This is a genomic window from Fictibacillus solisalsi (genome assembly GCF_900103485.1).
Classification (GTDB): domain Bacteria; phylum Bacillota; class Bacilli; order Bacillales; family Fictibacillaceae; genus Fictibacillus_C; species Fictibacillus_C solisalsi.
In genome coordinates, this window is the sequence record NZ_FNHW01000001.1 from 2,067,057 (window position 1) to 2,124,727 (window position 57,671).

Below are 57,671 nucleotides of genomic sequence, written 5' to 3' on the forward strand. Positions count from 1 at the left end.
TGCTGTGAACCCATTTGTCCGTGCTGTGGCATGCTGCTGTAACCCATTTGGCTACTTCCCATGGAAAGTGTTCCTCCCCCTTGATAGGACGGATACACCTGCTGCGCCTGCGCCTGCCCCGGCATTGCACTAAAAGGAGGCATGCCCGCTCCTGCACCCCCGTATACAGGCGCCGTATATCCTTGCGGCTGTTCAAACATAGGAGGGACTCCGGAATACATGTGGTTCATTGCAGAAGAAGATTCTTCTGCCAGAAAAGGATGCATTTGTTTTCCCATTCCAAAGCCGTCCTTACCATGGGTAAGACCTGCTGGCGGAGACACATAGACAGGCGGTGCAAAATCCATCTTTGGTGGCTGATGGTGAATCGGCTGATGGTGGGCCCATTTCATATGCGAAGAAGAGGAAGACTCCATGTATGCGGTAAAATCCTTATGACTCATTGGCGCCAGCGGTTTCGGCGATTTCATGGAAGATTCTTTGTACAATTTCTTTGGCAGCAATGGATTAAAAGGCATATCCTTTTTTGCGAGTGCCTGTTTCAACTGCATAATCGGCTCTGTCTTCATAGGCATTTTAAGCTCTGCCTTTGGTGCCATTTTCGGTTCAGCTTTCAGAGCCATTTTTGGTTCAGTCTTGGGGACGAATTTTGGTTCAGCCTTGGGAACGAATTTGGGTTCTGCTTTCGGGATAATTGGAGCGGCTTTTGGAGGAGCGGGAATGGGTGCTGGTTTAGGCGGCGGCGGTGGCGGAGCAGGAACCGGGATTTCCTGGACCGGTGCGACCGGCATTTCCTTTTTGGGCATCTCTTTCATTGGCTGCTCTTTTTTGGACGGCAGCTTGAGCGGCATTTTCATTTTTTCTCCCCGGCCTGCCGGTATTTCGGGAGAAGGTATTTTAACTTTTGATCCCCTTTCAAGTACTCCGCCATATGATGTGCCGGCGTTTATCCGTCGTAGCTCTTCTAATGGAATGTTATACTTATCGGCGATTTTTTCGAGAGTATCACCTTTTTGAACGATATGAATTCTCACGTAAACAAAACTCCCTCCTGCCAAAATTTCTTTACAGTATATGAAAATCTGGGCATTGTGCTACTACCTATTTCAGTAGTCGGTCCTTTACCAATTTATGCCCTGAAAATCAGCTGTATGACTTTGACAGGAGGGGGTTGGCGTTAAGCTCTTACCAGCATTCGCTGGAGTGCTTTTACGGCATATTCAGTTGTTTCATTATCCACAGTGATGATGTTCCCGGGCTCTTCCTGTACAATCCGCTCAAGCGAATAGGTCAGATGGGGGAGATCAATGCGGTTCATGGTCAGACACGGGCACATGTTTGGATTCAATGAAATGATTGTTTTGTCAGGATGATCGTTTTTCAGACGGTTTACAAGATTCATTTCTGTTCCAATGGCCCATGAACTACCCGGAGGTGCTTTTTGAATAGCCTGAATAATGTAGTGAGTAGAGCCGGCCATGTCCGACAGCTGAACCACTTCATGGGTGCATTCCGGGTGAACGATGATGTTCATCTCTGGATTGGTCTGCCTTAGTAATTGAATATTTTCGACCGTAAACTTTTCGTGTACCGAGCAGTGGCCTTTCCACAAAATCACCTTTACATCATCCAATTCTCCCTCGTATTCCAACTGCTGCATCTGCGGATCCCAAACCGCCATCCGGCTTAACGGGATACCCAGTGTATAGGCTGTGTTTCTTCCCAAATGCTGGTCAGGCAAAAAGAGGATGCGCTCCTTTTGCGTAAACGCCCATTCCAGCATTTTCTCCGCATTGGATGAGGTGACTGTAGCGCCTCCATTCTTTCCGCAAAACGCCTTGATGGCGGCAGTGGAATTCACATAGGTAAGCGGTAAAATAGTATTTCCGAATACATGCTGCAGGCGGTCCCACGCGGTTTTCGTCTGATGAATATCAGCCATGTCCGCCATGGAACAGCCGGCTCTCATGTCGGGCAAGATCACCCTTTGATGGGATTCTGTCAGCATATCAGCTGTTTCTGCCATAAAATGAACCCCGCAAAATACAATGTATTCCGCTTCACGGTTCAGAGCGGACTGCTGGGCGAGCTGAAGCGAATCTCCGGTTGTATCGGCGAACTGTATGACCTCATCTTTTTGATAATGGTGTCCAGGAATGAACAGTTTATTGCCCAGTTGTTTTTTTACTGCACGTACCCTTCCAGCCATTTCCTCATCAGTCATTGAAAAATATTGATCAGGAATGCTGGATTTCTGCTTGAAGGCTTTCAGTAAGCTCATCCTTAACCCCTCCTGTAATGTTTAAACTAATATCAAGAGATGTTGCAGAATGTGTCAGCATCCCGAGAGAAATAAAATCGACTCCTGTTTTTCCAAAGGAGTTGAGGTCCTCCAGTGAAATTCCTCCTGAAGCTTCTGTAATGATATGTCCCGGAATAAAGGCCTTCCAGCGCTTAATTTCATCTGGTGTACGGTTATCGAACATAATGACATCCGCTTTTGCGCTTACCGCTTCTTTGATCTGTTCAAGTGTCTCTGTCTCCACTTCAATCTTCACCATATGGCCGAGGTGTTTCTTAACTTTTTTTACTGCTTCAGTAATTCCTCCTGCACGTTCGATATGATTATCTTTGATCATTACACCATCATACAGCCCAAACCTGTGGTTGTATCCGCCCCCGCACTGTACAGCGTATTTCTCAAACATCCTTAAACCTGGCGTGGTTTTGCGTGTATCACAAATTTTAGTGGTCGAACTGTTCAAAGCGGTTACTGCATGGTGGGTTAACGTGGATATTCCTGACATCCGCTGCACGAGGTTCAGAATAACACGCTCTCCACTGTATACTGCTGCGGCCGGCCCCTTTACTTCCGCCAAAACTTGACCTGCTGATATCACATCTCCGTCCTTGACTTTTGGGAGTACAGTACAGTTTTCACTTAACAAGCGATAACCTTCAATTACAACATCCATTCCTGAAAACACACCTGGCTTTTTTGAAACCAGCCTGGCTTCGGTCATTTCTGCTTCAGGGAACAAAAGCCCACTCGTTACATCCCCTTCTCCAAGATCCTCAAGCAAAAATTCCTGCAGCTGTTTTTTTAGCTTCAGCTTGTTCATGATAATCCTTCCTTCTGTATATTTGTTTTTTGAGCCATTCCCGGTCATTACTGACGGGGAAGTCTGTACGGTAATGTCCTCCCCGGCTTTCTTTCCGCATAAAAGCCGATGTGACGATCAGCTTTGCGGTTTGCAGCATGTTCAGCACTTCCATCTCATGGATGGTACATCCAAAGTCCGGGGTACATTTTTCATATTCCTCGAACCAGGCTATTGCCTCGCTTAAACCGTCAGGAGTCCTTACAATACCGGCGTACTTGGTCATCTTTTCTTTTATTTCTTCTTTATCGGGCAGCCATCCTGCAGATTTTGTTTGCATGGAATCCAAGCTGTTGGGAGCTGAGACAGGAGCTGCGCAAGGTTCTTCAAGAATGTTTAGTGCCGTCCGCTTGGAAAACACAACGCCTTCAAGCAAGGAATTGCTTGCCAGCCTGTTGGCACCATGAACGCCTGTGCGGGATGCTTCTCCAACAGCATACAGGCCAGGGACTGTCGTTCGTCCCCATTCATCGGTTACGGCTCCGCCCATTGTGAAATGGGCACCTGGCGCTACAGGAATCCATCCGTCCTTCAAGGAGATTCTGGCAAGATTACATTGCTTGGTGATGGTTGGAAACCTGTTTGTGAAATTTTTCACGTTCGAAACATCAAGAAAAACCTTCCTTCCCTGGTTTATCGATTGATGGATCGTTCGGGCCACAATGTCACGTGGTGCAAGATCCTCAAGTTCATGAATGCCTTTCATCACCCGGTCTCCCTGATCCGTGAGCAGGACTCCTCCTTCTCCTCTGACAGCTTCGGATACGAGTCCGAACGATTTACCCTGAGTATAGAGCATGGTTGGGTGAAACTGCAGAAATTCCAAATCGGATAACAGGGCTCCTGCACGATAAGCAAGGGCTATGCTGTCGCCCGTTATGCTTTCGTCATTGGAATGAACGCTGTACAGGCCGGCTGCGCCTCCGGAAGCAAGAATGACCGCACCTGCTCTATACACCGCTACTTCTCCGTTTTCAAGCTTGGTCCAGGCTCCTCTGCAACGGCCATCTTCAACAATCAAATCTCCAACCATTTCATGCTCTTTGATTGTCACATGACCAGCAACCCGATTAAACAGCGCATTAATCATTTTTGAACCGGTTCTGTCGCCACCCGCATGGAGGATTCTTGATTTTCTGTGCCCTCCTTCTCTGCCCAGGGATACTTTTCCGTCCGGATTCTTGTCAAACGGAACGTTCCATTTCTCAAGCAGGGAAATAAGTTCAGGCCCTTCCTTTACCAGTATTTCAGTCAGCGCTTCCTCGTTGTGAAAGCGTCCTGCTTTTATCGTATCGAGAAAGTGTTCCGCCCAATGGTCGTCTTGTTGTGTGGCTGCTGCTATGCCGCCTTGGGCACGATAGGAATTACTATTTTGAAAAGAAGACTTTGTGATAATTGTCACATTCTGGTGCGAACGCAAACATTCCGCTGCCATTAAACCTGCAATCCCGATTCCAATGATCAGAACGTCTGTAAATTGTACATTCATGTTATAAGCCCCCGTTTATTTTCTTTACAGGTGTCTTGACACTTATATTTACATACAATTAAACTGATATCAAGAGTTTTTTTAGAGGCGGGATAATATATGATTTATTTGGACTATGCAGCAACAACACCCATGTCACCTGAAGCGATACATGCTTATGCGGAAACAGCTGGTACGTATTATGCAAATACTTCAAGTCTTCATGACCCGGGCACGGACGCTTCCGATTTGGTCGATCTTGCCCGTGTTGAGCTCGCACGGATGCTCTCCTGCCAAAAGGACGGCATCTATTTTACGGGCGGGGGCTCTGATGGAAACTTTTTGGCTCTGACCAGTCTGGCCCGGGGCAACCAGGAAAAAGGAAACCATATCCTGACCTCCCCCTTGGAGCACAGCTCCGTCACCAATACCCTATCTTTCCTTGAGGATGAAGGTTTTGAGGTGACCGTAGTACCCGTTGATTCACGTGGCCAGATCACCGAAGAAGCCCTTCGCCAATCCATAAAACACAATACAATATTAGCGACCATCGCCCATGGAAACAGCGAGATTGGTATCACTCAAAATTTAAAAAAGTTAGGAAACCTATTGAATGAACATGGAGTCATGTTTCATAGCGATTGTGTACAAACCTTTGGTAAACTGCCGGTCCAAGCAGAGGAAATGAGCCTTGATGCGCTTACGGTTTCATCTCATAAGATACATGGCCCGAAAGGAATGGGAGTGGTGTATGTATCCCCAAAACTGTCTATCAAACCGCTGTTAACCGGCGTAACCCACGAACGGGGCTTTCGGCAAGGCACAGTCAATACGCCGGGAGTTGTCTCTTTTCTTGCGGCTGCAAGCAATCAATGGAACCATATGATAGAATGGAATACACATGTAGATGATTTGATATCACAATTTCTTTCGCTAACCAGCGGCTTAGACCATATGGTTGTGGAAAGGACGGCGAGCACACTGCCTCATTTTCTTCCGATCCGGTTGAAAGGAATGGAAGGGCAGTACGCCATGCTGGAATTGAATCGCAGAAAAATTGCTGTTTCCACCGGTTCAGCCTGTAAAGCCGGACAGCAGGGACCGTCCAAAGCACTTATGGCGATCGGCCGCACAGCCGATCAAGCACATGAACTCGTGAGAATTACATTAGGAAGGGAAACCACCCGCGAAGAGATAACGACTCTCGCCAAAGCCCTTCAAGAGCTTGCAGAACGATTCTATGTACAAACAGGGAGTTGAAGAACGTGACAGTGGCACCCAAAATGCCGGGGGATGAAAGAAGAAATTTAATCAGGCAGTGGCTCATGGAGAGCAGCCATCCGATCAAAGGCAGTGATCTGGCGGGAAAAACAAATGTCAGCCGTCAAGTGATCGTCGGAGACATATCCTTGCTAAAAGCCATGAACGAACCGATCATTGCTACCTCACAAGGCTATATGTATTTGAAGGCGGAGGAAAAACAGGCTCCTCATACTCATTTGATTGTCTCCAATCATTCACCGGAAGACACGATGGATGAGTTATTCACAATTGTGGATCATGGCGTAACCGTTAAAAACGTCATTGTAGAACACCCGATTTATGGAGATCTGACTGCCTCCTTACTCCTTAGCACAAGAAAAGAAGTTGAGGAGTTCTTGCAAAAACTGGAGACTACCAATGCGGCATTGCTCAGCACACTGACAGAAGGCATTCATCTTCATACATTAGAAGCCCGGTCGAAGGATCAGATCGAAAACGCATGCCGGGAACTGCAACAAAAAGGATATCTTTTATCTTAACCAAAAAAAGAGAGCTGTTTGTTAAACAACTCTCCTTTTTTATGCACCTGTTCCAATCACTTCCACACTTTCTACTGCTTCCATCCGATTTAGCGTGGCAAGCAGCTCGTTGATCTCACCGCGCAGCCCATTTGTTTCAATCGTTAAGGTCACATTGGCTCTTCCTTGAAGAGGAATGGTCTGATTGATAGTCAGAACGTTACAGCCGACCGATGCAACAATAGTCAACAGGCTTGAAAGCGCGCCTGACCGGTCTTCGAGATTTAATGAAAGAGTTATAATCTTTTCCTTAATCATCGTATGAAACGGAAATATCCCGTCCCTGTACTTATAAAATGCACTTCGGCTTAAACCTACTTTTTCTGCTGCCTCTGCCACCGTTTTTACTTTTCCACGGTCCAAAAGAGACTTGGCTTCAAGAGTTTTTTGCATGGACTCTGAGAGAACGTCTTCCCTTACCATGTAATATTGCCTTTCCTTCATATGTACGATAACCTCCAAAACAGGTCTTTCACTCAGTATATCCAAAGGTACTGCCAAATGTCTATGTCATAAAGACAAAAAAACAGACTGCCGGGACAGCAGTCTATTCAATAAATTCAAATTCATATTTAAGGATCCGGATTGTATCCCCATGCTGAGCACCTTTTTCACGCAATGCCTCGTCCACACCCATTGAACGCATTTGACGGGCAAATCGTTTAACCGTCTCATCACGTGTAAAGTCTGTCATCTTGAACAAACGTTCAATCTTCGGCCCATTAATAATAAATGTACCTGCGGAATCCCGGGTAATATAAAAGCCGGCTTCTTCTTTTTCGTGCTTGTAAAGGATACGGCTTTCTTCTTTTTCTTCGTGAATCATTGGGAATTCCGGTGTTGTTTCCAGAAGATCGGCTGTTGTATATAGCACATCACGCAATCCCTGGCGTGTAACCGCAGAAATTGGATAAACCGGAAGGTCTTCCTGAAGTTTTTCTTTAAATGCTTTAAGGTTTTCTTCTGCTCCGGGTATATCCATTTTATTGGCCACAACAATCTGCGGACGTTCGGTAAGCCGTAAATTGTATTGTTTCAGTTCATCATTAATTTTGACAAAGTCCTCATACGGATCTCTGCCTTCCATGCCCGACATATCAATGACATGCAAAATAACCCTTGTTCTCTCGATATGACGCAGGAACTGATGTCCGAGCCCCACACCTTCATGAGCACCTTCAATTAATCCCGGAAGGTCAGCCATCACAAAACTTCGGCCATCATCCACGGCTACCACGCCAAGGTTTGGCGTAATCGTAGTAAAGTGATACTCGGCAATCTTTGGCTTGGCTGCAGAAACAACCGACAATAAAGTTGATTTACCAACACTGGGAAATCCAACCAGGCCAACGTCGGCCAGGACCTTTAATTCCAAGATAACTTCTCTTTCCTCACCCGGTTCCCCGTTTTCAGCAAGTTCGGGTGCCGGGTTTGCGGGCGTCGCAAAACGGGTATTTCCTCTTCCGCCACGTCCACCCTTTGCAATAACCGCACGCTGTCCATGCTGGACGAGATCAGCAAGAACCTGCCCTGTCTCTGCATCCGTTACAACGGTTCCCGGTGGAACTTTAACAATCATGTCTTCTGAGTTCTTTCCATGCATGCCTTTAGACATGCCGTGCTCGCCTCGTGTTGCTTTAAAATGCTTATTGAATCGAAAGTCCATGAGGGTGCGCAGCCCTTCTTCGACTTCAAAAATCACATTTGCGCCTTTTCCGCCGTCCCCTCCGGCTGGGCCGCCATTGGGTACGTATTTTTCACGGCGAAATGCAACCATCCCGTTTCCGCCGTCTCCAGCCTTTACATAGACCTTGACCTGATCCACGAACATGTTTGCTCGCCTCCTTTTACTAGTTCTTTGCGTTTTCTAACTGTAATACAAGAAATACTTCATCTGAATGAATATAGCTTTCGATAACGTCGAATAATTTATGTGTTTCCTGAAAATGTTGGAAACCTTCTTGAATCACTTCTTCGTTATGTATGCTCCCTGTCAGCTTGTACATAAATGAGGAAAAGTCTTCTTGGATGGAAATCGTAAAGACCAGCCGGTTCTCAGCAAGCGGACTGACCGCTTGGCTTATCGTTTCAAAGAGGAAACGGCAGGCCTCAAGAAGCTCACTCTCTGCATAGGACAGATTCCTCGCCTCACCTGTTACCCTGGTTTCCAGAATAATGGGGTGTTTAAGCCAGTTGAACGTGATCAGGTATTCGGCTAATTCAGGAACCTTTAAATTCATCAGGCTTGATTCATGTCTAGAAGAAAGAATGATCTCTTCAATAATTTCACTTGCCCGTTCAGTCCTGCCGAGCGACAAGTTCGCTTTAATAAGCTGGAGCTGATTGAGCCAGTCATGCCGGGCATGCCTTAATACGTCTAAAGTTGACCAATCTCTACTCATACATTGCACTCCTGTTAACGTGTCTTTCCCTGCTTCACTGGCAGTTTAACCTAAATTTTTCCGTTGCACAACCTTGTAAACAAAAGAAAAAGCTCTAACCAACCCGGTTAGAGCTATCTTCTTACGCTTCGTTTGCGACTGGGTATACACTTACTTGTTTGCGGTCACGTCCAAGACGCTCAAAACGAACAACTCCGTCCACTTTCGCAAAAAGAGTGTCATCCCCACCGCGGCCTACGTTTGTACCAGGATAGATTTTCGTACCGCGTTGACGGTAAAGAATAGATCCTCCTGTTACCATTTGGCCATCCGCTCTCTTAGCACCAAGGCGCTTTGAGATGGAATCACGACCGTTCTTTGTGCTACCTACTCCCTTTTTGGAAGCAAAGTATTGAAGGTTTAATTTTAGCATTCGTCCCACCTCCTCATTCGGTGTTTTACAGTAAGCCTGCATTATGCCGGCTTTTCCTGCAAAGAAATAAATCGACCATAGTCGTTTTCGATTGTTTGTAAAGAAACAACCATACCTTCCAGAAGAAGCTGCACTTTTTCATGGATATGGTGCTCAAGATGATCCGGTGTGCGGAAAATTAAATAGCCCCCATCCTCACGTGTTTCCACATCAGGTGTAACAGAGCATAGAACTTCCACTGCATTAATTGCCCCAAATGAGACCGCAGATGCGCCTGCACAAACAAGATCCTGTCCGTACGGCCCTGAATCGGCATGTCCACTCATGGAAAACGATGTAATACTTTTCCGTTCATCCCGGTAAATGGTTACCTTAATCATGGGAATTAACCGTTGATTTTGTCGATAACTACTTTAGTGTAAGGCTGACGGTGACCTTGTTTACGACGGTAGTTCTTTTTCGCTTTGAACTTGTAAACGATCACTTTTTGTCCGCGGCCATGTTTTTCAACTTTTCCTGTTACAGTTACTCCATCAAGCAATGGAGCTCCTACTTTCAGGCTGTCTCCACCAACCATAAGAACATCCTCAAATGTTACAGTATCGCCAGCTTCCACATCAAGCTTTTCAACATAGATCGCTTGACCTTCTTCAACTCTTACTTGTTTACCACCAGTTTGAATAATTGCGTACATCACGTGCACCTCCTTATAAACTCAGACTCGCCATCACAGGTGCTTTATGTAAAGCTTGAAAACCTGTTCCTGAGCGGTTGGAGCGGGTGCTCCAATAAACTAACAGAAGAATCATACCATGTGCCATACCCCTGTGTCAATTTATCTTTTCATTCTTTGCTGTATATCTTCTACCGAACCGATATGGCGAATTGTAAACGTCGGCACGGCTTGTTTTTCACGGAACTCTGTTAAGAAAATCGCAAAGGAAAGCTTACTTTCAAGCTGTTGCAGATTTTCATTATTAAGCCCCTTTAAATGATATAAAACTTCAGCCGTCGCTTCAATCCATATGGCTTCCGCATCCATATATCTGTATTCTCTTAACGCAATCTCGGCCTGATTGGCGACCGTTTGGGCTGAAAGCACTCTCCCGGATTCCCGACAGACACCGCAGGGTTCCGTTAACGCATGGTGAAGGGATTGTCTTTCTTTTTTTCGGGTCATCTCAAATACACCCATCCTGGTAAAGCCGTGAATCACCGTGGTTACCCTGTCAGCCTGCAGTGCCCTTTTCAGCGCTTCTTCCACCTGTTTTTGGTCTTCCTGTTCGTCCATTGTTATAAAGTCAATCACAATCATACCTGAAATATTGCGCAGTCTTAATTGCTTGGCAATTTCTTCTGACGCTTGAAGGTTGGTTTGCAGGACGGTATCCCTTCTGCTCTCCTTTCCGGTGAACTTATCGGTGTTAACGTCAATCACTGCCATCGCTTCGGTGTGATCGATCCGTAACGAACCTCCATTTTTCAGCCAGATATGCGGCCGTACGGCCTTTTCCCAAGCGGTTTCTGCACCGTAGTAAGAAAAGATGTTTTCTTTGCCGCTGTACAAAATGATTTTCCTTTGCAGAGACGGAAATGGCTTGGCCAGCATAAGCAGTCTCCTGAACTCTGCACCCTCGTCGATCACAATCTCCAGCCTTTTATCATACCCGTAATCACGGATCAGTTTATTCAGGTAATCGGCTTCATCATGCAGGAGAGCCGGTGCTTCTTTTTGTTCAGCCAAATTTTCAACGTGCCGATGACGTTCAATAAGGCCCCTGAACTCGGCTTCAATTTCTTCTTCCGGCTGGCCTGCGCATGATGTACGGAAAATGAGGCCGTCTTCTCCCCTGACCAGGGACTGGCCATACAGCCGCCACTTTTCCTTTTCATTGCGGCTCATTTTTTTCGAAACGCCAATGTGTGAGGCGTTCGGCAAGAAAACCAGGCGCGATCCTGGAATGGAAAGCATTCCGGTCAGCCTAGCTCCCTTGGAATCCGTTTCTTCTTTCACGATTTGTACGATCAGTTCCTCCCCTTCCTGGACAAAAGAGCTGATAGACATCCCTTTCTTTTCCTCAATAGACAGCCTGGACTGCTGATAAGATAAAAGATCATCACGATGAATGAATCCGTTTTTAGTTGAGCCGATATCCACAAAGGCTGCCTGCATGCCAGGCAGAACGCGCTTAACTCTGCCTTTGTAAATACTGCCGGGAACAGGCAGGCCAGAAGCTGCTTCCATGTGCAATTCTGCAACTTCCCCATTTTCTATGACCGCTATCCGCTTTATCTGGGTGACGGCATTTATGATAATTTTCTTCATATACATTTACCCTCACTAACATCACTGATGCTTTTCATTTTAACGAAAAAGATGCCCGATTGCACACCTTACCTGATTGGAGGAAAAAAAGGTGTTCAACACAAGCTTTTCTTCGACCACTCTATTCTTTTCCTTTGTTTGAATAACGATAAAATGGCTGACTCCTTTTCGAAACAGACTGATGACATCATATAGTTCAGCATCGGGCGAAACATGAATGGGCGTGGTCAACGCGTTCCCCCTCTTTCCCCCTGATCGTGTCATCAAGAATCGAAGAAAAACATAGGGTCTCCGCTTCCATTCGATATAGTGGGAAACTCCCAGAAAAATGGCTACAACCCACAAATTGAGATGAAAAGGATCCCTTGGAAGAAATGAGAGGAATAAGATAAGAAGCATGGAAAAGGAGCATAGTAAAAATACAGTATGCGCTTTTTTAAAAGGAAAAATGCTGGTGGCTGCAATAAAAAGGAGCTTTCCGCCATCAAGCGGCCAAACCGGCAGCAAATTAAACACCAAAAGTGTAAGGTTCATCTTCATAAACCAGTCATAGCTTGCTGCGTCCCACCATCCGAGATGAAAAGCAAGATAAGCCGCAGCCATCATCCACAGGTGCTGGATAGGCCCAACAATGGTCACAATAATCTCCTCGGAGAACCTGCGGTTTCCATGCTCTTCCACTTCTGCCACACCGCCAAAAGGGAATAATTCAATTTTCTTTACACGCCATTGAAAAAGATGGGCCGCCGCATAATGACCCATCTCATGAATAAATACCGCGAAAAACAGCAATAGGATTTCCCTGAAATGACCAGTTATAATGGAAAGCCCAATGGTCAGCCAGAAGAGCGGATTGATCCGTATTTTGGCCAAAAACTGAAGAAATGCATTATTCAAAATGAATGCCCACCTTGCTCGGATCAACAAAGGTGTTTCCTTTTTTTATGGCAAAATAAAACTTTCCTGTTTTTCCGTCTTCACTGGGCGACACCTTTCCGAGCGGTTTTTCCCGTTCCATGTAGCTATAAAGCTTAACATTCGCATCAATACTGTCAAGATGCCCATACCAGGATTCTTCGCCATTGCTATGCTGAATGATAACCGTCTTCCCAAGTTTGTCTTTTTTACCGATAAATGTGACATATCCTTCTTTTACTGTGTCCACGCTTGTAGATTTTCCCGTTTCTACCATAATTCCTTTTCCATTGGCTTCAAAGGATTGATAGACTTTTCCGGAAGCAGGAACCGCATAATCGCCCGTTTTCCCGGTGCCAGCAAGCTCTTTTTGCGCAGCCTGTTTGTCCGGCAGCAAAGCGAGAGGTTTACCAAACTGATTTTCATACCACTTTTGGGCAGCAGCAAACTGGAATTCACTATGGTACATTTTCTTAATGATCTCCTGACCTTTCACTGCCTGCAGACCATCGTTTTTAAACAAAATACCCGCCCCCAAAAACAAGCACACTGATGCCATGAGCTGAAACAAAAAAAATGAACCATTAAACCGGGGACCGTTCTTTTTCTTCTGTACCGGAGTGGACGGCCCCGTGTAAAGGCTGGTCTTGAACGGTTCCTGTTCGTCCCGGGCAACCTTGTCTGCATATCTCCGCCGGATTTCATCTGCGCTATTTCTCATCCCTGATTCCCCCGTATCTTGTTTACCACATCATATGACTTGTCCGGGGGCCTTATGACTTTTGTGCACCAGGAAATCAACAGGCACTGAAAAAGCCTTCAGACGCGTCATCCATTCTTACGCGTCTGAAGGCTTTCGTTTATCTCATGCCAAGCAATGTTTTGATTTTGGAAAAAAAACCTTTTTCCTCTTCAATGGTGGAAAGGGGAACCGATTCCCCAAGGATTCGTCTTGCAATGTTCCGGTAAGCAATCGAAGCCTTGCTGTTCGGGCTCATCGCAATGGGCTCACCCTTATTTGCTGCTTTAATCACATTTTCGTCATCCACCACAACACCGATGAGCTCGATGGCAAGAATGGACACAATCTCATCCACATCCAGCATATCCCCGCTCTTGGCCAGATGATTCCGTACTCGATTAACGATGAGTTTCGGTGCTTCCATCTCCTCCTGCTCGAGAAGACCGATGATGCGGTCTGCGTCACGGACGGATGAGATCTCAGGATTGGTGACCACAATGGATTTGTCGGCGCCCGCTACCGCATTTTTGAATCCTTGTTCGATTCCTGCCGGACAGTCAATGATGACATAATCATAATCCTGTTTCAATTCCGAGATAATTTTTTTCATTTGTTCCGGTTGGACGGAGCTTTTATCTTTGGTCTGTGCAGCCGGAAGGAGGAATAAACATTCAAACCGCTTGTCTTTGATAAGCGCCTGATGAAGCTTGCAGCGTTCTTCCACAACGTCGACTAAATCATAAATGATCCGGTTCTCAAGTCCCATCAGAACATCAAGATTGCGAAGACCGATGTCTGTATCAACTAGACACACTTTTTTGCCAGAAAGAGCGAGGGATGTACCAATATTTGCAGAAGTCGTGGTTTTCCCGACTCCCCCTTTCCCAGAAGTAATGACTATTGCCTCTCCCATGATTCATTCCCCTTTCTTACTATAAACGATTCAGCTCTGGCCTGATTTTATGTACGATGCTGATCCGGTCAATCAAGATCTGATCTTCCTCATCGGAAATAAAGGCGCACTCCATTTCATGCCCATGTTCAGGGTAATGATCCGGCGCCCGGTTGATCATATCGGCAATTCGGAGCTGGGTGGGCTTCATGACAGAAGCGGCAATAACGGCTTCCCTGTTGCCAGAGGAACCGCTGTGGGCAATCCCCTTCAGGGAACCTAATACAAAAATGTTGCCTGTTGCCATGATTGTACCTCCGGGGTTTACATCGCCAATCAGCAAAAGATCCCCCTGCACACTAAGGACCTGACCCGAGCGAACCACCTTTGAAACACGCATGATTTGTGCTTCTTTTTTCATTTCTTCCGCTTCGGCAACCGTAATGACATTGGTTTCAAACCGCTTGATCTCGAGATTTTTCTTTTGCCCGATAATTTCGCGGATGAGTCCTGATTGCTGATCGGTCAGATATCTGTTACCTGTTTTGACAATGACTGAAATAAGCGGTCCATTCAGCAACTGCCCATGATCGTCGGATAATTTATCATTCAGCTCTTCGACAAGATGCTCAAAAGAGCACAAGTCATCCAGTAGCAGAACGAGACCGTCTTTTGTACCTTTTATGGTTACATTATGTTGGAGTTTTTGTGCCATTGCCATCGTTCACCTCAACATACTTTCATTCGACAACTTATTGTGGAATCCTTTTTTCATTCCATCAGTTTTCGGGTAGCGTTTTTTATCCTTCTATCTTTCTCAAAAGCTTAGCAAAGGGATAAAAAACGATAATCGTAAATACAGCATTTAAAATCAACGTCGGCAAAAGCCGGTCGTAGAAAAAGTCAGCCATTCTCACATCAGCTATCCCGGTCAGAGAGTTTAAGCCGTATACCAGAAATTCCAGACCGGCAACTCCCAAAATACTCAGTAAAATCGTAACAAAAAAGTTACTGAAAAGATAGCGGGACAGGACGGCTATGAAATAGGCAACCAACGCGGTTGAAAACATATATACCCCAATCAGGTCGGTATAAATCAAATCCGCCAACAGCCCGAAAATCATACCGTACACAATACCATACGATGGTTTCAAATAGCAGGACATCAAAATAATCAACACCATGGCAAAATGGGGGATCATTAAGAAATCCCAGCCATAATGTTCGGGTGCCAGCACCTGCATCACCGTGCTTTCCGCTACAAAGGCAATATAGGTTATAAAAGGAAGAAGAATTTTGCTCATTATCCTTCCTCCCTTGCTTTAAATTCGTTCTCATCCATTTGCTGCATGGTCCGTTCAAGGATTGTTACACGGCTGAGATTAAACAAATCCGCAGCAGGTTTAACATAGGCGGTTTTCGTCTGACCGGATTGATCCGCCTTAACATCCGCAACCGTGCCGATCAGCAAACCTCTTGGAAATGCTTCACCCAGCCCGGAAGAGATTACCTTCTGCCCTTTTTTAATGGTCGCGTTGACGGGTATCTCTTTAAACAACAAGGATTGTTTTTTAGAATCATAGCCCTCAATCGTACCAAAAATGCGCTTGTTTCCTTCTACGATTGCAGATATTTGGTTATTCTGATCATTGTCACTGATCAGCTGAACCGTAGAATGGAAGGCAGCTACTCTGGTCACTTTACCAATAAAGCCTTGTGGTGAAACGACAGCCATATCCGTTTTCACCCCATCTTTATAGCCTTGATTCACAAAAATAAATTTGTTCCAGCGGTCGGGGGACCTCCCAATTACGGTCGCTTCCTTCACTTGATATTCGGAAAGGTCCGCTTCCTTTTCCAACTGGCCTTTTAAGCTTCGATTCTTTTCCTTTAAATCTTGAACACTGACAGACAGCTCCGCATACTCGTCGAGCTTTGATTTCAGTTTTTTATTTTCGGAATACATATTTTTCATTTCAGATAAGTTCTCAAAGAAACCCGCTATTGAGTTAGCGGGTTTATAAAACAGCGACTGGCTTACACCAACCGTATCTTTTAAAAATTGTTCCGGCCAGCTTAATTCCTTGCGATCTTTCATAGAAAAACCGATCATTGCCACCAAAACTATGATACTCGCAAGAAGAATGATAAGCCGCTTGTTCGAGAAAAATTGTGGCACGATCCAAACACCTTCTTAAGCCTTTGTTTTCGAACGGGAAGTAATTCCTGCCTTTGAACGGAAAAGGTGCAGATTTTCAAGCGCACGTCCGGTTCCAACAGCAACACAATCCAAAGCATTTTCAGCAACGATTACAGGCATCTTGGTTTCTTCACTGATTACCTTGTCCAGGTTGCGGAGCAGAGCTCCTCCTCCAGTCAGCACAATTCCACGGTCCATAATATCGGCGGCCAGTTCAGGAGGGGTCTTTTCAAGTGTAACTTTAACAGCCTCCATGATGCTGTTTACCGTATCTCTCAGTGCACTGGAAACTTCCTCAGCAGTAATCGTGATGGTTTTTGGTAAACCGGTCAAAAGGTCACGGCCACGGATATCCATGTTTTCAATTCCATCAGCTGTGCCTGCAGAACCAATTTCAAGCTTAAGTGTTTCAGCTGTGCGTTCACCAATCATAAGATTGTAGGTTTTCTTAATGTACTGAATGATCGCATCATCCATTTCGTCTCCGGCAATGCGGATGGATTGGCTTGTGACAATTCCGCCAAGGGAAATGATCGCCACTTCAGTTGTACCTCCGCCAATATCCACTACCATGCTTCCTGTCGGCTCCCATACCGGAAGATCAGCACCAATTGCCGCCGCAAAAGGCTCTTCAATGGTATAGGCTTCGCGGGCTCCTGCTTGTTTGGTCGCATCTTCTACTGCGCGTTTTTCAACGGCTGTAATCCCGGACGGAACACATACCATGACATTCGGTTTTCTTGCAAAAACAGAACGGTTTTTCTGTGCCTGCTGGATAAAGTACTTCATCATGGTTGCGGTTGTTTCAAAATCTGCAATAACTCCATCCTTCATTGGACGAACAGCCACGATATTTCCTGGTGTACGTCCGATCATGTTCTTTGCAGCGTTACCTACTGCTTCAATTGATCCTGTATCTGTTCTCAAAGCTACTACGGAAGGTTCACGCACAACAACACCCTTACCCTTCACGTAAACAAGAGTGTTTGCAGTCCCTAAATCAATCCCTAAATCTCTTGAAAATCCACCAAACATTTATGTAACTCCTTTCATCAAGCAAAACTCATAAATATGATTATACGCTAACAAAAGCGCAAATGACAATGTTAAACATAACCTTTTTCTTTTAAACTTACGTATTTTAAATCGCCAATAATAATATGGTCCAAAAGCTCTATACCAAGCATTTTGCCGCATTCTACTAATCTTTTGGTTACTTCGATGTCTTCCCTGCTTGGAGCAGGATCACCACTTGGATGATTGTGAAAACAAATAATGGAAGCCGCCGATCGTTTGAATCCTTCTTTAAATACTTCCCTTGGATGGACAATCGATGAATTCAGGCTTCCGATGAATATCGTTTTTTTATAAATCACTTGGTTTTTCGTATTTAAATACAGACAGACAAAATGCTCCTGCTGCAAAAAGCGGAGTTCATCCATCAAATATTGTGCACCATCGTCCGGCGAACGGATCGCAAACCGTTCATCAAACGGCAGTCTGCTGATACGCCTTCCAAGTTCGATGGCTGCGAGAAGCTCGACGGCTTTCGCATCTCCAATGCCATAAATTTCTTTCAGTTCACTTATTGTTGCATCTTTTAGCAAGCGCAGTCCTTCAAAATGTTGAATGATGCGGTTTGCCAGCTGAAGAACGGACTCCCTTCTGGATCCGGTTCTCAGTATAATCGCCAGTAGTTCATGGTTTGCCAGGGTTCCCGGCCCGCTGGTCAGCATTCGCTCACGCGGGCGTTCTTCAACAGGATAATCACGAATCATAAGCGGTATTTCTGCCACTTACGTATTCCTCCTTATTTTTCATCTTCCTGACTGACTGCGCTGATCCCAAAGCTTTCAAGCTCTTTTACCACTCTGGATACGGGCAATCCCACCACGCTGTAAAAATCTCCGGCGATCGACTGGACGAGCCTTGCGCCCAGCCCCTGAATCCCATAGCTGCCGGCTTTATCAAACGGTTCACCGCTGTTCACATAATTTTCAATCTCTGCATCCGACAGTTCCCAAAACGTCACGTCAGTAGAGACAAAAAATAGTTGTTCCCTTTCTTTTGCAAGAATGGAAACCCCTGTATAGACAGTGTGTGTGCGGCCCGACAGCGAATGAAGAACATCAATGGCTTCTTTTCTTCCCGCTGGTTTTCCCAAAACGGTACCATTGTTCACGACAATCGTATCTGCACCGAGCACAACATGATCCGGGTACAGCCTGAATACATCTTCCGCTTTTTGCCTGGCAAGCGAACAAACAAGCTCTTCAGGTGACAATGAGGGATCCATGACCTCTTGAATAGTACTTGGAATAACTTCGTACGAGAGAAGGTTCATTGAAAGAAGTTCTTTTCTTCGAGGTGAAGAAGAGGCTAATATGAGGCGTTTCATTTAATCACCCTTTTACATGAACGGGTAACGTACCGTCTGTTGACAGGAGATTGAATTAAGCATATCAAAATCTCCACAGTTAGACAATAACCAATCCGTTTCATATTCGTTCCTTTAGTTTTTCGCCAATACTTGCCTGTTTATGTCTACATTTTACAATATCTTTTAAAAAATGTCGGTTTTATCCCCTCAAAAAAGCCCGAGACATCGTCCCAGGCTTTTCATTCTCTTATTTTAAGGTATCGAGGAACCTCGTATAGGAAATGAAACTGTCGAGTACCGCTTGTTGGAGCTGCCAGTCAACTTCCTTTGAACGTGTACCGGTCAGCTTACCCAGAGCTGCAGAGATTTGCTGTTCATAAGCCTTTGCCGCTTTTCTCTGCTTCGATGGCCATTTTTCATCCTGCTTGTCACCATACTCCTTCCATCCTTCATAATCCTGCTTAATGGATGCTTTTGCTTTTTTACTCAGTTCAGGCACCTGGGAAAGTGTGATCACATTTTGCAGCAAAATCTTGCCGTTAACGATAAATGGCTCATCCATTTTTTGCGTGATTTTCAAGTTGGAATACGTGGCATCAAGTTGTTTCTGCCACACATCTACACCCTGCAATTGATACGTATCTGCAAGAGATTTTGCCTGTTCCTTCTTATTGCCGAGCCCAATCAGAACAGAATAATTTGCTCCTTGTTTATAAATGGCCGCTGCATACCCCTGTTCTTTAAGCCTTGAACTGACCTCCTCCGCCTTTTTTTCAGTGGAGAACAGTCCGTTCTGTACCGCATGAAAGTTCAAAGGAACGCTGGCGATGGTCGCCGGTGCGCTCGCTGTGGAATTGAGTTTGGCCTGCCGGGAGGAGACGATCTGAGCTTCGGTAGACGCCGACTCGCCCGTAAAAAGCATAAGAATAATTGCTCCAAACGTGCAGCCGGTGATAATGGCCGCTATAGCGGCTGTCATCCAGGGTTTCGAAAATGGGGTTGTGTTTCTTTTTCTTCTGAGCAGAAGCATTCGTCGTTTATTTCCAAGCTTCTTTAGGGCAGAAGGACGGGGCACAGGGTTTAATACCTTTTTAAAATCCAGTACTTTTCCGGACTCTTCACCTTCAATGATTTCCCAGGCTGCCTTATCCTCTGTATAAACAGCCGCGGCAATTTCCTTTGTGCTCGCTTCCTGTTCGTTCTTCCCTTCTTTGCAGGAAGTGGCTTTGCCGTTGATCAGTACTGTAACCGGCTTTTGCTCCTTCATGTCTATCCGCTCCTTTGTTCTATCATCTAGTAAACAGGATATGCCCTGTGCCGATTTCATAGAACAAAAAGAAGGATTAATAGAATAAACTTCTTTAATGAATCCGACTGAAATAAAAGCCTGCTATCTCTTCATAAAAAAAGTAGGACAAAAGGATTCCTGCTGCCAGAAAAGGACCAAATGGGATACGCTGTTTCCTGTTCAGGCGTTTTAAAGCTAAACCGGCAGTACCAAAAACGGCACCCAAAAAGAGAGCGAGCATAAAAGCAAGCAGGACGGCCTTCCACCCAAGAACAATACCGGCAACCCCCATCAGCTTTATATCTCCTCCTCCCATACCTCCTCCTGATGTGGCTGCAATGGTATATAGAAGCCCGAATCCGAGCAAAAACCCGAAAAGGGGATCCCATGCCGAGCCAATCTGGACCCAGGATCGAAGAAGGATAAAGAGCCCCCCGAAAAACAACAGAATACAGTCAGGGATGACCATATACACCAGGTCGGAGACCGTGATAATGGCCAGCATGGAAATGAGTGACCATATAAGGAGCAATTCAAAGGACCAGTCCAGCAAAAGCAGCGAAAACATAAAAAGCAAACCCGTAAGCAGCTCTGTTACCGGGTAAAGAATCAGGATTTTCTCTTTGCATCCTCTGCAACTCCCCCGTTGAATCACCCAGGATACCACCGGAATCATCTCATACCAGCCAAGCTTCCGATCACAGGCGGGACAGCTGGAACCAGGATATACAATCGATTTCTTTTGCGGAATCCGGAGCCCCGCAACATTGCAAAACGACCCGATAACCAGCCCAATAAATAAAATAAAGGCATTTTCCAATTGGTCACACCATCTCCAATCATCTTTTACAACCTATGTTTACTTTACTATCGGACATTTGGCAGGAGAGTTTATATTCACTCTTTAATGGCTATAAAAAAAGCTTTCACCTTTCCAATAAAATACAGAGAACCAGTGACAAGAAGCACTTCTTCCTCCTTTGTGGATTGCAGGAGGTGCTTCAGTGCTTCCTGCCAGTTTTCCGTATATGTTTTTTTAACCATTGCACTTTTCTCAAAAAGTGCTTTTCCACAGTCTGCACGTGGGTGTTCAAAACCTGTAAAGGTAATGGAAGAACTGATTTTCTCCAACGGCTTCAGCATTTCTCCAGTATCTTTATCCTTCAATGCTGCAAAAAGAACATGAACGCTTCTGCCGCCAAAGTGGCTTTTCAGTGTCTCACCCAACGCGCGAATGCCTTCAGGATTATGTGCTCCATCGAGAATAATAGTTGGCACACCTTCCAGCACCTCAAATCTTCCAGGCCATCGCGCCTTTTTAAGTCCCGAAATGACAGAATCCTCATCAATAACCCAGTTCATTTCGTGTTTTAAAAGATCAACCGCCATTAATGAAAGGCCAGCATTTCTTACTTGATGCTCACCTGCCATCCCTAATTCCACTTGTCTTCTTTTGGAATAAAAAGAGCTGAATGAAAAAATCTCTTTCCCTCCTCCACTTCTTTCAGAAAGAACACTGAACTCGTGTCCAAGCCGGAAGCATGGGGAGGAACATTGGGTGGCACGCTGTTCAATGACAGCTGCAGCCTCTGCCTGCCCAACGGCTGTGATTATCGGAACACCGTTTTTAATGATTCCTGCCTTGTGGGACGATATTTCTGAAAGTGTCGAACCGAGCATGTTCATATGATCATAGCCGATACTGGTGATCACCGAAAGAACCGGCGTAATAACATTGGTTGCATCCGTTGTGCCCCCGAGCCCCGTCTCTATTAAACAAAGATCGGTGGAGGATTGGTGAAAATACATAAACGCCGCCGCTGTCACCACTTCAAACTCGGACAGGCTGCCAAGACCGTCCTCTTCAAGTTCAGAAATCAACGGTTTCATCTGGTCAAGGATTTCTTTCAGTTCCCGGTCTGAAACCATCGTTCCATTGATTTGCATATGCTCCCTGACATTCACAAGGAACGGAGAAGTAAACGTACCGACCCTGTATCCCTGCTCTATGAGGATGGAAGCCATCATTTGGATGGTGGATCCCTTACCGTTTGTACCTGCCACATGAATGCAGGTAAGCTTCGTTTCCGGATGGTCCAGTTTTTGAAGGACGGACCTCATTCGTTCAAGACCCATCTTCATTTCCCCGGTATTTTTCAGCTGCAGGTATTCATTGATATCCTTATAGGATGTAAACACATCTGCTTCCTCCTTTTTATTGTGATATCTCTACGAGAAGGATAAAATAAAATAGACTTTTACTTAGCTTTTGAATAGCTATGGATATACGGAGGAATACCATGTCACAAATTTCCTGCTGGATTATTTATAACGGCAACCTGCCGCAAAAGAAATTTATGGATTTTGCCCGATGGACGGCGTCAGCTGCCCGAAAGAAAGGAATCAAACCTACTATCATCAAAAACAATGATTTGCTTGTTTCGTTTAAGAAGGGAACACCTTTTCTTGCCGGGCGTTTAAAAGAAGAACGGCCGGACTTTGTTCTTTTTGGCGATAAAGATATCTTTCTTGCAAGACAGCTCGAAAACCAGGGAATACCGGTCTTTAACTCTGCAGACTCGATTGAAATCTGCGACAACAAGTCAAGGATGTATCAGACGCTTGCCAACCATGGCATCCTGTTTCCAAAAACCATTATAGCACCTAAAGTATTCGGTGAACTTTACGATGACAGCCATTACGCTACGGTGATCAAGGAAATCGGATTTCCGATGGTCGTAAAGGAAGCGTATGGATCATTTGGCATGCAGGTTCACCTTGTCCAAAATGAAGTGGAACTGCTTGCTTTGATGAAGATATTAAAAAACACAGAGTATGTATTTCAGGAGATGGTTGTCTCAAGCTACGGCCGCGATGTCCGGATCAATATTGTGGGCGGAAAAGCGGTGGCTTCCATGCTGCGATATTCAGATACAGATTTTCGCGCCAATGTCAGTTTCGGCGGAAAAACAGAGCCTTATACTCCGACCAGAGAGCAGGAAGAGCTGGCTGCCGCCTGTGCAGAGGCAGCAGGAACTGCCTTTGCGGGAGTGGACCTGCTTTTTGGTGAAGACGGCACCCCAATTGTTTGTGAAATCAATTCCAACGCCCATATTCGAAGCATTTTTGATTGTACTGGAATTGATGTTGCCGACGATATGATGAATCACATTTTAAGGACAATTCAATCATGAAAGCAGGCTGGTTAATATACAGTGAACCGGACGCTGTAAAAAACGCTTCCTTTATCGGCTGGCTTAAAGCGGAAGCAGCCTTGGCCGGTCTTTCGCTTGAATTGAAGTTTGCGGAGAAGTTTGCCTTTGGAGTTAAGGATAACAAACTCTCTTTGTACTATGACTTAAAAGAGATGAAATTGCCGCACTTTGCTGTCGTCCGTACCATTCAGCCCCTTCTCTCCCGACAGCTGGATAAAATGGGACTCAAGCTCTTTAATTCCTCATCGGTTTCAGCTGTGGCCAATGACAAAGCACGGACCCACCAGCTCCTTGCTGAAGCGGGCATCCCGATGATGGACACTATTTTCATACATCCCTCTTTTTTTCAGATGCAATCGATGCCTTTTGATTTTCCTTTGGTGGCTAAGCTTTCTTCAGGAAGAGGGGGCCAACAGGTTCATCTTGTGAGTACAGATAAAGATCTTCAAAATGCATTGTCTACACATCCCGAGCAAGAATGGATCCTTCAAAAATTAGCGCCAGATGCCGGGAAGGATGTCAGGGTATTTGTCGTCGGCAACAAAATTGCAGGTGCCGTTCTCCGAAGTTCATCGAATGATTTCAGGGCAAACTATTCGCTCGGCGGCCAGGCGGAATTTTATCATCTGCAGCCCGAACAGACCGCCCTCGTTGAACGAATCCTTTCTTGTTTTGATATTGGAATGGCCGGCATCGATTTTCTTCTAGATGAAAAAGGAGCTTTTATCTTTAATGAGGTGGAAGATGTGGTCGGAAGCAGGACACTCAGCGCTACTTCCGACATTAATATCGCCAGACTTTATATGGAGCATATCGCCGCGAACTTAAAAGAGCCTGAAAGTGATTAACCACTTTCAGGCTCCTTTTTTACGCTTTTAATTCCTGAATACGCTGAAGAACTTTCTCGCGTTTCTCGCTGTAGTCTTTTTCTTTCGCCCGTTCTTCTTCAATTACTTTCTCAGGCGCTTTTTTCATAAAGCCTTCGTTGCCCAATTTCTTTTGAACACGCTCGACTTCTTTGTTGTATTTTTCAACTTCTTTTTCAAGGCGCTGAATTTCTTCTTCAAGATTGATCAGTCCTTCAAGCGGAAGATACATTTCTACTCCCGTAAGAACCGCACTCATGGATTTATCCGGTGCTGATAGTCCAGTTCCCAGCTTCAATGAACTTGGGTTACAGAATTTCTCAAGGTACGCACGATTGGCTTCCAATGCTTGCAGAACCTCTCCACTCTTCGCGTTGATCTGGAGTTCGATCGGTTTGCTTGGAGCGACATTCATTTCAGAACGTATGTTGCGGACGGTTCGAATCATCTCGGTCACCAGGTTCATATCCTGAGCCGCTTCAGGGAAGTGGAGATCTTCACGTTTCTTCGGCCATTCTGCAACTGTAATGGACTCACCTTTGTGGGGAAGGTGCTGCCAAATTTCCTCGGTAATAAATGGCATAATCGGATGGAGGAGACGCAGCGTGCGATCCAGAACATATGCCAGTACGGAACGGGTGGTCTGCTTAGCTGCCTCGTCTTCGCCGTATAGCGGCAATTTCGCCATTTCGATATACCAGTCACACAAGTCATCCCAGATAAAGTTGTACATAAGACGCCCAACTTCACCAAATTCGTACGTATCAATCAGCCTTGTCACATTTTCTGCTGTTTCATTGAACCGCGTTAAAATCCATTTGTCCGCCAGATTCAGGTCACCAGTCAAATCAATTTCTTCCTCTTTTAAGCCATTCATATTCATGAGGGCAAAGCGGGAAGCGTTCCAGATTTTATTTGCAAAGTTCCAAGTGGATTCTACCTTTTCCCAATAGAAACGAAGATCATTCCCCGGTGAGCTACCAGTGGAAAGGAAAAAACGAAGCGCATCGGCACCATACTTTTCAATTACATCCATCGGATCGACACCGTTTCCGAGTGACTTACTCATTTTGCGTCCTTCTGAGTCACGGATCAGGCCGTGGATGAGAACATCGTTAAATGGGCGTTTGCCAGTGAACTCCATCCCCTGGAAGATCATGCGGGCAACCCAGAAATAGATGATGTCATAGCCTGTTACAAGTGCATTGGTAGGATAGTACCGTTTGAAATCAATCGAATCCTCATCCGGCCAGCCCATTGTGGAGAACGGCCAAAGTGCGGAAGAAAACCAGGTATCAAGAACATCCGTATCTTGTTCCCAGTTATCCACGTCTTGGGGTTCCTCATGACCGACGTAAACTTCACCTGTTTCCTTATGATACCAGGCCGGGATTCTGTGCCCCCACCACAGCTGTCTTGAGATGCACCAGTCGCGGATATTCTCAATCCAGTGCAGGTAGGTTTTTTCAAAACGGTCCGGCACGAAGTTCACTTTTTCTTCTGTTTTTTGAAGCTCGATCGCTTTCTCGGCCAATGGCTTCATTTTTACAAACCATTGAGTGGATAGATAAGGCTCAACAACAGCACCGCTTCTCTCGGAATGTCCGACAGAATGCATATGCTCTTCAATCTTGAACAATACACCCGCATCCTGAAGATCGTTCACGATTTGTTTTCGGCATTCGAAGCGGTCCATGCCTTGATAGTCGCCTGCATTTTGGTTCATTTTTCCGGATTCATCCATAACGAGGACACGTTCAAGATTGTGGCGGTTTCCAATCTCAAAGTCATTCGGATCATGAGCTGGTGTGATTTTCACCGCACCCGAGCCAAATTCCATATCGACATAATCGTCTCCTACAATCTCAATCTCGCGGCCTACAATTGGCAAAATCGCTTTTTTGCCGATGAGGTGCTTGTAACGGTCATCTTCCGGGTGAACAGCGATTGCTGTATCCCCAAGCATGGTTTCCGGGCGGGTGGTTGCCACTTCGATATGGCCGGACCCATCCGCCAAAGGATATTTCATATGGTAGAACGCACCTTGAACATCCTTGTAGATCACTTCGATGTCAGAGAGCGCTGTTTTCGTCTCTGGGTCCCAGTTGATGATATATTCCCCACGGTAAATTAAACCTTTTTTGTAAAGGGTGACGAATACTTCACGGACAGCGTCGGACAACCCTTCGTCAAGTGTAAAGCGCTCGCGGGAATAATCGAGGCCAAGACCCAGCTTTGCCCATTGCTTTCGGATAAATTCTGCGTACTCGCCCTTCCACTCCCAGGCTTTCTCCAGAAACTTTTCCCGTCCCAAGTCATACCGGGAAGTACCCTGTTCACGGAGCTTTGCCTCGACTTTCGCCTGAGTCGCAATTCCCGCATGGTCCATTCCTGGCAGCCATAATACATCATAGCCCTGCATCCGTTTGGCACGGCTCAAGATATCTTGCAGGGTAGTGTCCCATGCATGCCCGAGGTGCAGCTTACCGGTAACGTTTGGCGGCGGAATTACGATGGAGTATGGTGTTTTCTCCTCATCGCCTGTTGCTTCAAAAAATTTGCCGTCCACCCAGTACTTGTACCAGGTTTCTTCGGTTGCCTTCGGATCATATTTCGTCGGCATTGAAAGTTCTTGTTTTTCCGTCGACATGAATGTCTCCTCCTTCATCTTTCCAATAAAAAAAGCCCCTCCGTCTCAAAGGACGAAAGAAGCATGTTCGCGGTACCACCTTTGTTTGCAAAAAGCAAAAACATGGCTTTTTGCACACTCATTGACGGATAACGGTTTTTGCCGTCTTCTTCTAAAAAGAACAAACTCTTTTCAAAGAAGCTGCTCCAGGGCGACCTTCCAGCGCTGTTTCCTTAGAAAATCTCTCAGCTTTGATTTTCCTCTCTTTAAGGACAGTCGGTGTACTCTTCCCTTTCAACGCAATTCATATCATTTTATTGATCATATCCTATTTTAACTAGTGAATCGGGAAAACGTCAATAGCTTTCCCCTTTGTTGTAACAATTATTCTATTCACCCAAAACAAAATGGTGCATTCACGGTTTTATTCACACTGGAGAACGCTAATGAATAACCTGGTTATTAACCCAGATGAACGAAGGAAGGATTATGATGCCAAGACGCTATTTTAAAAGAAACCGAAGACCGCCATTTAAATTCCAGGTGCCTGAATGGCTGCGGGCCGCACGGGACGTGGTCAGCCAATTTACCATACCGCTTATTGTATTCCAAATTATCCGTACCATCCTTTTTCCGTCCGGCATTGACTTCATGATTATTCTTATCCTGGCTATTCTGCATTTTTGTTTTTCCTATGAAGTCCTGTAAATCAAAAAGATCACATATAGAAATCTATATGTGATCAGTGTTTATATTGGTATCCAGAGGCTGGGGTGGCGGTGGTGTCAGGATCAGGTCACAGAAGTCACGGATATGCCGCATTGCCGAAATCCGCTTTTCAAGTCTGTGGACAAACTCAATTTGACTGTACCGCTCCCTTTGATGCCGATATAAATCAACGGAGTGAAAAAGGGGTTCAGGATAGCTGATATAGCTGACGAGCAGGCTTTTTTCCTCGTCCAGGAGCGGGATATGCCTCTGATACAGCGATAAAAGCCGTCCTCCCTCTTCCTTCGTCCAGTTTGAAAGGTGTACTGCTTTTCTAAAAAAGACCGCCAAATCTCTTACAGGCGTATCCAAAACAGCTTTCTCAAAGTTTAAAAGATGCGGCTCTCCGTGATGGGAATATAACAAATGATTACGCGAGAGTTTGCCGTGGCACAGCACACTTCGGTACCGCTTTTCGGAATGACACGCATCATACCAGTCCTTCAGACGACGTTTGGCGTCTTCAGCCATTCTCATCATATGATGGAAATGGCTCAAATAGGTCAGTTCAAAAGGAGACATATACGGCATGCGTTCGGACTCTTCCGCAAACCGTTCCATCTCAAGCTGCCGGGACTCCCAGCGCTGCATCAAATACTGAAACGAATGATCTACCACTTCAGGAGAGAAGTCCTGCTCCTTGAGCGTCAAGAAATGGATCTTGCCGATCTCTTCAATGATCGCTTCTTCCCTTGTTAATCCAAACCGGTCTCCCCCCGCAAACCAGGGCATCAGGTAATAGGTTCTGTTGCCATATTGCACCGTATAGTCTCCGTACTTTGTAGGATAGAGCGGGACAATTTGGTGATAGCCGATTTCGGACAACCTGTGGATCACATGAGTAAACCAGCTCGCTTCTTCTTCATTCAATGAGGTTTCTTTCAGCGCAAATGTCCCTCTTCTGGAAATTACCTTTTTGACTTTGCCTACTTCCTCAATTTTTTCGGGATAGAGATCATATTGAAACAGAATCGGACCATAATTAACCGTTTCGTTTGAATGGCTCACAGGGCCACCCTCTTTCGTTTATCGTCCATCCAGTCGGTAAAACAGTGGAGAAGAATTCTGTTAAAATCCCAATCTTGTTCAAACGATTTCACATAACTGACGATGTGGGCCAGCTCTTCATTTTTCAACTGAACCACGCAATCCTGAAGCTCCCATGGCGTTAAAATCTCTGCAAGAAGCAAATACCCCTGTTCCCTCTCAAGTGAAAAATGTTCGTTTATACAGGTTAAAAGTTTCCTGAGCGAATACGGGCCGCACTCTTTCAGCCACTCTGTCAACAGCCTGCGCAGCGGCTGGTATCCGTGCTCTGGATAGTCATCGCTTCCCCGGTAAAACAGGATATTGAAAATCTGTCCGCCATTGTTCATGTGGGTGTCCGAATCAAACAGCGGCAGCGGTACATGGCTTGAAGCTTTTTTTAGTTCCATTGCAAGATTAAGCCGTTTATTTGCTTCCGGCAGTGAGTTTTTTACACTCACCAGTTCATTGTATTCTTTACTCAGCTTATGGATGGCCGCGAGACAGGCATCAAACGAATAGTGATCTTCCTTTGTAACGGAGCTGAACTCCTCCTGAAGTTCAAGCCCTGCCTGCAGCATGTTGCCGATCAATAAGCCCCACCTTTTTTCATGGCCACTTCGTTCATGTGTTCCTTCGACATAATCATGAAGTGTCAAATACTCGCTTCCCATATCCACCCACGGCTTGCCTTCTGATGTCCGTATCATCCGGTCAGCAACAGCGAGACTGTTCTTGCCTACCTCATCTCTCCACCGGACATGCCAGTCAAGAAGCGCGCGATCCTTCCAGATTCGGATTTGTTTTACCCCGCAATCGGTATTCACAAGAATATCTTTTTCTTTCCAGGTTACCTTTTGAAGTTCATAATTTTTCTTAATCTCAAATAGTATGGTCATCTCTTCCACCGCCCCTAACGGCTATGCGAGAAGGGAATGTAAATAATCTGGCCTTCATTGACTTCTTCCTGGTTGATTCTGTTCACCCTGAGTAAGGAATGGATGGAAACGTCATACCGCTCGCAAATACTGTCCAACGATTCTCCCCGCTGGATAATGTACATTTTTACTTTTGAAAACTTTTCTTCATTACCGGAAAGCATTTTTGTCAGATACAAAGCATTTTCTTCTTTTCGTGAAGGGGCAGTATGCTCCGCTTCTTCTGGCTCTTCTTCATAAACATGTTCTGCATTTTCACCGGTAACGACATCTTCGGTTTGTGCATAAGAGAACGGAGAATAGGTTTCAGGCCGTTGTTCTTCAATCTGTGCGTAATCATGTGAATCGGTGTCAGGCCGTTGTTCTTCGATCTGTGCATAATCATGTGAATCGGTGTCAGGCCGTTGTTCTTCGATCTGTGCGTAATCATGTGAATCGGTGTCAGCCCAGCTGTCCTCCACTGTAACGGTTTCTTCCTGTTGAAACGCGGGCACTGGCGGTACAGGCGGTGTATATGAAGGTGTATAGTAGGATATCGATTTAAGCGCCGGAAACGCCGTTTCTTCTTCTGCCTCTTCACCTTGTTCTTCCTCCGTTTTCATAGCCGGCTCTTCTGCAAGCGATGAATAATCATCATCCTGCCGGTTGTAGTAGATGGCAGGCTCTAAGAAATCATCCACTTCCGGTTGATCCGGAACAGGCATTTCAAAATGCTTTTTGGATTCAAAGGAGAAGGGCGCAAAGATTTCCTCTTCCGCATCCCTTGGTGTCTCTTCCTCCTGTTCTTCAGGCTGCTCGTTTTCATACCTCGCCTCAAAAGCAGGAATTTCAAAGGCTTCAACCGCCTCTTCTTCGTCATTGCTTGTAAAAGATTCAAATGCTTCTTCCTCGTCATTGCTTGTGAAAGATTCAAACGCTTCTTCCTCGTCATTGCTTGTGAAAGATTCAAACGTTTCTTCAACCGGTTGTTCCGAAAACTCCTCTTCCTCTCGTTCGCCAGCTTCTTCATTGCTGTCGAGAATCCCTGATATGGAAACAGACGCCGTCAGCTCCAGGCATGTCGGATTAGGGAGTTCATAATCAAAGGCATCAACCAGGATAAAAACTTCTTCCAGCCGCGGCACACGCGATGATGGAATCGTGATGTCTACCGGGAACCGGTGATCAAGTTCTGCAATTCCTTCATCATTCATTTTCAATTGGGTCAATGATCGGTAGGATACCTGCTCTCTTAGCGAACCGGTCTCCAAATTAAGCGAACCGCCCTCATCCAATACACATGGACGGTACTCACCATGCAGCTTCAGGGCTCCTTTAACACAAACCTGGCCATTTTCCTCTGTAACCTGAATTTCCGGCTCCATGGCCATTGATAAAACTTCCGCAACTTCCTGTCCTTTCTTTAACCAGACCGACTCCTCAATGGAGAAACGCAGTTTCGATGGATTCAACGCCTTTCTCCTCCTTTCAGCCAAATATCATACATTACAGGATTATGAACAGGTTGGTAAAAATATGATTGGAAAAGCAAGAAAGAGGAAGCCGCAGATTTAGTTTCTTGTTTGCACAACAAAAAAACTGCATCCGGTATAACCGGTGCAGTTTTTTTGTTGAAAGGGATGTTCCCCATTCTTGCCATGGAAATAGTGTATTTCCGTTCGCAATACACTTATTTTTTCAGCTGGGAAAATGCTTTTTCACAAGCCGCTATTGTTTTTTCGATATCGTCATCACTATGTGCGGTAGAAAGGAACAATCCTTCAAACTGAGATGGAGGAAGGGAAATACCCTCTTCCAGCATCGTCTTGAAATAAGACGCAAAATAATCCAGATTGGAAGTTTTGGCACTTTCATAATCCACAACATCCTGGTCTGTAAAGAAGAATCCAATCATAGAGCCGGCACGGTTCAGGCTGTGCGGGATTCCGTATTTTTCAGCTGCCGCTGCAATTCCTTCTGCCAGACGGTCTCCCTTTTTTACAAATTCTTTGTACGATTCAGGAGTCAGCTGGGACAGCGTTTCATATCCTGCCGCCATGGCGAGAGGATTTCCAGAAAGTGTACCTGCCTGATAAATCGGGCCACTCGGAGCTACTTGCTCCATGATTTCCTTCTTCCCGCCATAGGCACCGACCGGAAGGCCGCCACCGATTACCTTGCCCAGACAGGTAAGGTCAGGTGTTACGCCAAAATAGCCTTGCGCACAGTTGTAATCGACGCGGAAGCCGGTCATTACCTCATCAAAAATCAGCAGTGAACCGTATTGTTTTGTTACTTCACGAAGACCCTCAAGGAATCCCTTTTGCGGAGGGACAACACCCATATTTCCGGCAACTGGCTCCACAATGATACACGCGATGTCTTCACCGAACTGTTCAAAGGCAAAACGGACACTTTCAAGATCATTGTACGGAACGGTTATCGTGTTTTTGGCAATGGACTCAGGAACTCCCGGGCTGTCTGGCAGTCCCAGTGTAGCCACTCCTGAGCCGGCTTTAATGAGAAGGGAGTCCCCATGGCCGTGGTAGCATCCTTCAAATTTCAAAATCTTGTTCCTGCCGGTATAGCCTCGGGCCAGACGCAACGCACTCATTGTCGCTTCTGTTCCAGAGTTGACCATTCGGACAATTTCAATGGAAGGGACTCTTTCGACCACAAGCTCCGCAAGCTTTGTTTCCCACTCGGTAGGAGCCCCAAAACTGGTGCCCAGTTCAGCGGTTTTTTTCAAGGAATCTACGACTTTCTCATCGGCATGTCCCAAAATAAGCGGCCCCCATGACAAAACGTAGTCAATGTATTCATTGCCGTCAATATCATAGATTTTGGAGCCTTTTCCTCTTTCCATATATACCGGATCCATATTCACCGATTTAAAAGCACGCACCGGGCTGTTTACACCGCCTGGCATATACTTTTTTGCTTCCTGGAAAGCAGCGCTTGATTTTTCAAAGCTTCTCATGTTTATAACCTCCTGTCCTTAACGGTTTAACCAGCGTGAAACATCCTTTGCATGATAAGTGATGATTAAATCAGCGCCTGCGCGTTTCATTCCAGTCAGCGTCTCCATCACAATGCTTTCTTCATCAATCCAGCCGTTTTGGGCCGCCGCTTTAATCATGGAATACTCCCCGCTCACATTATAGGCAACAAGAGGGAGCGGATAGCGGTCCTTAAGCTCACGAAGTACATCAAGGTAAGCCAAGGCCGGTTTTACCATTAGGAAGTCTGCACCTTCCTCAATGTCAGATTCAGCTTCACGAAGAGCCTCCATGCGGTTAGCATGGTCCATTTGGTATGACTTTCGGTCACCAAATTGCGGAGAGCTGTGAGCTGCTTCACGGAACGGACCGTAATAAGCAGATGAATATTTAACAGAATAGGACATGATCGGTACATTTAGAAATCCGGCTTCGTCCAACCCTGCTCTAATGGCCGTTACAAATCCATCCATCATGTTGGATGGAGCAATAACATCGGCTCCCGCTTTTGCCTGGGAGACCGCTGTATTCGCCAATGCTGCAAGCGATTCATCATTCAGCACTTCTCCGTCTCTGATAATGCCGCAATGGCCGTGATCTGTGTACTGGCACAAACACGTATCGGCAATCACGGTAAGCTGTGGAAATCTCTCCTTAATCATTTTGATCGCCTTTTGGACAATTCCGTTATGGTCATAAGCCGAGCTGCCGACTTCGTCTTTATGATCCGGCACGCCAAATACCATAACAGAACGGATATTGAGATCCACTAGCTCCTGCATTTCCTCATAAAGATAGTCAAGAGATACGTGGTAAACGCCAGGCATTGATGGCACTTCCTGCTTGACCTTTTCACCTTCTACAAAGAAGATCGGATAGATGAGATCATCTGTATGCAAATGTGTTTCTCTGACTAGCGCACGCATGCTTTCACTTGTGCGCAATCGTCGGTGTCGTTTAAAGTTCATCATTGTTTCCCCTTTCCGAAAAAAATCCTCACCGTGTCTATTATACCTTCTTCCGTATAATCATTGGCAGTAATCAGCTTACGAAAGCCGGTTGCTTTTGCTCTTGAAGCAGTTACCGGTCCAACACAGGCAGCGGGAACGTCTTGATAATCAGCCAGCCGGCTGCCGATGGTCTCACTAAAAAATGAGATACTCGAAGGGCTCATAAAAAGGAGCAAGTCCACCTTGGCTGGAAGCTGCCCGGCATCTAGAACAGGGTTCTTTTTTGTTTGATAAACAATCATTTCCGTGACGTCCGCTATTCCGGCAAGCGTTTTTTTAACGGTTGACTTCGCCAGGTTACCTTTAGGAACCAGCACCTTGCTGCCTGGTGTAACCGTGCGCTTTAAGAGAGCTGCGAGCTCCCGTCCCTCAAATCGTTCAGGGATTAAATCCACATAAATTCCCTGTCGTTCCAGACTTTCTGCTGTTTTTCGCCCCACGGCTGCAATCTTCATGCCAGCCAGGGACAACTTCTCGGCTTGCAGCCATTCAAAGAAATAGCGGACCCCGTTGATGCTTGTAAAGACGACCCACTCAAAGGCATCAAATTCCCGCCTTATTTCTTTTGCAGTAGCGCCCGGCTCTGCTTTTGTAATATGCATCACCGGAAAGCTGACCGCTTCTGCCCCTTCCTCCCGCAATTTGGATAAGAGCTTCCGGGATTGTTCAACTGCCCTAGTAACTACAATTGTCTTTCCCGTTAACAGACTGGCATTCATATGCCCAAATCTTTCTTTACCTTCTCTAAAATATCTGCTGCTCCTTTATCTTTCAGAGTGCCAGCTAATTCAACACCAAGCTTTTGTGCATCATTTGAAACGGCATGTTCTTTTATGATGGTTTTTCCATCAGGAGTTCCCACAAGACCGGTTAAAGAAATCTCGCCTGTTTTTGTTTTTTCCGCATAAGCCGCAATCGGCACCTGGCAGCCGCCTTCAAGTGTGTAAAGGAAAGCCCGCTCCGCCATTACCGTTTCAAACGTCTCTTTATCATTTATTTGCTGAAGAAAATGAATGAGCTCTTTATCGTCTTCTCTGCATTCGATTGACAATGCTCCCTGACCCACCGCCGGAAGACTTGTGGTGACAGACAGGTATTCTGTTACCGTATCACTGGACCAGCCCATACGCTCAAGGCCTGCCGCAGCGAGTATAATCGCGTCAAATTCTCCTGAACGCAATTTTCCGAGCCGTGTATCAATATTACCCCTGACGGACTTAATAGAAAGATCCGGTCTTGCGTTCAAAATTTGAGCAGCGCGGCGCAGGGAGCTTGTACCAACGACCGCGCCGGACGGAAGATCTTGCAGAGAGTTGTATTTCTCTGAAATAAACGCATCACGAGGATCTACACGCTTAGGTGTACACCCGATCATCAAGCCGTCTGGAAGTACTGAAGGCATATCTTTCATACTATGTACAGCCATATCAATCTCTTTGTTTAAAAGAGCCTGCTCGATCTCTTTTACAAACAGCCCTTTGCCCCCTACTTTGGAAAGCGTTACGTCAAGGATGACATCCCCTTTGGTAACGATTTCTTTTACCTCAAATTCAAAAGGGCACCCGAGAGCTTTTAACTGGTCAATAAACCAATTGGTCTGGGTTAGCGCCAATTTACTTCGTCTTGATCCTACTACGATTTTTCTCATCTATTTAAAACCTCCTACAAGATTGCCGTTTACCTACTGATACCAAAAATGAAATTCGGTCAGCGTCGATGCCAGAAAATAATTGATCAGGACAATCAGAAAGGCCGCCGTGTTCCACACAGCGAGGGTTTTTCCCTGCAGTCCCCTGGCTACTTTTTGATACAAAAAGATACTGTACACTGCAATAACCACAAAGGATGAAATCACCTTTGCATCTAGCAGTGAAAAGTCCTGTACTTTTAAGAATGCCCAGATGACACCCAATATTAAACTCAATAAAAGAATGGGTACTCCTGTTATATTTAAGCCGTAGGACAGCCGTTCCAGCGTAGAAAGGCTGCCAAGGCGCTGAAGTCGTTTGTTCCACTTCTTCTGTTTCAGCAGCCTGTGCTGCAGCAGGTACATAATTGAAAAAATAAACGAAAGCGTAAACGTGCCGTACGAGATAAATGCCATGGTCACGTGTATGACCAAAAGCTCGGAAATGAGCCTGGTCGACATTTCGTCACTGACCCGTTCACCCGGAGCAAACAGATTAATAGACATGATCAGAAAACCGAGCACATTGGTGAAAAAAACCAAAAAATCGATTCTGAAAAACCAGTTTAACACCAACGATAAGGTGACCAATATCCATGCATAAAAAAACAAGCCCTCGAAAGGCGTCAAAATAGGCGGGCGCCCCATTTCAACCATACGCTGGACGAAAAAAACCGACTGCAGTACCCAGACAATAGAAAGCAACCAGAAGGCGATTCGGTTAGCCTTCCGGTTGTTTTGTAAAAAGTCGATAAAATAACCTATAATGCTCAGCGCATATAAAATAATGGTCGTATCGTATATCCAATTTGCGTTTTGCATATCAGAAACTCCCCTCTAGGAGCCCAGTGACATCTCCTTTACAGAGGCAGGGAAGGAGATGCTTCACGTAACTTTGATGTTTCTTTTTCCGTTTTCAGCTCTTGCCGTTTCACCTCATCTTCAAGCGCAAAAATTTTGGTGAAAAATTCAAGCGCTTGATCTGCCCCAGGTTCCCCAGCCTGCTCTTTAATTCTTACAATCGGATCGCGGAGCAACTGATTGACAATGCTTTTCGTATGCTTGCTCAGCACCTTCTTCTCACGATCACTCAAATGCGGCATCTTCCGTTCAATGCTTTGCATTGTTTCTGCCTGTACAGCGAGCGCTTTTTCACGCAGTGCTGTAATCACCGGCACTACGCCGAGCATGTTCACCCATGATTGAAAGGCTACAATTTCGCCTTCAATCATAATTTCAATCTTTTCCGCCTCTTTCTTACGTTCTGCCAGGTTGGCTTCGACAATGCCTTCGAGGTCATCAATATCATAAAGAAAAACACTTTCCAACTCGTTTAAACCTGGATCCAAGTCGCGCGGAACAGCGATATCCACCATAAACAGCGGACGGCCTTTTCTTTGCTTGAGAACGGATTGAACCATTTCCTTTGTGATGACATAAGATTCTGATCCAGTTGAAGTAATAACAATGTCAGCGATGTTAAGCACACTGCCCAATTCTTCCATAGGGTGTGCAGTCCCATTGAATCGTCCGGCCAGCTCGAGCGCTTTTTCAAACGTCCGGTTCACGACATGGACACTGGCAACACCGTTGCTGTGAAGGTGCTTCGCTGTTAATTCACCCATTTTACCGGCACCGACAATTAGAATATCCTTTTTTTCCAGGCCGCCAAAGATTTTCTTTGCCAGCTCAACCGCGGCATAGCTTACTGACACGGCGTTTTCCCCGATTTCTGTTTCGGAGTGGGATCGCTTTGCGAGTGTTATTGCCTGTTTGAAAAGATGGTTAAAAATCGTACCTGTTGTTCCCTCTTGCTGTGCAAGAAGAAAACTGTCACGGACCTGTCCAAGAATTTGAGTTTCCCCCAATACCATTGAATCCAGCCCGGCAGCCACTCTGAATAAATGTTCTACAGCAATCTCTTCCTCACGAATAAAAAGAAATGGATTCAAGTCATTCGTCTCAATGGAGAACCATTCTGCAAGAAAAGATTTCATGTAATAACGGCCAGTATGTAACTGGTCGACGACCGCATACACTTCTGTACGGTTGCAGGTGGAAACAATTGTGCATTCGAGAATACTTTTTCTTGCCCGCAATGCCTTATGTGCTTCCGCCAATTCAGTTGGCTGAAATGAAACTTTCTCTCGAATTTCAACAGGTGCGGTTTTGTAATTTAAACCGACAACAAGGATGTGCATCCCACTCACCCCCTTTTTCTCATCATAAAACTGCAGTAATTATCCTAATCCATTATAACATGTATAAGAAAATAATCATTCTAAAAATGTGAACAGACTATGAAACGTATGCTATCATAAATAAAGTGCAACTCGTTGGATTTACTCCGAACAATAAGTACTTCCCTATTCTGTCCAAACTGTTACAAACTATAAAAAAATCTTGGTTTCTAAAAAAAAATAATTGTGATACCCATATAAAAATAACAAATTTCGACCCTTTTAGCAAAGGATTGATTTATGTTTTTTAATTTGTTTGGAGGTAACAATGAGAGGTAAAGGAAGTTTTTCAGGTATTGTACTGCTGGGAATTGGACTATTTTTCCTTGCTCAGCAAATGAAAGTTACATATGTTGCTCCCTATTTAACATGGCCAACGTTTCTGATTATTATTGGATTGGCTTTTCTTGTTCAAAGTTCTGGAGGAAAGGATGGCGCGAGTTCATTTTCTGCCATACTCCTGCTTGGGTTGGGAATTCATTTCCACGCGATCCATCGTATTGACAGCTGGCCCAATCAGCCGTCAACCATCATTCTGATCATCGGTCTTGCTTTTCTGTATATGTACAAGCAGACGAAAGAAGGTCTGCTAGCAGGGATCGTGCTGATTGCCATCGCCGCATGGAATTTCTTCAACAAGTCACAGACACCGTCAATTACAGAATGGTTCTCTTCTGTGGAAGGGTTTTGGCCGTTTGTACTCATTGCTGTCGGTGCGTATTTTGTCTTTATCAAAAAAAAATAAACCAGAGCCTAGGCTCTGGTTTATTTTTGTATATAGTTCTGAATGGTGCTCCATGCTGCATCTTTTCCGTATCCTGTTTCCGATGAAAACAGCAGCAATGGATCTTCCGGTTTCTTTTTTAACGTGTCGCGCACGACTTTCAGATGCTTTTCCCACTTTCCTTTTGGGATCTTGTCGCATTTGGTCGCCACGACAATGACCGGAATTTCATGATATTTCAGCCAGTCATACATCATCACGTCATCCTTGGATGGAGCATGGCGCACATCAACCAGTTGAATGACCGCTTTAAGCTGGGGCCTTTCCATGATATAGCGTTCAATCATCCGTCCCCAGGCTTCCCGTTCTGTCTTTGAAACCTTGGCAAAACCATACCCCGGCACATCCACAAAATATAGCTGCTCATTAATAATGTAGAAGTTGAGCGTCTGGGTTTTCCCGGGACGCGAAGAGGTACGTGCCAGGTTCTTTCGGGCAATCATCTTGTTAATGAAGGAGGATTTCCCGACATTTGAACGGCCTGCAAGGCCGATCTCCGGGAGCTGGTCTTCTGGGTATTGCTCTGGTTTTACGGCTGATATTACAATGTCTGCTTTTGTTACTTTCATTTACTATCTCCTACTAATGCATGTTTTAGCACTTCATCCAGATGTGACACCGGAATAAAGGCAAGGCTGCTGCGGACGCTTTCCGGGATGTCATCAATGTCTTTTTCATTTTCTTTTGGCATGATGACCGTCTGAATCCCCGCCCTGTGAGCACTGAGGGACTTTTCTTTTAAGCCGCCAATTGGCAGCACGCGTCCCCGCAACGTAATTTCACCGGTCATTCCCACGTCCTTACGCACCGGTTTGCCTGACAGAGCTGAAACCAGGGCTGTGGCAATCGTAATTCCTGCTGACGGCCCGTCCTTTGGTGTCGCTCCTTCCGGAACATGGATATGGATATCGGTTTTTTCATAAAAGTCCGGATCGATATCAAACTCTTTTGCTCTGGAACGGACATAACTGAGCGCCGCCTGTGCGGACTCCTTCATGACATCTCCAAGCTTTCCTGTCAAAATGAGTTTTCCTTTCCCCGGTGTAAGTGCCACTTCAATGGAAAGCGTATCTCCGCCTGCTGTAGTGTAGGCAAGCCCTGTGGCTGCTCCCACCTGGTCTTCCATCTCGGCCTGTCCATAGCGGAAACGGGGTTTTCCAATATAATCCTCCAGGTTGCGCGCCGTAATGGTTACCCTTTTTTTCTCACCCGATACCAGCTGTTTGGCCGCTTTTCGGCAAAGACCCGCAATTTGCCTTTCCATGCTTCTTACTCCGGCTTCCCTTGTATAATTGCGGACCAGTTTAAGGATGGCATCCTCCTTCAGCTGGAACTGTGATTTTGCCAGACCATGATCTTTTAACTGTTTTGGAATGAGGTGATTCTTCGCAATATGCACCTTTTCCACTTCCGTATAACCCGCAATCGAAATAATCTCCATACGATCAAGGAGCGGGCCTGGAATGGTTGCAAGACTGTTGGCTGTTGTAATAAACATTACTTTTGACAAATCATAAGGCTCTTCAATGAAATGATCGGAGAATGAATTGTTCTGTTCCGGGTCAAGCACTTCCAATAATGCAGAGGATGGATCTCCCCTGAAATCATTGGACATCTTGTCGATTTCATCAAGCAGGAAGACCGGATTGATGGTACCCGCCTTTTTCATGCCCTGAATGAGACGGCCCGGCATCGCTCCCACATAGGTTCTGCGGTGGCCACGAATTTCCGCTTCGTCACGAACACCGCCAAGCGAAATGCGGACAAAGTTTCTGCCGATGGCCTTTGCAATGGAACGGGCGAGAGAGGTTTTACCTACCCCCGGAGGGCCCACCAGGCAAAGAATCGGTCCTTTAAGTGAATTGGTCAGCTGCTGAACAGCCAGGTACTCAAGAACCCGTTCTTTGACTTTCTCAAGCCCGTAATGATCTTCATTGAGAATTTTCTCGGTCCGTTTAATATCGAGGTGATCTTTTGTCTCCTTTGTCCAGGGAAGATTGATCAGCCAGTCAATGTAGTTCCGGATCACAGCACTTTCTGCTGATGAACCCGGCATCTTCTCATAACGGTCCAGCTCTTTCAACGCGATTTCCATGATCGTTTCAGGCATATCCGATTCTTCAATACGGTCCCTCAGGCTTGAGATTTCGCCAGTTTTTCCTTCTTTATCGCCAAGCTCCTTCTGGATCGCTTTCATCTGCTCACGAAGGTAATATTCCTTCTGTGTTTTTTCCATTGCTTTTTTAACGCGCTGCCCGATTTTTTTCTCAAGGCCCAGCACTTCTTTTTCATTATTCAGAATCGAGATGAGATGATTCAACCGGTCCTTCACTTGATTGATTTCAAGGATATGCTGCTTTTCTTTGATTTTCAATGAAAGATGGGAGGAGATGACATCTGCCAGCCGGCCTGGTTCCTCGATATCCTGAACAGAAGCGAGGGTTTCCGGAGTCACTTTTTTTGATAAGTTTATGTACTGCTCAAATTGCTGAAGAGCCGTCCTCATAAGGGCTTGTGTTTCCAGATCCTTTTCGCCCTGATCTTCCATCAGTTCTACTTCAACTTCCAAATACTCTTCCCGGTCGATGAATTGCGTGATCTTACCTCGCTGAATGCCTTCTACGAGCACACGAATGGTCCCGTTCGGCAATTTCAGCATCTGATTGACTTTTGAAAGGGTACCAATTTCATATATTTGTTCTCCGCTCGGGTCTTCAACAGCGACTTCCTTTTGTGTGGAAAGGAAGATATGCTGATCATCAAGCATCACTTGCTCTAATGCCTGTACTGATTTTTCCCTTCCTACATCAAGATGAAGCACCATGGTGGGATACACCAGCAGGCCGCGAAGAGGAAGGAGGGGAAGGATGCGGGTAGTTTTTTCGTCCATTAAACACACCTCCGAATACTGCTTACTGTATTGAATGATTTCAAATGCGTGCAGCCCAGTTTTATACTCTGGCAATTTCTTTGACAAATGCCAAAAGCGGCCGAAGAAATTCTACAGCCTTTGTACAATTCTACCCATAAAGAACCGTTTTGTCTAATCACAGGTTGTTTTTGGGCCATCGAAAGCAAAGCCCCCTCTTTAAACGGATTTTGGAGGGGACTGTAAATAGGCAGACGCTGGAATCGCCTGTTGATTTTCTTTATCCAGATCAGGAAATGCATGCTGAAATACTTGCGTTAACTTTGTGACCGGAATGATCTCAATCCCGTCAATTTCCCTTAGAATGGCCTGATCATTGTCTTTCGGAATTATGACTTTTTTCACACCGGCTAATTTTGCCGCGAGAACTTTCGCCATAACTCCTCCAACCGGTTTCACTTTCCCATGAACGCTTATTTCACCCGTCATTGCCAATTCGTTGTCGATCGGTATATCGTGGACAGCCGAATAAATGGAAGTAGCTATTGCTATTCCAGCTGACGGGCCGTCAACAGGTCCGCCGCCCGGGAAATTCACATGAATATCATACAATGATGCATCAACATCCATTTTCCTTAAGACGGTGAGAACGTTTTCAACCGATCCTTTTGCCAAGCTTTTTCTTCTGAAGGATTTTGCATTATTTCCGATTGATTCTTCTTCGACAATACCTGTTATTGTAAGCGTACCCTGTTTTTTTGCAGGTAAAACTGTAACTTCAATTTCAAGTAGAGCTCCGCTGTTCGGCCCATAAACAGCCAGTCCGTTGACCAGCCCGACTTTAGGCATATCTGCAATTTTGTGCTCCGGACGGGGTGTCATCTGGCTGGAATGGATAACCCACTCGATATCCGATTTTTTAATAAAATCCCTGTCCTCCGTGATAGCCAGCCCAGCTGAAATCTGCATCATATTTACCGCTTCCCGGCCATTTTTTGCATATTGCGCAAGAAGCTGCAATGTCTCATCATCAACTTTCATATTGACCTTATCGGCTGCCTTCTTAGCGATTTGCTGAATTTCGGGTGACTGCAGTTCTCTAAAGAATACTTCCAGGCACCTGGAGCGGATGGCGGGAGGAATTTCATCCGGCGTTCGTGTGGTCGCCCCGATCAGCCTGAAATCTGCTGGAAGCCCATTTTGAAAAATATCATGAATATGTGTAGGGATCGTTGTATTCTCTTCATTATAATAAGCACTCTCAAGAAATACTTTGCGGTCCTCCAGCACTTTCAGTAGCTTGTTCATTTGAATGGGATGCAGTTCACCTATCTCATCAATAAATAGCACTCCCCCATGCGCATTGGTGACCGCTCCCTGTTTGGGCTGCGGAATGCCGGCCTGCCCCATTGCCCCTGCTCCCTGATAAATAGGATCATGGACAGAACCGATTAATGGATCAGCGATGCCTCGCTCATCAAACCTGGCCGTCGTGGCATCAAGCTCCACAAATACAGCTGCAGGTCGGAACGGTGAGTTGCGGTTCCGTTTTGCTTCCTCAAGCACAAGTCTCGCTGCTGCGGTTTTTCCGACTCCCGGCGGTCCATAGACAATTACATGCTGGGGGTTAGGACCACACAGTGCTGCGTGAAGCGCTTTGATCCCGTCCTTCTGGCCGACAATATCTGCAAACGTCCCTGGACGCACACGCTCAGAAAGCGGTTCCGTCAATGAGACAGAACGCATTTTTCGTAATTGATCCATTTCTTTTCTTGACTCTTTATCTATACTCACTTTTTGTGTACGCTGATTTTTCAACAAGTTCCAAAAGTAAAGTCCAATCACGATTCCAAAGAAAAGCTGAATGAGTAAAGCGATTCCTGTCCAGTTCATTTCTTCCTCCCGAAATTTTTTTATGATCCTAGTATCTCCGAGTGGCCAGAGGACTAAACAAAAAAAATAGAAATGAGGAAAACTTGAACGAGACCAAGAACAGGCTTTGTTTCAAACAAAAATAAAAAACCAGCCCGAGGGCTGGCTTTTTACGTAATTATGCACTTTCCTTTGGTGTTTCTTTTTTCGGTTCAACGATCGTTCCATCCTCAAGCTCGAGTTTCGGTGGAACTTTATCAGAAACCGTTTCTTTTGTAATAATGCACTTGGCCACATCTTCCCGGGATGGAAGCTCGAACATCACATCGAGCATCATTCCTTCAATGATAGAACGAAGTCCACGAGCTCCGGTTTTACGCTCAATCGCCTGGTTGGCAATTTCGGAGAGCGCTTCATCCGTGAATTCAAGTTCCACTCCATCAAGGTCAAGGAGCTTTTGATATTGTTTCACCAGTGCGTTTTTCGGTTTAGTAAGAATCTCAACTAATGCATCCTCATCAAGCGGCGTCAGGCTTGCAGTTACAGGAAGACGTCCGATAAATTCCGGAATCAAACCGAAACGAAGTAAATCTTCCGGCAATACTTTCGCAAGATATTCTCCTGCTTTTAGTTCAGCCTGTCTTGATTCGGAACTGAACCCAATTACTTTTTTGCCCAGGCGGCGTTTAATAATCTGTTCAATCCCATCAAACGCACCACCGCAAATGAAGAGAATATTGGTAGTGTCGATTTGGATAAACTCCTGATGCGGATGTTTTCTTCCGCCCTGAGGAGGAACACTTGCTACTGTACCTTCAAGAATTTTTAGAAGTGCCTGCTGAACGCCTTCCCCGGAAACATCTCGAGTAATGGACGGATTTTCAGACTTTCTGGCAATCTTATCAATTTCATCGATGTAGATAATACCTTTTTCCGCTTTTTCCACATCGTAGTCAGCAGCCTGAATCAATTTAAGCAAAATATTTTCTACATCTTCCCCTACATACCCTGCTTCTGTGAGAGATGTGGCATCGGCAATGGCAAACGGCACATTGAGAATGCGCGCCAGCGTTTGGGCCAATAATGTTTTACCGCTACCTGTCGGCCCGATCATGGCAATGTTACTTTTCGCCAATTCTACTTCATCCGATTTTTGGGAAGAATTAATGCGTTTGTAATGGTTATACACCGCAACGGAAAGAGACTTTTTCGCCTGCTCCTGACCAATAACATACTCATCGAGTATCTTGCGGATCTCCATCGGTTTTGGAACTTCTTTAAGCTCTACATCCTCTTCTGTACCCAGTTCTTCTTCCACAATTTCGGTACAAAGCTCGATGCATTCGTCACAAATATATACACCTGGTCCTGCTACCAGTTTACGAACTTGATCTTGTGTTTTTCCACAAAAGGAACATTTAAGTTGCCCTTTTTCGTCATTGAATTTAAACAATGAAATCACCCCTAAACCTTAAATTGAATGAAACCCATTAACTGTTCATCATCCTGATGTTGGATGCTTGTTTCATTACTGTGTGAGCTTGAACTAGTGCTGCACGCTGATTTCATTTCCGCAAGTTATGTATTGGATTGTATCATATTACCCCTTTAGAACGGAAATAAAAACCCTTCATTGGCATTTAATAGTATGTATTAGCATAAATGGACTGTTTTTGATGTGTTCTATAAGTATTAACCTTATGGCTTATTTTAAAACCTGATTCACGAAAATAAAGCCTTTAAAAAAGTTTCCATAAAAAAGCCGAATTTCCTGCTGGCCAGGTAAATAATTATATAAAACAAGGCACGAAAATTTCGTGCCTTGTCAGACCTTACTTAATATTATGCAACTGTTGTGCTGTTATCCACTAATAAATCAATTGCTTTTCTGATTTTCAGGTCAGCAGCTACAGCATCATTTCCGCCTTGCATTGCAAGCATTTGAGTGATTTTCTCTACATCCATGTTGTACATTTCAGCCATTTTCTTAAGCTCTTCATTGATTTCTTCTTCGGTCGCTTCAATGTTTTCCGCTTCAGAAATTGCTTCAAGCACCAGGTTGGTTTTCACGCGTTTTCCGGCATCTTCTTTCATTTGTTCACGAAGTGCTGCTTCGTCTGTGCCAGAGAACTGGAAGTAAAGATCAAGATTCATGCCTTGCATTTGAAGACGCTGGCCAAACTCCTGAACCATGCGGTCCAATTCAGTGTTGACCATTGCTTCCGGTACGTCTACTTCTGCGTTTTCAACGGCCTTATCAACCACGGAATCACGTGTGTGATGCTCGCCTTCATGGTTTTTGCTTTCTTCCAGCTTTTTGCGGATGCTGGCTTTAAGGTCTTCTACTGTTTCTACTTCAGAATCAGCCTCTTTTGCAAACTCATCATTAAGTTCAGGAAGCTGCTTTGTTTTGATATCATGGATAGTAACTTTGAAAACAGCAGGCTTTCCAGCAAGCTCGGCTGCATGGTACTCTTCTGGGAAAGTAATTTCTACTTCTTTTTCAGTACCGGCTTTTTCGCCGATTAGCTGTTCTTCAAATCCAGGAATGAAAGAACCGGATCCAATTTCCAATGGATAGTTTTCAGCTTTACCGCCTTCAAAAGGCTCTCCGTCGACAAATCCTTCGAAATCGATAACAGCAGTATCTCCGTTCTCGACTGCTCCTTCTTCTTTTACAACGAGCTCAGCCTGTTGTTCTTGAAGACGCTTGACTTCATTGTCAACATCCTCGTCAGTTACAGTTGTATCAAATTCAGTTACTTCAAGACCTTTGTAGTCGCCCAGTTTCACTTCCGGCTTCACTACAACTTTTGCTGTAAATACAAGGTTGCTGCCTTTTTCCATTGTTTCGATGTCCACTTCAGGACGATCAACCGGCTCAATTCCTGTTTCTTCTACAGCCTTGCTGTATGCTTGTGGCAGGATGATATCAAGCGCATCTTGATATAGTGATTCAACCCCAAAACGCTGTTCAAACATTTTACGTGGAATTTTCCCTTTACGGAAACCCGGTACGTTTACCTGTTTAACCACTTTTTTAAACGCCTGGTCAAGGGCTGTATCTACTTCAGAAGCCTCAACTTCAATCGTTAAGACACCTTGGTTACCTTCTAACTTTTCCCACTTTGCACTCATTCAAAGTTCCCTCCAACATTACGTATTTCACCTGAAAATCTAACATTTTCATTGCAACCATTCCATTATATCATAACCGACTTGTATTTCAACAACGACCATTTCCGGTTTAGTACGAGTGGTACTAAAATTTATTTGGCCCAAACGTAAACCGTTCAATATCAAGCAGCTGATCCACTGCTTTTCTTAACGTTTCCGGATGAATCTCAATGTCTGATTGAAGCTCCTCACACGCGTCCATGCCGCTTAATTTACCGGCTGCGCATTGCAGGGCATGAGACCAGAAAAAACGGTCAGCAGGCTCGGGCACCTGTGGATAGATAGCAAGTATGTAATCCCACCATATGGTAAGAGCAAATTGGGACAAGGTTGGATTTTCCTGTTCCAGCCTTTCCTCTACTTCCTTTTTTACTTCAAGATTAAACGGCTCTTCATAGACATCATGGAGCTCTTTTATGGAGATTGAATACATTTGTCCAAACTTATGTAAGGTAACGGTTTCTTCCACATTCTTTGATTTTAGATAATTGAGTGCCATCGTTTTTATGCCCGGATGGCCCTCTTCATTGGCCAAAAATTCACGATAGACAGAAAGCGTCTCTTCTGGATCCATATAGCTCAGCTGCTGCATGGCAATCCATTGGTTATGTATTTCGCTGCTTGTCAGCATACTTCTAAGCGTCTCAATTTCTTGTTTCCTGTCTTCAGCCGGCTCCGGAGTAAAATCAACGCCAGGTTCAGGGTCTTCTGCCATCTTCCGGCTAAAATGAAGCAGCTGGTAGAATGATTCAGCCTGGGCAGCCGGCAGCTGATGTTCCCCCAGCACAGCTTCCACCACAGAAACAACAGTTTCGTATTCTGAAAGCTGAATAAGTATGGAAAGATAAATCTGCAAAACGTCAAAGTATTCCCCAATACCCTGCTTCAGCATTCTCTCTGCTCTGGTCTTTGCCTCCTGAAGCTGGCCAAGTTCGATCAGGCTGAGCACCACCCCTAGATGGCCCTGAGAATGGCCTGGATCCAATTCCAACAGCTGAAGAAAGCAGGATAGAGATTCCTTGTAGTGTTTTGCTTTCAGGGAAGCCATTCCCTTTTCAAGCAAACGGGCAGGCAAGTTAGGAAAAGGGACGACGTTGCTTGGTTTTGTTCCTTTTTTTTCATTAGCCATTAGGTTTATTCACTTCCAGTTTCTATTTGCATCAGTTTAACAGTTTAAAGACATAAACTCAAGACGCGGCCACAGCAGGCTGAAGGAAACAATAAATCCTGCACATGGTTGTGCAGGATTAGAGATATGGAACGATCAAAAAAAGGAAACCTGCTAACACGTTCTGTTTTGCCACGTCTCCTTTTATTTTTCCCTCTTAAGCTTAATTCAAACCTCTTCTATACAAAAATTTTAAAACACATTTATAATTGGGGTTGCTTAACCGCTTCCTGCTGCTTCTCATAACGGCTGATAGCATCCTCATATTTTAGTGTAATGGATATTTCATCCCAGCCATTTTGAAGCATCTCTTTCCAATACGGATCGAATGAGAAAGAAGCCAGGACTTCCTCTCCTGATAAAATCTCCTGTTTGTCAAGGCTGACCGTAAGGCTTTGATCACCGGCTGCCACTCTGGATTTCAAGCTATGGATGGTTTCGGCAGGAAGCTTAATCACCAATATTCCATTTTTCAATGAATTATTATAGAAGATATCCGCATAATCGGGAGCGATAATCACTTTAAATCCATAATCCTTCAGTGCCCAAGGAGCATGTTCACGTGAAGAACCGCATCCAAAATTGTCTCCGGCAAGCAGTATCTCCGCTCCCTCAGCTTCAGGACGGTTCAATTCGAAATCAGGATTCGGGGAGCCGTCACGGTTAAACCGCCAGTCGAAAAATAAAAACTTTCCAAACCCGCTCCGTTCAACACGCTTTAAAAACTGTTTTGGTATGATTTGATCAGTATCCACATTGTCACGGTCAAGTACCGCTGCAGTTCCGGTAAATGTTTTAAATCCTGGCATACTGCTCACCTTCCCTAGAACCAGATTGAAACTCTCGAACGTCTGTAAACTTCCCTTCGATTGCCGCCGCAGCCGCCATTTCCGGGCTGACCAGATGCGTTCTTGCCCCTTTACCCTGTCTTCCTTCAAAGTTTCGGTTGGAAGTAGAAGCACACCTTTCACCTTCAGGTACAATATCCGGATTCATCCCAAGGCACATGGAACATCCTGAGTCACGCCAGTCAAAACCAGCTTCCTGAAAAACAAGATGCAGGCCTTCCTCCTCTGCTTTGGCTTTGACCTGCTGTGAGCCGGGAACCACAATAGCCTGAACTCCACCGTGAACTTTTCTTCCCTGAACCACTTTTGCAGCAGCCCGCAGATCACTGATCCTCGAATTGGTGCATGACCCGATGAAAACATGTTGAACAGGTACCTCTGTCAATGACTGCCCAGGGCTTAATCCCATATAATGAAGGGCTTTTTGCAAGGATTCTCTTTCCTGCTGTGTTTGTTCATCTCTATAGGAAGGTACATTTCCAGAGATCCCCACACCCATGGATGGATTGGTTCCCCAGGTTACCATTGGCTCCACTTCTGCCGCATTGATTTCAATGACCTTATCATATTTCGCATCTGCATCGGAACGAAGCGCGTTCCACTCGTTTACTTTTTCTTCAAACTGCTCACCTTGAGGAGCATACTTGCGGCCTTTAATATATTCATAGGTCGTCTCATCCGGTGCAACCAATCCGGCTTTTGCTCCAGCTTCAATCGACATGTTACACAGCGTCATGCGTTCTTCCATGGTAAAGCTGCGCACCGTTTCACCAGTGAATTCAATGACGTGTCCGGCACCAACGTTGGTACCGTGTTGAGCAATTAAGGCAAGAATAATATCTTTCGCCGTTACTCCAAAGCCGCGTTTTCCTTCTATATTTACTTTCAGTTGTTTTGGTTTTTGCTGCCAGAGGGTCTGTGTTGCCAACACATGCTCCACTTCACTAGTTCCAATCCCAAAGGCAAGAGCACCAAAGGCTCCATGAGTGGACGTATGGCTGTCTCCGCAAACTATGGTTTTCCCGGGCAAGGTTAACCCAAGTTCCGGACCGATAACATGGACAATCCCTTGCTCGTCGGAGTCAAGCCCTTCAAGATGGATGCCATACTCCTTACAATTTTCTTCAAGGGTCTGGATCTGTTTTAAGGCAATACTGTCATTGATCACAAACCGGTTTTTGGTCGGAATATTATGGTCCATTGTAGCAAAACAAAGGTCCGGTCTTCTTACTTTCCGATTTTTTTCCCGCAGGCCGGCAAAGGCCTGCGGAGATGTTACTTCATGAAGAAGATGCAAATCAATGTACAAAAGACCGGGCTTATTTTCTTCTTGCATGACAGTATGCTTTTCCCAAACTTTATCAATAATGGTTTTTGCCATCTGATCTTCCTCCTTACACATACACTTCAAGCAGTGTGGCGGTTGCTGCATTTTCATCCAATCGATAGATCAGCTGATCCACCATTTCATCTGTTGTGGATATTCTTCCTTTTTTACTTTCAATATCGCTGGTGCGGTAATTGGCGTTCAATACTTCCTGAACGGCCATTTCAATCGCATCCGCTTCGTCATTCATATGGAAGGAATGCCTCAGCATCATGGCCGTTGACAGGACCATACCCAGTGGATTGGCTGCATTCTTCCCGGCAATGTCAGGCGCAGAACCATGGACCGGCTCATAAAGCCCTGGACCTTCCTCGCTCACCGAAGCAGAAGCCAGCATACCCAAAGAGCCTGTGATCATTGATGCTTCGTCAGATAAAATGTCACCAAACATATTCTCTGTCACAATGACGTCAAATTGTCCGGGATTTCTGACAAGCTGCATCGCAGCATTATCCACTAGCATGTGCTCTACTTTCACTTCCGGAAAGCTCTTGGCCATTTCGTTGACCACTTCCCTCCAAAGCTTGCTGGACTCAAGGACATTGGCTTTATCCACAGAAGTCAGTTTCCCGCTTCGGGAAGCCGCAATTTCAAATGCCTTTTTTACCACTCGTTCGATTTCATTGCGGTGATAATACAGCGTATCTACCGCTTCTTCATTTCCAGTTCTTCTTTTTGGCTGGGCAAAGTACAGCCCGCCTGTAAGCTCCCTGACAAATATCAAGTCTACATTTTCGATGAGTTCGGGTTTGAGCGGTGAAATATCCCCAAGAGAGGCGAATGCTTTTACCGGCCTAAGGTTGGCAAAAACATTCAAATCCTTACGAATTTGAAGCAGACCCTGTTCCGGCCGTTTTTCCATTCCGTCCCATTTCGGGCCGCCTACAGCCCCTAGCAAAACCGCATCACTTTTTTTGCATTGTTCCAGCGTTTCAGAGGGCAATGGAAGTCCTGTCTCATCAATGGCTTTACCGCCAATCGGCATTTCTGTCACATTAAACTGATGGCCATATCGGGCTTCAACTGCTTTGAGGACACGCAAAGCCCCTTTCATCACTTCCGGTCCGATTCCGTCACCCGGCAAGACTGTAATTGTTTTTTCCATCTTGACCCCTCCTCATTGGATTTATAGACTCACGTTTACCAATTCGTCTTTTTGAACATTCATAATCGTTTTGTTTAAGGCGTGGACATACGCTTTGGCTGAAGCCTGCAATACGTCCTGCGCCGTTCCGCTTCCATTGATCTCCTGATCCTCATATTCGAGAAGCACGTACACCTGTGCCAGCGCATCTCTTCCGGATCCGACCGACTGTATGCGGTAATCTTTTAAATGAACCGGCAGAGGAAGCATTTTATCCAGCGTATTGTAGATGGCTTCCACACTTCCTGATCCGGTACCTGCTTCCTGAATCTCTGTTCCATCCGGTGCTTTTAATGTAATCGTTGCCGTCGGAATATTGTTTGTTCCATAATTCACCTGAAGATCGCCAAGCTGATACATTGGAACCGGCGGCTGAATCTTGTGCTCCAGAAGCAGCGCCAAAATATCTTCCTCCGTAAGCTCCTTCTTCCTGTCGGCAAGGTCCTTAAATTCCTTGAACAGGGTATTAAGCTGTTCCTCTCCCGGTTCAAAGCCAAGCTTCTGAATGTGTGACCGGAACGCATGACGTCCTGAATGTTTTCCCAGGACTAGCGAGTTGGAAGATACCCCGACAAGTTCAGGTGTAATGATCTCATACGTTGATTTCTCTTTCAGCACGCCATCCTGATGAATCCCGGATTCATGCGCAAATGCATTTTTACCTACCACTGCTTTATTCGGAGGAACACTGATTCCTGTAAGCCTGCTGACAAGCGAGCTCGTACGGCTGATTTCCTTTAACTCCAATCGGCTTTCCGCCTGATAAAAGGAGCTGCGGATGGCAAGTGCAACCGCAATTTCTTCCAGCGATGCATTCCCCGCTCGTTCTCCGAGACCGTTGATCGCACACTCAATCTGGTCTGCTCCGTTTTCAATAGCCGCCATCGAGTTGGCCACTGCCATGCCCAAATCGTCATGGCAGTGTGCTGATAATTTAGCTCTGTGAATATTTGGAACTTGCTCTCTTACATACTGGAAGAGCTGTCCGTATTCAGCAGGACTGCGATAACCCACCGTGTCCGGCAAATTGATAACCGATGCCCCTGCCTCAATCACCTGTTCAATGATTTTTGCAAGGAAGGGCAAATCTGAACGGCAGGCATCTTCGGCCGACCATTGTACAACCGGAAACTTCTGTTTAGCATATTTGACGGACTGGACAGCCGTTTCAATGACTTCGTCCGGTGTTTTTTTCAGTTTGTATGTCATATGAATTGGCGATGTTGCCAGAAACACATGCAGACGTGGTTCAGCTGAATCTTTTAGCGCTTCCCATGCGGCATCGATGTCCTTTTGGGTCGAACGCGCAAGGCCGGTGACAGTGCTGTTTTTAATTTCTTCAGCAATCCGTTTCACCGCAGCAAGATCACCAGGTGAAGCTGCCGGAAATCCTGCCTCTATGACATCAACACCGAGCCGTTCAAGCTGTCTGGCTATTTCCAGTTTCTCGTGGGCGTTTAAGTTTACTCCAGCCGTCTGCTCGCCATCCCGTAATGTTGTGTCAAAGATATCAATTTTTCGCACTGCTTACTGCCTCCTTTTTCTTATTTTTCTGCTGTTTCACAAACGGCATCATCGCTCTCAACTCACGGCCAACAACCTCAATCGGGTGATTCTTTTCACTTTCATTCACAGCATGGAATACCGGGCGGTTCGCTTGGTTTTCGAGAATCCATCCTTTTGCAAATTCACCTGTTTGGATATCTTTCAATACCGCTCTCATTTTCTCTCTTGTATCTTCATCTACGACTCTAGGCCCAGATTGGAAATCCCCCCATTGGGCTGTATCAGAGATAGAGTATCTCATGCCTTCCAATCCGCCTTCATACATCAAATCTACGATTAATTTGAGTTCATGCAAACATTCAAAGTAAGCAACTTCCGGCTGATAGCCTGCTTCAACAAGCGTTTCAAATCCTGTTTTGACAAGCGAAGTCAATCCGCCGCACAATACAGCCTGTTCACCAAACAAATCGGTTTCTGTTTCCTCTTTAAAGCTTGTTTCAAGAACACCTGCTCTAGCAGCTCCAATTCCTTTTGCGTATTCCAATGCTGTTTCCTTCGCTGTTCCTGAAACGTCCTGGTAAACGGCGATCAATGCAGGTACCCCCGCTCCGGCTTCATACGTACGGCGTACAAGATGTCCTGGCCCTTTAGGCGCAACAAGGAATACATCCACAAAGTCCGGCGGAACGATTTGATGAAAATGAACATTGAATCCGTGTGCAAAAACAAGTGATTTGCCTGGTGTCAATGCCGGCTCAATTTCCTTTTTGTATACCTGCGGCTGCAGTTCATCCGGAAGAAGGATCATGATGACATCCGCTTCATTAGAAGCTTCTTCAACAGATGCTACGCGTACTCCGTCTTCCACTGCCTGATCGTATGATTTCCCTGGTCTTACACCTACCACCACGTCATAACCGCTTTCCTTCAGATTTAGTGCATGGGCATGCCCCTGTGAACCATATCCGATAACTGCTACCTTTTTCCCATTAAGATACTGATCTGCGATCTCTTTGTCATAATATACTTTTGCCATTTTTCATCTCTCCTCAATAATAGTTGGTTTTGTTGGGTTTATTTTTTATAGATTTAAATAATAGAAAACTGATTCAGATTATAGACCGTTTTTTGAGTACCCCTCGGCATGGCCGTAAGGCCTGTTCTCGAGATTTCTTTAATACCGTACGGTCTCAGAAGCTCGATGATCGCTTCTACCTTGTCATTGTCGCCCGTCACTTCGATGGTGACATTTTCCAGGCTGACATCGATAATGCTTGCCCTGAATGGCTCGATGATCACTTTGATCTCACTCCGGGTATCCGGAGTGGTCATCACTTTGATCAAGGCCAACTCCCTCGCGACGAGTGCCATTTCCGTGAGATCCTTCACCTTTAGCACATCAATTTGCTTGTGAAGTTGTTTCAGGAGTTGTTCAAGCTTCCTGTCATCCTCCACCTGCACAACGATAGTTATTTTTGAGATTGACGGATCATCGGAATGCCCGACCGTGATGCTTTCGATGTTAAATTGCCGCTTGGTCATTAATCCTGTGAGCCGGTTGAGTACCCCGCTTCGATTTAGTACTGTGGCGGTTATGATGCGCCTCATGGTTTCACCCCAATCATTTGATGGATTCCCTTGCCGGGTGCAATCATCGGATAAACATTTTCATCTGATGCGACTCTACAGTCCAGCAAGAATGGTGCTTTGGAATCAAGCGCTTCGGCAAATTTGGACCGCGCATCTTCTTCGGTCGTCACCGATGCGGCTTCAATACCGTAAGCAGCAGCCAGTTTTACAAAGTCCGGCTGGACCGGAAGCAGGGATTCTGAATAGCGTTCTTCATAGAAGATTTCCTGCCATTGCCTCACCATGCCCAACGATTGATTATTGACGATGACAATGATCACCGGGAGCTTCATTTCCTGTAAAACGGAAAGCTCCTGAAGGGTCATTTGGAACCCACCATCTCCCGTAATTGCCACAACCGGAAGCTCTGGTCTGCCAATTTTAGCTCCGATTGCAGCCGGAAAACCAAATCCCATAGTCCCCAGTCCACCTGAGGTTACCCAGCGGTTCGGTTTGGAAAATCCATAATATTGAGCCGTCCACATCTGGTGCTGACCCACATCCGTTGTAACAATGGCTTCACCTTTGGTTTCCTCATGAATAATTTCAAGAAGACGCTGCGGCTTCAATACCTCGCCTTCGTTTTTGTACCAAAGCGGATAACTGTTCTTAAGCTCTGCCAATTGGTACACCCATTCTGCCGTGTCCCCTGACGTTGTGCTCTCGCGGAGCAAAGCTGCCACTGTATGTTTTGCACAGCCTACAATCGGAATGAGCGTTTCAACGTTTTTTCCTATTTCTGCCGGATCGATATCAATGTGGGCTACAGTTGCTTTTTTGGCAAAGTGTGCAAGGTTGCCTGTAAGCCGGTCATCAAAACGGGCTCCGATTCCAATCAAAAGGTCACATTCATGAAGGGCGGTATTCGCCGTATACGTACCATGCATTCCCGCCATTCCCAGGAAGAGCGGATGGTCCGACGGAAAACTTCCCAGTCCGAGAAGCGTATTCGTGACAGGAATTCTGTGCTGCTCGGCCAGTGCAAGGATCTCTTCTTCGGCTTTGGCAAACAGTACTCCGGCTCCGGCAAGGATGACAGGTTTCTTCGCTTGCGCGATCGCGTCTGCCAGACGTTTGACTTGCAGCAGGTTCGGCATTGTCGTTGGCTGATATCCCGGAAGGTCGACTTCATTGGATGGTTTATACGAACCAATCGATGTAGAAATGTCTTTAGGAATATCAACCAGTACAGGGCCTGGACGTCCGGTCTGGGCAACGTGGAATGCTTCTTTAATGATCCCTGGCAGCTCTTCCACTTTTCTTACCTGATAATTGTGCTTGGTAATCGGCATCGTGATTCCAACGATATCGGCTTCCTGAAAGGCATCTGTTCCGATAACCGATGTGGCAACCTGGCCTGTGAAAATAACAAGCGGGAGTGAATCGATCATGGCATCTGCTATTCCGGTTACCAGATTGGTCGCGCCTGGCCCTGAGGTCGCGATCACAACACCGGGCTTTCCGGTTACTCTAGCGAAACCTTGAGCAGCGTGAATAGCCCCTTGTTCATGCCTTGTTAAAATGTGTTTGATGTTCTTTTTGTACAGCGCATCATAAATGGGAAGGACGGCACCCCCGGGATATCCGAATAATACGTCAACCCCTTCTTTTTCCAGTCCCTCCATCAGCATATCGGCTCCAGACATCTTCAGGACTTTGCTTTTCTCTTCCTCAGCCACCCAGCTGGCTTTCATTTCTGATTCCTCCCTTATTTGGTCAAAATAAAAAGCCTATTCACCCAAAATGACAGTGTTTATCCTGCCAAAGGGGTGAAAAGGCTTCTTTTCACGGTACCACCCTTCTTCGCGGCTCTTGCATTGCCGCCTCATGGATGAAAAGTTCATCCAGTTTGATAACAAGTTACCCATTGAAAAGACTGGTTAACTCGGCCTGCCCTACTGACACTTGAACCGTGCGTTCGAACAGACACTCAGGGGTGAGATCCTGACAGGGTTATTACCGGCTCACAGCAACCCGGCTCTCTGTAAATAACCTTCTGTCATTCTTCCCCTTCACAGATTTAACGATCTTAAATTTTTAAAGGTATTATACTTTCAGGACTCCGCCAGTATTGGCTGAAGTGACAAGTTTGGCATAACGGGCAAGATACCCTTGTTTGATTTTAGGCTCCGGCTGCTGCCAATCCGCCTTTCTTTGTTGCAGTTCTTCTTCACTGACCATTAAATTGATGGTTCGGTTAGGAAGATCGATTAAAATTTGATCGCCGTTTTCAATGAAAGCGATCGGTCCGCCCTCTGCTGCTTCCGGCGAGATATGGCCGATGGAAATTCCTCTGGAAGCACCTGAGAATCTTCCGTCGGTGATCAATGCTACCTTCGTGCTTAAACCCATTCCGGCAATAGCGGAAGTTGGAGAAAGCATTTCCGGCATCCCCGGCCCGCCTTTTGGCCCTTCGTAGCGGATTACCACCACATGGCCTTCCTTGACTTTACCGGTTTTTATTCCTTCAAGCGCCTCGTCCTGTGATTCAAAGACAATCGCTTCTCCCTCAAAATATTTGATGGATGGATCCACTCCGCCAACTTTGATGACACAGCCGTCAGGTGCAAGGTTTCCATACAGGATGGAAAGCCCTCCTACAGGACTGTAGGCATTATCAGGATAGCGGATAACATCACTGTTCAGAATTTCAGCTTCTTCCACATTTTCATATAACGTTTTGCCTGTGACAGTAATCCGGTCACGGTGAATGGCACCGTCGATTCCGCCAAGCTGTTTGATAATGGCGCTGACGCCTCCTGCTTCATGCACATCCTGCATGGTGTAGTCTGATGCAGGACTTATCTTTGAGAGGTATGGCACTCTTTCTGCCACTTCATTAATACGTTTAAGGTCATATTCAACACCTGCTTCATTTGCGATGGCCAGCATGTGAAGGACTGTATTCGTCGATCCCCCCATGGCCATGTCAAGAGCAAATGCATCATCGATAGCTTCCTTCGTAATAATATCTCTAGGCCTGATATTCCGTTCAACGAGATCCATCAGATGGAAGGCTGCATCTTTATACAACTTATCTCGTTCCTCAGAGGTGGCTACGAGCGTTCCATTGCCTGGAAGTGTGATGCCGAGCATTTCCATGATGGAGTTCATGCTGTTCGCAGTGAACATTCCCGAACAGGACCCACAAGTGGGACAGGCACTTGTCTCAAGCTCAAGCAGCTCTTCACGCGACATTTTGCCTGACAGGTGGGAGCCGACTCCTTCAAAAACTGAAACAAGTGAAAGGGATTTACCGGTGGATGATTTTCCCGCTTCCATCGGACCACCAGATACAAATACAGCCGGTACATTGGTTCTCGCCGCAGCCATCAGCATTCCTGGTGTAATCTTGTCACAGTTGGGAATGTAGAACACTCCGTCAAACCAATGTGCGTTGATTACTGTTTCAGCTGAATCCGCGATAATTTCCCGGCTTGGAAGAGAATATCGCATTCCGATGTGGCCCATGGCAATTCCGTCGTCAACACCAATTGTATTGAACTCAAATGGTACACCACCTGCTTCGCGGATGGCCTGCTTTACTTTCTCACCCACTTTATTGAGATGCATGTGACCCGGGATGATATCCACATAAGAATTACAGACCCCAATAAATGGTTTGTTCATATCTTCTTCTTTTACTCCGGCCGCATGAAGCAAGCTTCGATGGGGCGCCCGGTCAATTCCGCTTTTTATCATGTTACTGCGCATATACGACATCTCCTGTTACAAATTGATTATCCTGCTTGTACGTTGGTTGACTGGGAATAAACCCTGACTCCTTCTTCAACCACTCTTTTTCTGAAAGCTTCCAAAAGGGTATTGGTGTGTTTTCCTGGAACGCCTTCTCCAATTACTCTTCCATCCACCTTAATGACAGCAATGACTTCTGCAGCCGTC

At 45.6% G+C, this 57,671-nt stretch carries 54 protein-coding genes and 2 other annotated features (1 of these 56 only partly in view); of the genes, 6 read left to right on the forward strand and 48 right to left on the reverse strand.

From position 1 onward, the window contains the following. The 4 genes from BLT53_RS25035 to nadB form a co-directional block, all read right to left on the reverse strand. Positions 1–1,034, reverse strand: a 1,034-nt coding sequence (locus BLT53_RS25035; protein ID WP_170834310.1) for a LysM peptidoglycan-binding domain-containing protein, incomplete at its 3' end; no start/stop codon positions are given. 143 nt (positions 1,035–1,177) lie between these two features. After that, the gene (gene nadA, locus BLT53_RS10660) at positions 1,178–2,281 is read right to left on the reverse strand and encodes a quinolinate synthase NadA (protein WP_090234705.1); all 1,104 of its coding nucleotides are present in this window, start codon (positions 2,279–2,281) and stop codon (positions 1,178–1,180) included. Continuing rightward, positions 2,238–3,122 (reverse strand): carboxylating nicotinate-nucleotide diphosphorylase, encoded by an 885-nt coding sequence (gene nadC / locus BLT53_RS10665; RefSeq protein WP_090234707.1) that lies wholly within the window; start codon positions 3,120–3,122, stop codon positions 2,238–2,240. Before nadC ends, nadA begins: the two co-directional genes overlap by 44 nt. After that, on the reverse strand, positions 3,076–4,650 hold the full coding sequence (gene nadB, locus BLT53_RS10670) for an L-aspartate oxidase (RefSeq protein WP_090234708.1): 1,575 nt from the start codon (positions 4,648–4,650) through the stop codon (positions 3,076–3,078). Before nadB ends, nadC begins: the two co-directional genes overlap by 47 nt. A 99-nt stretch (positions 4,651–4,749) precedes the next feature. On the opposite strand from nadB, the gene BLT53_RS10675 reads away from it, so the two are divergent. Next, complete coding sequence (locus BLT53_RS10675) at positions 4,750–5,889, forward strand: IscS subfamily cysteine desulfurase (protein WP_090234710.1); 1,140 nt, start codon at positions 4,750–4,752, stop codon at positions 5,887–5,889. A 23-nt stretch (positions 5,890–5,912) separates the two neighbouring features. Continuing rightward, on the forward strand, positions 5,913–6,431 hold the full coding sequence (locus BLT53_RS10680) for a transcription repressor NadR (protein ID WP_090236828.1): 519 nt from the start codon (positions 5,913–5,915) through the stop codon (positions 6,429–6,431). 39 nt (positions 6,432–6,470) lie between these two features. Here the strand turns inward: BLT53_RS10680 and BLT53_RS10685 are convergent, their stop codons facing one another. The 19 genes from BLT53_RS10685 to BLT53_RS10775 all read right to left on the reverse strand — a co-directional run bounded on the left by BLT53_RS10685 (position 6,471) and on the right by BLT53_RS10775 (position 22,226). After that, positions 6,471–6,914, reverse strand: coding sequence for an ACT domain-containing protein (locus tag BLT53_RS10685; protein WP_061972620.1), 444 nt, complete (start codon positions 6,912–6,914; stop codon positions 6,471–6,473). 103 nt (positions 6,915–7,017) lie between these two features. Beyond that, positions 7,018–8,301, reverse strand: coding sequence for a GTPase ObgE (gene obgE / locus BLT53_RS10690; RefSeq protein ID WP_090234712.1), 1,284 nt, complete (start codon positions 8,299–8,301; stop codon positions 7,018–7,020). A 19-nt stretch (positions 8,302–8,320) separates the two neighbouring features. Continuing rightward, complete coding sequence (locus tag BLT53_RS10695) at positions 8,321–8,872, reverse strand: Spo0B C-terminal domain-containing protein (protein ID WP_090234713.1); 552 nt, start codon at positions 8,870–8,872, stop codon at positions 8,321–8,323. A gap of 121 nt (positions 8,873–8,993) precedes the next feature. Continuing rightward, positions 8,994–9,284, reverse strand: a complete 291-nt coding sequence (gene rpmA / locus BLT53_RS10700; protein ID WP_090234715.1) for a 50S ribosomal protein L27 — start codon at positions 9,282–9,284, stop codon at positions 8,994–8,996. A gap of 41 nt (positions 9,285–9,325) precedes the next feature. Continuing rightward, positions 9,326–9,664: a ribosomal-processing cysteine protease Prp gene (locus BLT53_RS10705; RefSeq protein ID WP_090234718.1), complete on the reverse strand. Its 339-nt coding sequence runs from the start codon at positions 9,662–9,664 to the stop codon at positions 9,326–9,328. Positions 9,665–9,669: 5 nt separating this feature from the next. Beyond that, the gene (gene rplU / locus BLT53_RS10710) at positions 9,670–9,978 is read right to left on the reverse strand and encodes a 50S ribosomal protein L21 (RefSeq protein ID WP_090234719.1); all 309 of its coding nucleotides are present in this window, start codon (positions 9,976–9,978) and stop codon (positions 9,670–9,672) included. Between the two features lie 13 nt (positions 9,979–9,991). Further along, positions 9,992–10,067: a sequence feature (ribosomal protein L21 leader region), on the reverse strand. A 52-nt stretch (positions 10,068–10,119) separates the two neighbouring features. After that, complete coding sequence (locus BLT53_RS10715) at positions 10,120–11,610, reverse strand: Rne/Rng family ribonuclease (protein ID WP_170834311.1); 1,491 nt, start codon at positions 11,608–11,610, stop codon at positions 10,120–10,122. A gap of 39 nt (positions 11,611–11,649) precedes the next feature. Then, a complete protein-coding gene (locus BLT53_RS10720) occupies positions 11,650–12,507 on the reverse strand; it encodes a M50 family metallopeptidase (RefSeq protein ID WP_090234724.1) in 858 nt (285 codons plus the stop codon). After that, positions 12,500–13,246: a M23 family metallopeptidase gene (locus tag BLT53_RS10725; RefSeq protein ID WP_090234727.1), complete on the reverse strand. Its 747-nt coding sequence runs from the start codon at positions 13,244–13,246 to the stop codon at positions 12,500–12,502. Before BLT53_RS10725 ends, BLT53_RS10720 begins: the two co-directional genes overlap by 8 nt. Positions 13,247–13,385: 139 nt before the next feature. Then, complete coding sequence (minD, locus tag BLT53_RS10730) at positions 13,386–14,180, reverse strand: septum site-determining protein MinD (RefSeq protein WP_090234729.1); 795 nt, start codon at positions 14,178–14,180, stop codon at positions 13,386–13,388. A gap of 19 nt (positions 14,181–14,199) precedes the next feature. Further along, a complete protein-coding gene (minC, locus tag BLT53_RS10735; RefSeq protein WP_090234732.1) occupies positions 14,200–14,874 on the reverse strand; it encodes a septum site-determining protein MinC in 675 nt (224 codons plus the stop codon). An 85-nt stretch (positions 14,875–14,959) separates the two neighbouring features. Continuing rightward, positions 14,960–15,463, reverse strand: coding sequence for a rod shape-determining protein MreD (mreD, locus tag BLT53_RS10740; protein ID WP_090234733.1), 504 nt, complete (start codon positions 15,461–15,463; stop codon positions 14,960–14,962). Continuing rightward, positions 15,463–16,338: a rod shape-determining protein MreC gene (gene mreC / locus BLT53_RS10745; RefSeq protein ID WP_090234736.1), complete on the reverse strand. Its 876-nt coding sequence runs from the start codon at positions 16,336–16,338 to the stop codon at positions 15,463–15,465. Before mreC ends, mreD begins: the two co-directional genes overlap by 1 nt. Before the next feature lie 15 nt (positions 16,339–16,353). Continuing rightward, a complete protein-coding gene (locus BLT53_RS10750) occupies positions 16,354–17,394 on the reverse strand; it encodes a rod shape-determining protein (RefSeq protein ID WP_090234737.1) in 1,041 nt (346 codons plus the stop codon). A 71-nt stretch (positions 17,395–17,465) separates the two neighbouring features. Continuing rightward, a complete protein-coding gene (gene radC, locus BLT53_RS10755; RefSeq protein WP_090236829.1) occupies positions 17,466–18,137 on the reverse strand; it encodes a RadC family protein in 672 nt (223 codons plus the stop codon). A 32-nt stretch (positions 18,138–18,169) separates the two neighbouring features. Further along, positions 18,170–18,757, reverse strand: coding sequence for a Maf family protein (locus BLT53_RS10760; protein ID WP_090234739.1), 588 nt, complete (start codon positions 18,755–18,757; stop codon positions 18,170–18,172). Between the two features lie 229 nt (positions 18,758–18,986). Beyond that, positions 18,987–20,006, reverse strand: coding sequence for an SPOR domain-containing protein (locus BLT53_RS10765; protein WP_170834312.1), 1,020 nt, complete (start codon positions 20,004–20,006; stop codon positions 18,987–18,989). A gap of 94 nt (positions 20,007–20,100) precedes the next feature. Then, entirely contained in the window at positions 20,101–20,847 is a 747-nt protein-coding gene (locus tag BLT53_RS10770) for a prepilin peptidase (protein WP_090234744.1), read from the reverse strand. A gap of 77 nt (positions 20,848–20,924) precedes the next feature. After that, a complete protein-coding gene (locus tag BLT53_RS10775) occupies positions 20,925–22,226 on the reverse strand; it encodes a bifunctional folylpolyglutamate synthase/dihydrofolate synthase (RefSeq protein ID WP_090234747.1) in 1,302 nt (433 codons plus the stop codon). Between the two features lie 101 nt (positions 22,227–22,327). Here BLT53_RS10775 and BLT53_RS10780 point away from each other — a divergent pair, with 101 nt between their 5' ends. Both BLT53_RS10780 and BLT53_RS10785 read left to right on the forward strand, forming a co-directional pair. Further along, positions 22,328–23,221: an ATP-grasp domain-containing protein gene (locus tag BLT53_RS10780; protein WP_090234749.1), complete on the forward strand. Its 894-nt coding sequence runs from the start codon at positions 22,328–22,330 to the stop codon at positions 23,219–23,221. Continuing rightward, complete coding sequence (locus BLT53_RS10785) at positions 23,218–24,090, forward strand: ATP-grasp domain-containing protein (RefSeq protein ID WP_090234751.1); 873 nt, start codon at positions 23,218–23,220, stop codon at positions 24,088–24,090. The genes BLT53_RS10780 and BLT53_RS10785 overlap by 4 nt, the downstream gene beginning before the upstream one ends. A 19-nt stretch (positions 24,091–24,109) precedes the next feature. Here BLT53_RS10785 and BLT53_RS10790 read toward each other — a convergent pair whose 3' ends face one another. Beyond that, a complete protein-coding gene (locus BLT53_RS10790; RefSeq protein WP_090234754.1) occupies positions 24,110–26,758 on the reverse strand; it encodes a valine--tRNA ligase in 2,649 nt (882 codons plus the stop codon). A 45-nt stretch (positions 26,759–26,803) separates the two neighbouring features. After that, positions 26,804–27,044 (reverse strand) — a binding site (T-box leader). Positions 27,045–27,229: 185 nt separating this feature from the next. Between BLT53_RS10790 and BLT53_RS10795 the strand changes: the two genes are divergently transcribed. Then, a complete protein-coding gene (locus BLT53_RS10795) occupies positions 27,230–27,445 on the forward strand; it encodes a hypothetical protein (RefSeq protein ID WP_090234757.1) in 216 nt (71 codons plus the stop codon). Positions 27,446–27,469: 24 nt separating this feature from the next. On the opposite strand, the gene ysxE is transcribed toward BLT53_RS10795, so the two are convergent. The 9 genes from ysxE to hemA form a co-directional block, all read right to left on the reverse strand. Beyond that, a complete protein-coding gene (gene ysxE / locus BLT53_RS10800) occupies positions 27,470–28,513 on the reverse strand; it encodes a spore coat protein YsxE (RefSeq protein WP_090234759.1) in 1,044 nt (347 codons plus the stop codon). After that, entirely contained in the window at positions 28,510–29,430 is a 921-nt protein-coding gene (locus BLT53_RS10805; protein WP_090234760.1) for a hypothetical protein, read from the reverse strand. The genes ysxE and BLT53_RS10805 overlap by 4 nt, the downstream gene beginning before the upstream one ends. Before the next feature lie 14 nt (positions 29,431–29,444). Then, positions 29,445–30,920 carry a LysM peptidoglycan-binding domain-containing protein gene (locus BLT53_RS10810; protein WP_090234763.1) on the reverse strand — a complete coding sequence of 492 codons (1,476 nt, stop codon included), beginning with the start codon at positions 30,918–30,920 and terminating at the stop codon, positions 29,445–29,447. Between the two features lie 218 nt (positions 30,921–31,138). Continuing rightward, on the reverse strand, positions 31,139–32,428 hold the full coding sequence (gene hemL, locus BLT53_RS10820) for a glutamate-1-semialdehyde 2,1-aminomutase (RefSeq protein ID WP_090234767.1): 1,290 nt from the start codon (positions 32,426–32,428) through the stop codon (positions 31,139–31,141). An 18-nt stretch (positions 32,429–32,446) separates the two neighbouring features. Continuing rightward, positions 32,447–33,418 (reverse strand): porphobilinogen synthase, encoded by a 972-nt coding sequence (gene hemB, locus BLT53_RS10825; protein WP_090234769.1) that lies wholly within the window; start codon positions 33,416–33,418, stop codon positions 32,447–32,449. Continuing rightward, positions 33,415–34,176 carry a uroporphyrinogen-III synthase gene (locus tag BLT53_RS10830; RefSeq protein WP_090234771.1) on the reverse strand — a complete coding sequence of 254 codons (762 nt, stop codon included), beginning with the start codon at positions 34,174–34,176 and terminating at the stop codon, positions 33,415–33,417. The genes hemB and BLT53_RS10830 overlap by 4 nt, the downstream gene beginning before the upstream one ends. After that, on the reverse strand, positions 34,173–35,105 hold the full coding sequence (gene hemC, locus BLT53_RS10835) for a hydroxymethylbilane synthase (RefSeq protein ID WP_090234773.1): 933 nt from the start codon (positions 35,103–35,105) through the stop codon (positions 34,173–34,175). Before hemC ends, BLT53_RS10830 begins: the two co-directional genes overlap by 4 nt. A 33-nt stretch (positions 35,106–35,138) precedes the next feature. Next, complete coding sequence (locus BLT53_RS10840) at positions 35,139–35,966, reverse strand: cytochrome c biogenesis protein (protein ID WP_090234776.1); 828 nt, start codon at positions 35,964–35,966, stop codon at positions 35,139–35,141. A 38-nt stretch (positions 35,967–36,004) separates the two neighbouring features. Then, positions 36,005–37,345: a glutamyl-tRNA reductase gene (hemA, locus tag BLT53_RS10845; protein ID WP_090234779.1), complete on the reverse strand. Its 1,341-nt coding sequence runs from the start codon at positions 37,343–37,345 to the stop codon at positions 36,005–36,007. A gap of 307 nt (positions 37,346–37,652) precedes the next feature. On the opposite strand from hemA, the gene BLT53_RS10850 reads away from it, so the two are divergent. Next, positions 37,653–38,129 (forward strand): LiaF transmembrane domain-containing protein, encoded by a 477-nt coding sequence (locus tag BLT53_RS10850; RefSeq protein WP_090234780.1) that lies wholly within the window; start codon positions 37,653–37,655, stop codon positions 38,127–38,129. A 20-nt stretch (positions 38,130–38,149) separates the two neighbouring features. Here BLT53_RS10850 and yihA read toward each other — a convergent pair whose 3' ends face one another. The 15 genes from yihA to ilvE all read right to left on the reverse strand — a co-directional run. After that, positions 38,150–38,737, reverse strand: coding sequence for a ribosome biogenesis GTP-binding protein YihA/YsxC (gene yihA / locus BLT53_RS10855; protein WP_090234782.1), 588 nt, complete (start codon positions 38,735–38,737; stop codon positions 38,150–38,152). Continuing rightward, on the reverse strand, positions 38,734–41,058 hold the full coding sequence (gene lon, locus BLT53_RS10860) for an endopeptidase La (RefSeq protein ID WP_090234784.1): 2,325 nt from the start codon (positions 41,056–41,058) through the stop codon (positions 38,734–38,736). The genes yihA and lon overlap by 4 nt, the downstream gene beginning before the upstream one ends. Positions 41,059–41,256: 198 nt before the next feature. Further along, entirely contained in the window at positions 41,257–42,930 is a 1,674-nt protein-coding gene (lonB, locus tag BLT53_RS10865; RefSeq protein WP_090234786.1) for an ATP-dependent protease LonB, read from the reverse strand. Positions 42,931–43,087: 157 nt separating this feature from the next. Further along, positions 43,088–44,362 (reverse strand): ATP-dependent protease ATP-binding subunit ClpX, encoded by a 1,275-nt coding sequence (gene clpX / locus BLT53_RS10870; protein ID WP_061972586.1) that lies wholly within the window; start codon positions 44,360–44,362, stop codon positions 43,088–43,090. Between the two features lie 389 nt (positions 44,363–44,751). Beyond that, positions 44,752–46,047, reverse strand: coding sequence for a trigger factor (gene tig / locus BLT53_RS10875; protein ID WP_090234789.1), 1,296 nt, complete (start codon positions 46,045–46,047; stop codon positions 44,752–44,754). 124 nt (positions 46,048–46,171) lie between these two features. After that, positions 46,172–47,215 (reverse strand): tetratricopeptide repeat protein, encoded by a 1,044-nt coding sequence (locus BLT53_RS10880; protein WP_090234791.1) that lies wholly within the window; start codon positions 47,213–47,215, stop codon positions 46,172–46,174. Between the two features lie 242 nt (positions 47,216–47,457). Then, positions 47,458–48,063 carry a 3-isopropylmalate dehydratase small subunit gene (gene leuD / locus BLT53_RS10885; protein WP_090234794.1) on the reverse strand — a complete coding sequence of 202 codons (606 nt, stop codon included), beginning with the start codon at positions 48,061–48,063 and terminating at the stop codon, positions 47,458–47,460. Continuing rightward, positions 48,050–49,483 carry a 3-isopropylmalate dehydratase large subunit gene (leuC, locus tag BLT53_RS10890; protein WP_090234796.1) on the reverse strand — a complete coding sequence of 478 codons (1,434 nt, stop codon included), beginning with the start codon at positions 49,481–49,483 and terminating at the stop codon, positions 48,050–48,052. The genes leuD and leuC overlap by 14 nt, the downstream gene beginning before the upstream one ends. Positions 49,484–49,496: 13 nt before the next feature. Then, a complete protein-coding gene (gene leuB, locus BLT53_RS10895) occupies positions 49,497–50,594 on the reverse strand; it encodes a 3-isopropylmalate dehydrogenase (RefSeq protein WP_090234797.1) in 1,098 nt (365 codons plus the stop codon). A 21-nt stretch (positions 50,595–50,615) separates the two neighbouring features. After that, a complete protein-coding gene (locus BLT53_RS10900; protein ID WP_090234800.1) occupies positions 50,616–52,157 on the reverse strand; it encodes a 2-isopropylmalate synthase in 1,542 nt (513 codons plus the stop codon). Then, positions 52,144–53,175 carry a ketol-acid reductoisomerase gene (gene ilvC / locus BLT53_RS10905; protein WP_090234801.1) on the reverse strand — a complete coding sequence of 344 codons (1,032 nt, stop codon included), beginning with the start codon at positions 53,173–53,175 and terminating at the stop codon, positions 52,144–52,146. The genes BLT53_RS10900 and ilvC overlap by 14 nt, the downstream gene beginning before the upstream one ends. A 53-nt stretch (positions 53,176–53,228) precedes the next feature. Beyond that, a complete protein-coding gene (gene ilvN, locus BLT53_RS10910) occupies positions 53,229–53,747 on the reverse strand; it encodes an acetolactate synthase small subunit (protein WP_090234803.1) in 519 nt (172 codons plus the stop codon). Then, the gene (gene ilvB / locus BLT53_RS10915) at positions 53,744–55,462 is read right to left on the reverse strand and encodes an acetolactate synthase large subunit (RefSeq protein ID WP_090234806.1); all 1,719 of its coding nucleotides are present in this window, start codon (positions 55,460–55,462) and stop codon (positions 53,744–53,746) included. The genes ilvN and ilvB overlap by 4 nt, the downstream gene beginning before the upstream one ends. 352 nt (positions 55,463–55,814) lie before the next feature. After that, positions 55,815–57,482 carry a dihydroxy-acid dehydratase gene (gene ilvD / locus BLT53_RS10920; protein ID WP_090234808.1) on the reverse strand — a complete coding sequence of 556 codons (1,668 nt, stop codon included), beginning with the start codon at positions 57,480–57,482 and terminating at the stop codon, positions 55,815–55,817. 26 nt (positions 57,483–57,508) lie between these two features. After that, positions 57,509–57,671: the end of a branched-chain-amino-acid transaminase gene (ilvE, locus tag BLT53_RS10925; protein ID WP_090234809.1), read on the reverse strand. Its footprint extends 743 nt past the window's final position; the window shows 163 of its 906 coding nt (coding positions 744–906); its start codon lies beyond the right edge, outside the window; the stop codon is at positions 57,509–57,511.

Bases quoted from the DNA above. Each gene is read 5' to 3' on its own strand.
- nadA (WP_090234705.1), bottom strand. From the start codon at position 2,281: ATGAGCTTACTGAAAGCCTTCAAGCAGAAATCCAGCATTCCTGATCAA.
- BLT53_RS10715 (WP_170834311.1), bottom strand. From the start codon at position 11,610: ATGAAGAAAATTATCATAAATGCCGTCACCCAGATAAAGCGGATAGCG.
- tig (WP_090234789.1), bottom strand. From the start codon at position 46,047: ATGAGTGCAAAGTGGGAAAAGTTAGAAGGTAACCAAGGTGTCTTAACG.
- ilvN (WP_090234803.1), bottom strand. From the start codon at position 53,747: ATGAGGCGCATCATAACCGCCACAGTACTAAATCGAAGCGGGGTACTC.
- BLT53_RS10850 (WP_090234780.1), top strand. From the start codon at position 37,653: ATGAGAGGTAAAGGAAGTTTTTCAGGTATTGTACTGCTGGGAATTGGA.
- BLT53_RS10805 (WP_090234760.1), bottom strand. From the start codon at position 29,430: ATGACCATACTATTTGAGATTAAGAAAAATTATGAACTTCAAAAGGTA.
- radC (WP_090236829.1), bottom strand. From the start codon at position 18,137: ATGATTCGTGATTATCCTGTTGAAGAACGCCCGCGTGAGCGAATGCTG.
- BLT53_RS10760 (WP_090234739.1), bottom strand. From the start codon at position 18,757: ATGAAACGCCTCATATTAGCCTCTTCTTCACCTCGAAGAAAAGAACTT.
- BLT53_RS10785 (WP_090234751.1), top strand. From the start codon at position 23,218: ATGAAAGCAGGCTGGTTAATATACAGTGAACCGGACGCTGTAAAAAAC.
- rpmA (WP_090234715.1), bottom strand. From the start codon at position 9,284: ATGCTAAAATTAAACCTTCAATACTTTGCTTCCAAAAAGGGAGTAGGT.
- BLT53_RS10680 (WP_090236828.1), top strand. From the start codon at position 5,913: ATGCCGGGGGATGAAAGAAGAAATTTAATCAGGCAGTGGCTCATGGAG.
- BLT53_RS10695 (WP_090234713.1), bottom strand. From the start codon at position 8,872: ATGAGTAGAGATTGGTCAACTTTAGACGTATTAAGGCATGCCCGGCAT.
- leuC (WP_090234796.1), bottom strand. From the start codon at position 49,483: ATGGCAAAAACCATTATTGATAAAGTTTGGGAAAAGCATACTGTCATG.
- BLT53_RS10880 (WP_090234791.1), bottom strand. From the start codon at position 47,215: ATGGCTAATGAAAAAAAAGGAACAAAACCAAGCAACGTCGTCCCTTTT.
- BLT53_RS10685 (WP_061972620.1), bottom strand. From the start codon at position 6,914: ATGAAGGAAAGGCAATATTACATGGTAAGGGAAGACGTTCTCTCAGAG.
- nadC (WP_090234707.1), bottom strand. From the start codon at position 3,122: ATGAACAAGCTGAAGCTAAAAAAACAGCTGCAGGAATTTTTGCTTGAG.
- leuD (WP_090234794.1), bottom strand. From the start codon at position 48,063: ATGCCAGGATTTAAAACATTTACCGGAACTGCAGCGGTACTTGACCGT.
- BLT53_RS10705 (WP_090234718.1), bottom strand. From the start codon at position 9,664: ATGATTAAGGTAACCATTTACCGGGATGAACGGAAAAGTATTACATCG.
- rplU (WP_090234719.1), bottom strand. From the start codon at position 9,978: ATGTACGCAATTATTCAAACTGGTGGTAAACAAGTAAGAGTTGAAGAA.
- hemC (WP_090234773.1), bottom strand. From the start codon at position 35,105: ATGAGAAAAATCGTAGTAGGATCAAGACGAAGTAAATTGGCGCTAACC.
- yihA (WP_090234782.1), bottom strand. From the start codon at position 38,737: ATGAAAGTAACAAAAGCAGACATTGTAATATCAGCCGTAAAACCAGAG.
- lon (WP_090234784.1), bottom strand. From the start codon at position 41,058: ATGGACGAAAAAACTACCCGCATCCTTCCCCTCCTTCCTCTTCGCGGC.
- BLT53_RS10675 (WP_090234710.1), top strand. From the start codon at position 4,750: ATGATTTATTTGGACTATGCAGCAACAACACCCATGTCACCTGAAGCG.
- mreD (WP_090234733.1), bottom strand. From the start codon at position 15,463: ATGAGCAAAATTCTTCTTCCTTTTATAACCTATATTGCCTTTGTAGCG.
- hemB (WP_090234769.1), bottom strand. From the start codon at position 33,418: ATGATGAACTTTAAACGACACCGACGATTGCGCACAAGTGAAAGCATG.
- BLT53_RS10790 (WP_090234754.1), bottom strand. From the start codon at position 26,758: ATGTCGACGGAAAAACAAGAACTTTCAATGCCGACGAAATATGATCCG.
- BLT53_RS10780 (WP_090234749.1), top strand. From the start codon at position 22,328: ATGTCACAAATTTCCTGCTGGATTATTTATAACGGCAACCTGCCGCAA.
- BLT53_RS10840 (WP_090234776.1), bottom strand. From the start codon at position 35,966: ATGCAAAACGCAAATTGGATATACGATACGACCATTATTTTATATGCG.
- BLT53_RS10830 (WP_090234771.1), bottom strand. From the start codon at position 34,176: ATGAATGCCAGTCTGTTAACGGGAAAGACAATTGTAGTTACTAGGGCA.
- ilvB (WP_090234806.1), bottom strand. From the start codon at position 55,462: ATGAAAGCCAGCTGGGTGGCTGAGGAAGAGAAAAGCAAAGTCCTGAAG.
- BLT53_RS10750 (WP_090234737.1), bottom strand. From the start codon at position 17,394: ATGTTTGGTGGATTTTCAAGAGATTTAGGGATTGATTTAGGGACTGCA.
- BLT53_RS10795 (WP_090234757.1), top strand. From the start codon at position 27,230: ATGCCAAGACGCTATTTTAAAAGAAACCGAAGACCGCCATTTAAATTC.
- ilvD (WP_090234808.1), bottom strand. From the start codon at position 57,482: ATGCGCAGTAACATGATAAAAAGCGGAATTGACCGGGCGCCCCATCGA.
- BLT53_RS10765 (WP_170834312.1), bottom strand. From the start codon at position 20,006: ATGAAGGAGCAAAAGCCGGTTACAGTACTGATCAACGGCAAAGCCACT.
- BLT53_RS10725 (WP_090234727.1), bottom strand. From the start codon at position 13,246: ATGAGAAATAGCGCAGATGAAATCCGGCGGAGATATGCAGACAAGGTT.
- minD (WP_090234729.1), bottom strand. From the start codon at position 14,180: ATGGGAGAGGCAATAGTCATTACTTCTGGGAAAGGGGGAGTCGGGAAA.
- hemL (WP_090234767.1), bottom strand. From the start codon at position 32,428: ATGAGAAGCTTTGAAAAATCAAGCGCTGCTTTCCAGGAAGCAAAAAAG.
- lonB (WP_090234786.1), bottom strand. From the start codon at position 42,930: ATGAACTGGACAGGAATCGCTTTACTCATTCAGCTTTTCTTTGGAATC.
- hemA (WP_090234779.1), bottom strand. From the start codon at position 37,345: ATGCACATCCTTGTTGTCGGTTTAAATTACAAAACCGCACCTGTTGAA.
- nadB (WP_090234708.1), bottom strand. From the start codon at position 4,650: ATGAATGTACAATTTACAGACGTTCTGATCATTGGAATCGGGATTGCA.
- leuB (WP_090234797.1), bottom strand. From the start codon at position 50,594: ATGGAAAAAACAATTACAGTCTTGCCGGGTGACGGAATCGGACCGGAA.
- obgE (WP_090234712.1), bottom strand. From the start codon at position 8,301: ATGTTCGTGGATCAGGTCAAGGTCTATGTAAAGGCTGGAGACGGCGGA.
- minC (WP_090234732.1), bottom strand. From the start codon at position 14,874: ATGGCACAAAAACTCCAACATAATGTAACCATAAAAGGTACAAAAGAC.
- ilvC (WP_090234801.1), bottom strand. From the start codon at position 53,175: ATGGCAAAAGTATATTATGACAAAGAGATCGCAGATCAGTATCTTAAT.